We start from the raw sequence: 57,671 nt of genomic DNA, 5'->3' as shown, positions 1-57,671 counted from the left end.
GGTAACGGGCCGCGTCCCCGCGCAACGACGCGGCCCGCAGCGTCAGCGTGCCGTACCGGGCGCCCTCCAACACGGTGTCGGGCACCACGTCCCGGAGATCCTCCGGATCCGTGACGGGAAGCGTGGTCGGCTCGGTCTCGTACGTGGGCGGCTCGTCCCCGACATACGAGGCGGCCGCGGCCCGCCAGGGCCGCGCCGGATCGGCCCGCAACGCGGCCTCCGGCGGAGGCGGCACCCCGGCACCACGCGGACCCGAGGACGGCGAGGGCGGCCCGGACACCCCGGCACGCCTGGGAGGACTGACCGGGGCGGCGGCCCCGGGCACCCCCGTCGAGCCGGTCCGTCCGGACGCGCTTCCCGGGCTTCTGGGTCCAGGCGCGCCCGACCGGCTCGTGGATCCGGGCGAGCTTCCCCGGCTGGTGGGCCCGGGTGCGTCCGCCGGGTTAGCGGGTCCGGGCGAACTCCCCCGGCTCGTGGGTCCAGGCGCGTCCGCCGGGTTTACGGGTCCAGGCGCACCCGATCGGCTCGGAGGTCCGGGCGAGCTTCCCCGGCCGGTGGGTCCGGGCGCGTCCGCCGGGTTAGCGGGTGAACTCCCCCGGCTCGTGGGTCCAGGCGCGTCCGCCGGGTTTGCGGGTCCAGGCGCACCCGACCGGCTCGCGGGTCCGGGTGAACTCTCCCGGCTGGTGGATCCGGGTGCGTCCGACCGGCTCGCGGGTCCGGGCGAACTCCCCCGGCTCGTGGATCCCGGCGCGTCCGCCGGGTTTACGGGTCCAGGCACACCCGACCGGCTCGCGGGTCCGGGCGGGCTTCCCGGCCTCGTGGGTCCCGGCGCGCTCCCCCGGCTCGTGGGTCCCGGCGCGCTTCCCGAGTCGGTACGTCCGGGTGCACCCGCCGGGCCGGTACGTCCCGGTGCACCCGTCGGGCCGGTACGTCCCGGTGCGTTCCCGGGGTCCGCGCGGCCGGGTGCGTCCCCGGAACCCGCGCCGCCCTGTGCGGCACCGGAACCCGCGCCGTCCCATGGAGCACCCGGTTCCGTACGTCCCGGCCCCGCGCCGGAACCCCCGCGGCCGTCGGAGGGCGGGGTTGCCCCAGACCCCGTACCGCCGCCCTGCGAGGGCGATGGAGCGCCAGGCCAGTCGTCGTCCTGCTCGGTCCCCGAGCCCGCGCCATCCCACGCGGCGCCCGACCCCGTGCGTCCCGGTTCGGCACCGGACCCCGCGCGGTCCTGGTTGGGCAGTGTGGCACCGGGCTCCTCGTCGGCGGGAGATCGCCACCCCTGCGGGCCACCTCCGGCGTCGGCGTCGGAGCCCGGGGCGGCACCGCCCGGCTCCCCCGTCCGCGGGCCCCAGGGGGCGCCCGCAGCCGGTCTCTGATTACTGGCGTCCTCGTCGCCGGCGAGCGTGCGGGAGGCCGAATCGAACCGGTCGTCCACGGAGTCGGAGGCCGCCGCGGGCCCCGCGTCCGCACGACGCGGGTCGTACAACTCGCCCCACCAGTCGTCCTCATGACGGCGTCGGTCGCCCTGCTGGCTCATCCCCACATTGTCCACAGGGAGGCTCCACGGGAACACCACGCGATGACCGGCCCGAGGCCCGCCCAAGATCCCCTCAAGCAAACCGGAGCACGCTCAGCCGTTTGGCCCCAGGAGCCCGGCCCGGCAAGTGGCCCGCCCCTGAGCCCGGGGCGGGGTGTCGGGGCGAACCGCTGCTCGCCCCGACGACGTAAGGCGTGACCGCGGCCGGAGGGCAAACCCGAGGAGCGGGGAGTGACACCCCGCGAGCCGAGGGCGGACGACTGGCCCGGGGCCGCGAGCCGAGGTCGGACGACCGGAGCCGGGGCCAGGGCCAGGACTGGGGCCGGGGCGACCGGGCGGACCCCGCCCAAGCAGCGCCCAAGCAGCCCCGCGCCCTCACCCCCTGTACGTCTCCAGCAGCCGCAGCCAGATCTCGCTGATCGTGGGGAACGACGGCACCGCGTGCCAGAGGCGGTCGATGGGGACCTCGCCCGCTACCGCCACCGTCGCCGAGTGGAGCAGTTCGCTGACCCCGGGGCCCACGAAGGTGACGCCGATCAGGTGGCCCCGGTCCAGGTCGACGACCATGCGGGCGCGGCCGCGGTAGCCGTCCGCGTAGAGGGCCGAGCCCTCGACCTGGCCCATGTCGTAGTCGACGACGCGGATGCTGCGGCCCTCGGACTCGGCCTGTTCCGCGGTCAGCCCGACCGCGGCGACCTCCGGGTCGGTGAAGACGACCTGCGGTACGGCCGCCTCGTCCGCGGTCGTCGCGTACTCGCCCCAGCGGCTCGTGTCCAGCCGCTCGACGCCCCGCGCGCGTGCCCCGATCGCCGCGCCCGCGATGCGCGCCTGGTACTTGCCCTGGTGGGTGAGGAGCGCCCGGTGGTTGACGTCGCCCGCCGCGTACAGCCAGCCGTCGGGGACGTCCGTCACGCGGCAGGTCTCGTCGACCGTCAGCCAGCCGCCCGGTTCGAGCCCCACCGTCTCCAGGCCCACGTCCGCGGTGTGCGGGGCGCGCCCGGTGGCGAAGAGCGCCTCGTCCGCCTCGAGCTGTTCCCCGCTCTCCAGGGTCACCGTGACCGGCCCCGCCGCCCCGCCAGGCCGGGCGAGCCCCTTCACCGACGTACCGGTGCGGATCTCGGCCCCGGCCTCCCTCAGCGTCTCGGCGACCAGCTCGCCCGCGAACGGCTCGATCCGGTTCAGCAGCCCGGAGCCGCGCACCAGCACGGTGACGCGCGAGCCGAGGCCGCACCAGGCCGTGGCCATCTCGGCGGCCACCACACCACCACCCACGATGATCAGCCGGTCCGGCACCGTGCCGGAGCTGGTGGCCTCCCGGCTGGTCCAGGGCCGGGCCTCGGCGATCCCGGGCATGTCGGGCAGCGCGGCCCGGGTGCCGGTGCAGACGGCCACCGCGTGGCGGGCGGTGAGGGTCCGCTCCCCACCGTCGGATCCGTCCGGCGGCGTCACCGCGACCCGCCGTGGCCCGATCAGCCGCCCATGGCCGCGCACCAGGTCGATCCCGGCCGAGTCCAGCCAGGTGAGCGCGCCGTCGTCCTTCCAGTTGCCGACCTCCTTGTCGCGGTGGGCGAAGACGTCGGCCGCCGCCAGCGACCCCCCGACCGCTTCCCGCAGCCCCGGCACCTGGCGTGCCTCGGCCCGCGCGAGCACCGGGCGCAGCAGCGCCTTACTGGGGACGCAGGCCCAGTACGAACACTCACCACCGACCAGCTCCCGCTCCACGATCACCGTGGAGAGCCCGGCGGCGCGGGTCCGGTCGGCCAGATTCTCACCGACCGGGCCCGCGCCCAGCACGATGACGTCGTACTCGTCCGTGGCCTGATTCATCGCAACCCGCTCTCTCGCTCGTATCACCGTCGCAGGGCCTCCGGGGGCCTCGCAGGGTCATCGTGGCGTCGAGTTACCGCGCACAGCCACCCCAATCGGCGTTTCGGCCGAGCGCTCCCGGCAAGGGGAGGCCCCCGCCCGCGTCCGCTGCGTACGGGGCGCTGCCGCGCGACAGTGATCGCATGACTGTTTTCACCGAACCCGAGGCCGACTACCTCAGATCGCAGCGGATCGGCCGGCTGGCCACCGTGGACGCGCAGGGCCGGCCGCAGGCGAACCCGGTGGCGTTCTTCCTCAACGAGGACGGCACGGTCGACATCGGCGGCTACGCCATGGGCAGGACGAGGAAGTGGCGCAACACCGGGACGAATCCGAAGGTGGCGCTGGTCGTCGACAGCCTGGTGAGCGAGCAGCCGTGGATGGTGTGCGGGGTGGAGATCCGCGGCGAGGCGGAGCGGCGCACGGGGCCGCATGACCTCGGCGCCCATCTGAGCGACGAGGTCATCCGGATCCATCCGCGCTGGGTGTACAGCTGGGGCCTGGAGGACGTGCCCGGGGACAAAACCCGGAGCGTGGGCTGACCGAGGCCGGTCCCGGTCGTACCGCCACCGCTACCGCCACCGCCACCCCTATCGCTACCGCTTAGGCCCCCGCTTGCGTTCCATCATGTGGCGGCCGAGCGCCTGCCGCTGCTTCCAGTCCCGCCGCAGCTCGGCCCGCAGCCGCGCGTCCGTGCGGGCCGCGAGCCGCTCGTTCTCGCGGAGCAGCTTGCGGTAGCTCTCCAGCCGCCGCTCCGGCAGCGAGCCGTCGTCGATCGCGGCGAGCACCGCGCACCCGGGCTCGGCCCGGTGGGCACAGTCGGGGAAGCGGCACCGCCCAGCGAGCTCCTCGATCTCGGCGAACGCCTGTGCGACACCACCCTCGGCGTCCCACAGCCCCGCCCCGCGCAGCCCCGGGGTGTCGATCAGCACCCCGCCCGAGGGCAGGGGCAGCAGATCGCGGGTGGTCGTGGTGTGCCGCCCCTTGCCGTCGCTGTCGCGGATCGCCCGTACGTCCTGGACGGCCTCGCCCACCAGCGCGTTCGCGAGCGTGGACTTGCCCGCGCCGGACTGGCCGAGCAGCACGGCGGTGCCGGAGGCGAGCAGGGCGCCGAGCTCCGCCAGCCCATCCCCCGTCGCGGAGCTCACCGCGAGCACCCGTACACCGGGCGCCGCCGTCCCGGTGTCGGACACCAGATGGGCGAGGGTGTCCGGGTCGGGCACCAGATCGGCCTTGGTGAGGACGAGCAGCGGCTGGGCGCCGCTCTCCCAGGCCAGCGCGGTGAACCGCTCCACCCGGCCCAGGTCGAGCTCGGCGGCGAGGGAGACGGCGATGACGGCGTGGTCGACGTTGGCCGCCAGCACCTGACCGTCCGAGCGCTTGGAGGAGGTGGACCGTACGAGGGCGGTACGGCGCGGCAGCAGCGTACGCGCGTAACGCGGATCGCCCTCGGCGTCCACGGCGGCCCAGTCGCCGGTGCACACGATCCGCAACGGATCGCGCGGCGTCACCAACTCGGTGTCGGCCCGTGCCAGGCCGCTCGGCGTGACCAGATCGCACTGGCCACGGTCCACCCGGATCACCCGGCCGGGCACCAGGCCCTGTTCGGCGTACGGGGCGAACGTCTCCGCCCAGCCGTCGTCCCAGCCATAGGCGGCGAGGGAGTACCGAGAGGCGGGATCAGAGGAGTCAGAAGAGCCGGTGGAAGTGTTGAACACGGAGGAAACCCTTCGAAGGGCGGCCTCCGAAGAGGTGTCAGCCGGAGACCGCGGGGGTGGAAATGAGGAACTCCTGAACGCGAGCGGCGCTCGCCACCGAGACCGTCATCAATGTCCTCACCTCCTGCTTTCCTCAACGCGCGGCAACACGGACCAACAGGGCCCGCACGGAACGGAGAAACCGTAGCCCATCCCCGCACCGGACGCCATCCATTTTTCTTTCGTTGAAAACGAAAGGGGCTGCAATCAACCACCCTGTGACCAGGGGAACATGACCCCGCACAGCGGCTCCCGAACATGCTTGCGCACCCGCCGGACGCTGAGGTACCTTCGCGGCAGTTGATCTTTGTATTCACGCGCGATAAACGGGTCAGGTCACCAGGTCACGGGGGAGTGTACCTAGTTGTCCACAGTCGCCGATTTGCCATGGCTTCACGATGTCCATGATTCGGTAGCGGTCATCGGTTTCTCTTGTCGTTTACCGGGGGCCCGGACGCCCGAGGAATTCTGGCGGCTGCTCAGCGAGGGCATGGACGCGGTCACTTCCGTACCGGAAGATCGATGGACTCCGCGGCAATCCGACGACGGGCCCGGGGCCCGAGCCGAAGGCGAAGCCGGAGCCGAAGGCGAAGCCGGAGCCGGGACGGAATTCGGCGCCTTCCTCGACGCGGTGGACCACTTCGACGCCGACTTCTTCGGCATATCGCCGCGCGAGGCCGCCGCCATGGACCCCCAGCAGCGGCTGATGCTCGAACTGGGCTGGGAGACCCTGGAGGACGCGGGCCTCACACCGGCCCGGCTCGCCCAGGGGCGGACGGGGGTGTTCGTCGGCGCCATCAACGACGACTACGCCACGCTGCTGCGGCGCCACGGCGGCGATTCCGCGGTCACCCATCACACCCTGACCGGCCTCCAGCGCGGCATGATCGCCAACCGGCTCTCCTATCTGCTGGGCACCCGCGGGCCCAGCATGGTCGTGGACTCGGGTCAGTCGTCCTCGCTGGTCGCGGTGCACACGGCCTGCCAGAGCCTGCGCAACGGCGAATGCGACACCGCGCTCGCGGGCGGGGTCCACCTCAATCTCGCGTACGACGGCGCGCTGAGCGCCGCACGCTTCGGCGGGCTCTCCCCCGACGGCACGTGCTTCACCTTCGATTCCCGGGCCAACGGCTTCGTCCGCGGCGAGGGCGGCGGTCTGGTGCTGCTCAAACCCCTCGCCCGCGCGCTCGCCGACGGCGACCGGATCCATGGGGTGCTGCGCGGCGGCGCGGTCAACAACGACGGCGGCGGGGACAGTCTCACCACCCCCAGCCGAACCGCCCAGACGGAGGTGTTGCGCCGGGCGTACGCCGCGGCCGGGGTCGCCCCCGACCAGGTGCAGTACGTCGAACTGCACGGCACCGGCACGCCCGTCGGCGACCCCATCGAGGCGGCGGCGCTGACCGAGGCGATCGGCGCGGCGCGGACGAATGACCGGCCGCTGCTGGTGGGGTCCGCCAAGACGAACGTGGGCCATCTGGAAGGGGCCGCGGGGATCACCGGCCTGATCAAGGTCCTGCTCGCCCTGAAGGCGGCGCACCTCCCGCCCAGCCTCAACTTCCGCTCGCCCAACCTCGCGATTCCGCTGGAGGAGTGGAATCTGCGGGTGCAGACCGAGCTGTCGGCGTGGCCGCGCCCGGATGCGCCGCTGATCGCCGGGGTGTCCTCCTTCGGGGTCGGCGGGACCAACGCCCATGTCGTCGTGGAGCAGGCTCCGGTGGTCTCACGCGCCGAGGGCACGGCCGAAGGCGCTGCGGGGGCGTGGGGTGGTGACGTACTGCCGTGGGTGATCTCGGGGCGCACGACGCTCGGGCTGCGGGCGCAGGCGGCCCGGTTGCGGTCGTTCGCGGCGGGCGGTTCGGCGGGTGGCTCGGCGGACGGTTCCGCGGACCATCCGGCGGACGGTTCCGCGGACCATTCGGCGGACGGTTCGGCCGACGGCGGCGTCTCCCCCGCCGACATCGGATGGTCGCTCGCCGAGCACCGGACGGCCCTGGAGCACCGTGCCGTGGTGGTGGCCGGGGACCGCGATGGGTTCCTGGCCGGGCTGGACGCGATCGCCTCCGGTGAGCCCTCCGCCCATGTGGTGGCTGGGGTGGCAGGCGAGTCGGCCGGTGGTCCGGTGTTCGTCTTTCCGGGGCAGGGTTCGCAGTGGGTGGGCATGGCCGCCGAACTGCTCGACGGCTCGCCCGTGTTCGCCGAATCCATCGACCGCTGCGCCCAGGCCCTGGCCCCGCACACCGACTGGGATCTCCTCGACGTCCTGCGGGACACCGAGGACGGCGCCGCGCTGGAGCGCGCGGAGGTGCTGCAGCCCGCGCTCTGGGCCGTGATGGTCTCGCTGGCGCGGGTGTGGCGTTCGCTCGGCGTCGTCCCGTCGGCCGTCGTGGGCCACTCCCAGGGTGAGATCGCGGCCGCGTGCGTGGCCGGAGCGCTCTCGCTGGAGGACGGTGCCCGGCTGATCGCCGTACGCAGCCGGATCGCTGGGGCGCTGATCGGCCGGGGCGGTCTCGCGTCCATCGGCGCGTCGGAGGAGCGGGCGGCCGAGCTGCTCGCGGACCGGGACGACGTTTGGATCGCCGCGGTCAACGGACCCGGCGCGACGGTGGTCGGGGGCAGCCCGGAGGGGCTGGCCGAGGTCACGGCCAGGGCGGAGGCCGCCGGGCTGCGGCACCGCACGGTGGCCACCGCGTACGCCTCGCACACTCCGCATGTCGAGGCGATCCGCGGGGAGTTCCTACGGCTCGCGGCGCCGGTCGCGCCGCGCGCCACGGACGTGCCGATGTACTCGACCGTCACCACCGCCCCCATCGCGGGCGAGACGCTGGACGCCGAGTACTGGTACCGCAACCTCCGCGAACAGGTCCGCTTCCACGACACCGTCCAGAACCTGATCGCGGACGGCAACTCCCTCTTCCTGGAGAGCAGTTCGCACCCCGTGCTCACCACCGCCGTCCAGGACACGGGCGGCGTCGCCATCGGCACCCTGCGCCGGGGCGAGGGCGGCACACAGCGGGTGCTGCTCTCGCTGGCCGAGCTGTGGGTGCACGGGGCTGCCCCCGACTGGGGGAAGGTGTTCGCCGGGACCGGTGCCCGCCGGGCCGAGCTGCCCGGCCGCGCCTTCCAGCGGCGGCGCCACTGGTTCGGCACGGTGGCGTCCCCGGCGGGCACGGATGCCGCGCCGGGGGCCGCGAGCCTTGATGTGGTTCATCAGGTGCGGGCCCAGGCCGCCGCCGTCCTCGGACATACGACGGTGGCCGAGCTCGACACCGGACGGACCTTCAAGGATCTCGGCTTCGACTCGATCTCGCTCAGCGATCTGTGCAACCGCGTCAACGCCGCGCTGGGCACCCGCCTCTCCCCCGCCGCGCTCTTCAGCCACCCGACCCCGGCCAGGCTCGCGGAACACCTCGCCGCCACCGCCGCCGGCCCTTCCTCCGCGGCCACCCCGGAGGTCGCCGGCGACGCCGACGAGCCGATCGCCATCATCGCGATGAGCTGCCGCCTCCCCGGTGGGGTGCACTCCCCGGAGGACCTGTGGCGGCTGGTAGCGGACGGACGGGACGCCATCTCGCCGTTCCCTGACGACCGCGGCTGGGATCTGGAGCGACTGCACGGCACCGAGAGCACTGGCAGCACCGGAAGCACCGGAAGCACCGGAAGCACCGGAAGCACCGGAAGCACCGGAAGCACCGGAAGCAGCTTCGCCCAGAGCGGTGGATTCATCGACGGGGCCGCGGACTTCGACGCCCGCTTCTTCGGCATCTCCCCGCGCGAGGCCCTGGCGATGGACCCCCAGCAGCGGCTGCTGCTGGAGACCTCCTGGGAGCTGCTGGAACGGGCGGGCATCGCGCCCGACGCGCTGCGCGCCACCCGTACCGGTGTGTTCGTCGGCACCATGGACCAGGAGTACGGACCACGGCTGCACGAGGCGCCGGAGGCGGTGGACGGCTATCTCCTCACCGGCAAGACCGCCAGTGTCGCCTCCGGCCGTATCGCCTATCTGCTCGGGCTCACCGGACCCGCCATCACCCTGGACACCGCCTGCTCGTCGTCGCTGGTGGCCCTGCATCTGGCGGTGCAGTCGCTGCGCCGGAGGGAGTCCACGCTGGCCCTGGCCGGTGGGGTGACCGTCCTCAACACCCCGGGAATCTTCACCGAGTTCAGCCGTCAGGGCGGGCTGGCCCGCGACGGCCGGTGCAAGGCGTTCGCGGCCGGGGCCGACGGCACCGGAATGGCGGAGGGCGTCGGCATGCTGCTGGTGGAGCGGCTGTCCGACGCCCGCCGCAACGGCCATCGCGTGCTCGGCGTGATCCGTGGCACGGCGGTCAACCAGGACGGCGCCTCCAACGGCCTCACCGCGCCCAACGGCCACTCCCAGGAGCAAGTGGTCCGGCAGGCGCTGGCGGACGCGGGGCTGTCGACGTCCGATGTGGATGTGATCGAGGCGCATGGCACGGGCACGGCGCTCGGCGACCCGATCGAGGCGCAGGCGCTGCTCGCCACGTACGGCCGGGACCGGCCCGCCGACCGGCCCGCGCTGCTGGGGTCGGTGAAGTCCAACTTCGGCCATACCCAGGCGGCGGCCGGAGTCGCGGGCGTCATCAAGGCGATCATGGCGATGCGCCACGGTGTCGTCCCCGCCACGCTGCATGTGGACGAGCCGACCCCGCACGTGGATTGGGGGTCCGGTGGTCTGGAGCTGGTGACGGAGGAGCGTCCGTGGCCGGAGGCCGGACGGGCGCGGCGGGCCGGAGTCTCGTCGTTCGGCATCAGCGGGACCAATGCCCATGTGGTCCTGGAGCAGGCCCCACCGGCTCCCGCCCCCTCCCGCGCCCCTCGCCCCGCCAATCCGCTCGTCGAGGCGGAAGGTGTGCTGCCGTGGGTGGTGTCGGGCCGTTCGCCCGCGGCGCTGCGAGCGCAGGCGGCCCGGCTGGGTGCGTTCGCCGCCTCCTCCGACGCCACGCCGCCGGACATCGCGTGGGCGCTGGCGACGCAGCGGGCCGCCATGGAACACCGTGCGGTGGTGGTGGCCGGGGACCGGGACGACTTCCTGGCCGGGCTGGACGCGATCGCCTCCGGTGAGCCCTCCGCCCATGTGGTGACTGGGGTGGCCGCCGGGTCGGCCGCCGGTCCGGTGTTCGTCTTTCCGGGGCAGGGCTCGCAGTGGGTCGGCATGGCCGCCGAACTGCTCGACGCCTCACCCGTGTTCGCCGAATCCATCGACCGCTGCGCCCAGGCCCTGGCCCCGCATATCGACTGGGATCTGCTCGATGTGCTGCGGGCGATCGGGGATGAGGCGGCGCTGGAGCGGGTGGATGTGGTCCAGCCCGCCCTCTGGGCCGTGATGGTGTCCCTGGCCCAGGTGTGGCGTTCGCTCGGCGTCGAGCCCTCCGCCGTCATCGGCCACTCCCAGGGCGAGATCGCCGCCGCGTGCGTGGCCGGTGTGCTCTCGTTGGAGGACGGCGCGCGGCTCGTGGCGCTGCGCAGCCGCCTCATCGCCCAGGAGCTGGCCGGACTCGGCGGCATGGTCTCCCTCGCCACCTCCGCCGAGCAGACACACGACCTGCTGACCGGCCACGATGACGTCTGGACAGCGGCCGTCAACGGGCCCACGTCCACCGTCATCGCCGGGAGCCCCGCCGGGCTCGCCGAGGCCACGGCGAAGGCCGAGGCCGCTGGGGTCCGGACCCGTGCGATCGCCGTCGACTACGCGTCCCACACGCCGCACGTCGAACGCATCCGGGAACAGCTCCTTGAGCTCGCCGCACCCATCACCCCCCGCGCCGGTGACGTCCCCCTGTACTCCACCGTCACCGCCACCCTCATCGACGGCGGCACCCTCGACGCCGAGTACTGGTACCGCAACCTCCGCGAACCCGTCCGCTTCCACGACACGCTGTGGACTTCGTTGGCCGACGGCCACACCCTCTACCTGGAGTCCAGCCCCCACCCCGTCCTCACCACCGCCGTCGAGGAGACCGGCCACGCCGCCGACCAGCGCATCCTCGCCACCGGCACCCTGCGCCGTGACCAGGGTGGCGCCCGGCGGCTCCTCGGCGCCCTCACCACCCTGTGGGCCCATGGCGTGGACCCCGACTGGGCGGCGGTGTTCGCACCCGGCGGCGACACACCGGTCGATCTGCCCACCTACGCCTTCCAGCGCGAGCGGTACTGGCTCGCGCCCCTCGGGCCCGGCTCCGCCGTACGGGTCGATCTGCCGTCCGCCACCGTGGCGGCCGACGGGCCCGAAGCGCTCGGCGGCTTCGCACGCCGGGTGGCCGACGCCGCCGATGGCGCGCCCCGGCTGCGGGTGGTGCTGGACGAGGTGCGCCGCCACGCGGCCGCCGTGCTGGGGCTGTCGTCGGTGGACGAGGTGGAGACGCGGAAGGTCTTCCGGGACCTCGGCTTCGACTCGCTGACCGCCGTGGAACTACGGAACCGGCTGGCCGTGGCGACGGGTGTGGCGCTCGCGCCCTCCGTCGTCTTCGACCATCCGACGCCCCTGACGCTGGCCCGGCATCTGCTGGACCGGATCACGGGCGGGGACACCGCAGGAGCGGGCCCGTACGCGCCGGGCGAGGTCGTGCCGGTCGTGCCGGTTGCGCCGGGGACGGCCGCCCTGGACGAACCGATCGCGATCGTGGCCACGAGCTGCCGTTTCCCCGCGGGCGTACGGTCACCCGAGGATCTGTGGCGGCTGCTGCTGTCCGACCAGGACACGCTCTCCGCGTTCCCGGCGGACCGCGGCTGGGATCTCGACGCGCTCCACCACCCCGACCCGGAACGCCCCGGCAGCAGCTATGTCCACAAGGGCGGATTCCTCCCGGACGCCGCCGACTTCGATGCCGACTTCTTCGGCATCTCGCCGCGCGAGGCGATGGCGATGGACCCCCAGCAGCGGCTGCTGCTGGAGACCTCCTGGGAGGCGCTGGAACACGCGGGCATCGACCCGCTGTCGCTGCGCGGCAGCCGCACCGGGGTGTTCATCGGCCTCGTACCGCACGGCTACGGCGGTGCGGGCGCCGACACCGAGGGGTCCGAGGGCTATCTCTTCACCGGAGCGGCGGGAAGCGTGGCATCCGGCCGGATCGCCTACAGCTTCGGGCTGACCGGACCGGCCGTCACGGTGGACACGGCGTGTTCGTCCTCGCTGGTGGCACTGCATCTCGCCGTACAGGCGCTGCGCAACGGCGACTGCGGGACGGCCCTCGTGGGCGGCGTCTCCGTGATCTCCACACCGGGTGTGTTCACCGAGTTCAGCCATCAGCGCGGGCTCGCCCCCGACGGCCGCTGCAAGCCCTTCGCGGCGGCGGCGGACGGCACCGCGTGGGCGGAGGGCGTGGGCGTACTGCTGGTCGAACGGCTGTCGGAGGCCCGCCGCAACGGCCACCAGGTGCTGGCCGTCATCCGTGGTACGGCGGTCAACCAGGACGGCGCCTCCAACGGCCTCACCGCGCCCAACGGGCCGTCCCAACAGGCGGTCATCCGCCAGGCGTTGGCGAACGCCCGTCTCACACCCTCCGATGTCGATGTGATCGAGGCACACGGGACGGGTACGGCGCTGGGCGACCCCATCGAGGCACAGGCGCTGCTCGCCACGTACGGCCAGGGCCGATCCGCCGAACACCCCGCGCTGCTGGGCTCGATGAAGGCCCATGTCGGCCACACCGGCGCGGCGGCCGGGGTCGCGAGCGTCATCAAAATGGTGCTGGCCCTGCGCCACGGCGTCGTTCCCCGCACCCTGCATGTGGACGAGCCGACGCCGCATGTGGACTGGGACTCCGGCGCGGTGCGGCTGGTGACGGAGGCTACGGGCTGGCCCGAGGCGGAACGGGCGCGCCGCGCGGCGGTGTCGTCATTCGGGGTCAGCGGCACCAACGCCCATGTGATCGTGGAAGCGGCCCCGACGGCGGACACCACGTCCCAGTACAAGCCCAACAAGCCCAACAAGCCCACGGAGGGTGTGCTGCCGTGGGTGATCTCGGCGCGTTCGGAGCCCGCGCTACGGGCACAGGCAGCACAGTTGCGCGCGTTCGTGGCCACGAGCGATCGGCATCTCGCCGACATCGGCTCGTCGCTGGCACGGCACCGGGCCGCGCTGGAGCACCGTGCGGTGGTCGTGGCCGCCGACCGGGACGACTTCCTGGCCGGGCTGGACGCCGTTGCCACCGGCGAGCCCGCCGCCCATGTGGTCAGCGGCGTGGCCCCGGGCGAGCCGCCCTCCGGTGCCGTCTTCGTCTTTCCGGGGCAGGGGTCGCAGTGGGTCGGCATGGCCGCCGAACTGCTCGACTCGTCAAAGGTGTTCGCCGAGTCGATCGACCGCTGCGCCCAGGCGCTGGCTCCGCATATCGACTGGGATCCGCTCGATGTGCTGCGGGCGATCGGGGATGAGGCGGCGCTGGAGCGGGTGGACGTGGTCCAGCCCGCCCTCTGGGCCGTGATGGTGTCCCTGGCCCAGGTGTGGCGTTCGCTCGGCATCGAGCCCTCCGCCGCCATCGGCCACTCCCAGGGCGAGATCGCCGCCGCGTGCGTAGCCGGGGTGCTCTCCCTGGAAGACGGCGCACGGCTGGTCGCGTTGCGCAGCCGCCTCATCGCCCAGGAGCTGGCCGGACACGGCGGCATGGTCTCCCTCACTGCCCCCGCCGACCAGGCGCGCGAGCTGCTGACCGGCCGCGACGACGTCTGGATCGCGACCGTCAACGGCCCGTCCTCCACCGTCATCGCCGGGAGCCCGGCCGCGCTCACCGACGTCATGGCACAAGCGGAAGCCACCGGGATCCGGGCCCGTGCGATCGCCGTCGACTACGCCTCCCACACCCCGCACGTCGAACGCATCCGGGAACGACTCCTCCAACTCGCCGCGCCCATCACCCCCCAGGCCGGGCATGTGCCCATGTACTCCACCGTCACCGCCGCACCCATCGACGGCGAGACCCTCGACGCCGAGTACTGGTACCGCAACCTCCGCGAACCCGTCCGCTTCCACGACACGCTGCGGACTTTGCTATCCGACGGCCACACCCTCTACCTGGAGACCAGCCCCCATCCCGTCCTCACCACCGCCATCCAAGAAACCCACCCCAACGCCCGCGCCACCGGCACCCTCCGCCGCGACCACGGCGGCACCCAGCAACTCCTCACCTCCCTCGCCACCCTCTGGACCCACGGCCTCACCCCCACCTGGCCCGCAATCCTCACCCCCAACACCCCCACCCCCACCAACCTCCCCACCTACCCCTTCCAACGCCACCACTACTGGCTGGACACCGCGGCCCCGGGCCGACACCGCGCCAACGCAATGACGGGCGCGGATCCGCACACCGGTTTCTGGGAAGCCGTGGAGCGCGAGGATCTGGAAGGGCTGGCTCGGACCCTGCGGTTGGAGGAATCCCAGGCGGAGTTGACGAGCCTGTTGCCCGCGCTGTCAGCGTGGCATCGACGGCAGAGCACGGCGTCCACGATGGACGCGTGGCGGTATCGCGAGGGCTGGAAACCGCTGCCCGACACCACCGCGCCCGCGCTGTCCGGCACCTGGCTCGTCGTCCTGGCACCCGACCAGAAGGGCGATGCGCTGTACGAGGCGATCGCCACGGCCCTGAACCGGCACGGCGCCACGGTGGAAACGGTGGTCGTGGCGCCCGACGATCCGCGCCACTGGGCCGACACCCTCGCCGCCCTCACCGCACACACCGCCCTCGCCGCACCCACCGCGGCGCACACCACCGCGCCCGTCGTCGGCGTGCTCTCGCTGCTCGCCCGCGACGAGGCCGCCGGGCCGCACCGCACCCTGCGGCTGATCCAGGGCCTGGAGGCGGCGGGGCTGTTCGCGCCGCTGTGGTGTGTCACTCAGGGCGCGGTGTCGGTCGGCGCCCACGATCCGCTGACCGGCCCGGCGCAGGCGCTGGTGTGGGGTCTGGGCCGGGTGGCGGCACAGGAACTCGCCACCCGCTGGGGCGGATTGGTGGATCTGCCCCAGGAGCTGGACGAACGGACCACGGCCCGGCTGTGTGCCGTACTGGCCGCCGGGGGCCACGAGGACCAGGTCGCGGTCCGCGCCACCGGGGTCCTCGGGCGTCGTATCGTCAGGGCGCCGCGCCTCGGCGATGTGCTCGATGACGGCTGGTCCCCCGGCCCTGGCACGGTTCTGATCACCGGTGGCACCGGCGCCCTCGGCAGCCAGGTGGCCCGTCGGCTCGCGGCCCGTGGCGCCGAGCATCTGCTGCTCGTCAGCCGTCGCGGGGACACCGCGCCGGGAGCGGACGAGCTGGTGGCCGAGCTGACCGCCTCGGGGGCCAAGGCGACCGTGGCGGCCTGCGATGTCGGGGACGCCGACGCGCTCCGCGCGCTTCTGGCGTCGATTCCGGCCGCGTACCCCCTGACCTCGGTGTTCCACACGGCGGCCGTCCTGGACGACGCCGCCATCACCTCCCTCACCCCCGAGCAGGTGGACCGCGTGCTGCGGGTGAAGGCGGATGCGGCGTGGCGGCTGCACGAGCTGACCCGGGACCTGGAGCTGTCCGCGTTCGTGCTGTTCTCCTCCCTGGCGGGCACCGTGGGCATGGTGGGTCAGGGCAACTACGCGCCCGCCAACGCCTATATGGACGCCCTTGCCCGCCACCGCCGCGCACGGGGGCTGGTGGCCACCTCCGTGGCCTGGGGTTCCTGGGCGCAGGGCGGTATGGCCGAACGGGACGCGGTGACCGAGCTGCGGCTGCGCCATGGCGTACCGCTGCTGCCGCCGGAGTCGGCGCTCCTCGCGCTGGAGGCCGCGCTGGCGGACGGCGAAACGGCCCTGGTGATCGCCGATATCGACTGGGACCGCTTCGCCCACGCCTACACCGCCGCCCGCCCCAGCCATCTGCTCGAAGAGATCCCCGAGGCCCGGCGGGCGCTCGGCGCGGTCGACGGCGCGGTCGACGGTGCGGCGGCCCCGGCGCCGGGTGGAGGTACCGGCGGTACGGTGGCGGCCCTGCGCGACCGGCTCGCCGACGCGAAGCCCGAGGAGCGCGAACGGCGGCTGCTCGACGCCGTACGCGGCCAGGTGGCCGCGGTCCTCGGCCATGGCTCGGCCGACGCCGTGGGCACCAGGCGGCCGTTCCTGGAGCTCGGCCTGGACTCGGTCACGGCGGTGGAGCTGCGCAACCGGCTCGGGAGCGCCACGGGGCTCCGGTTGCCCGCCACCGTGATCTTCGACTTCCCGACCGTGGCCGAACTCGTCGGCTATCTGAGCACTCTGCTCTTCACCGGCATCGACGGCGACTCGGATGGCGGCGCCAAGGGTGACGGCGCCACCGGTGACGGTATCGCCGGTGACGGTGCCGCCGAACTCGACGGTCTGGACCGGCTGTTGGTGTCACTGCCGAGCGACGCCCCAGCCCGTTCCGAGATCGCCGACCGGCTGCGCCGGCTGCTCCGGTCCGCCGTGGGCGCCATGGACGCCGTAGCGGCCGTGGACACCGCCGCCGAGGATCCGGTGACGTCCGACGATCTCGAAGCGGCCACCAACGACGAGCTCTTCGACTACATCGAGAAGGAGTTCGGGATCTCCTGATCCCGTTCCGTCCACCCCGCTGACCAGCCGGTCCTTCCACCAACACCCACCTCCCACCGCCGACTCTTCGCATGGAGCCCCGACATGGACGATGTGCACAAGCTCCGCCACTATCTGACCCGGGTCACCGCGGAGCTCAAGGAGACGCGGGCGCAACTGCGGGTGGCGGAGTCGGCGGCCGCCGAGCCGGTGGCGATCGTCGGGATGAGCTGCCGCTACCCCGGCGGAGCGGCCTCGCCCGAGGCGCTGTGGGAGCTCGTCGAAGGCGGCGGGGACGCCATTTCCGGGTTCCCGGTCGACCGTGGCTGGGATCTGGCGGGGCTGGTCGACCCGGACGGCGAGCGGCCGGGCACCTCGTACACCGCCGAGGGTGGGTTCCTGCACACCGCGGGCGAGTTCGATGCCGACTTCTTCGGCATCTCCCCGCGTGAGGCGCTTGCGATGGACCCCCAGCAGCGGCTGCTGCTGGAGACGTCCTGGGAGCTGTTCGAGCGAGCGGGCATCGATCCGGTGTCGCTGCGCTCCAGCCGGACCGGGGTGTTCATCGGCGCCAGCTTCCATGACTACGGCAGCAGGCTGCCCGCGATCCCGGAGGAGGTCGAGGGCCATGCCATGACCGGTGTCGCGGGCAGTGTCGTCTCCGGGCGCATCGCCTACACCTTCGGGCTGACCGGCCCGGCCCTCACCGTGGACACCGCGTGTTCGTCCTCGCTGGTGGCGATGCATCTGGGGGTACGGGCGCTGCGCAACGGCGAGTGCGGGATGGCGGTCGTCGGCGGTGTCGCCGTGATGTCCACGCCGGATCTGTTCACCGAATTCAGCAGGCAGCGCGGGCTGGCCCGGGACGGCCGGTGCAAGGCCTTCTCCGCCGCCGCGGACGGCATGGGCGCGGCCGAGGGCGTGGGACTGCTGCTGGTGGAACGGCTGTCCGACGCCCGCCGCAACGGCCATCAGGTGCTCGGCGTGATCCGTGGCACCGCGGTCAACCAGGACGGCGCCTCCAACGGCCTCACCGCGCCCAACGGCCCCGCCCAACGGCGGGTGATCCAGGACGCGCTGGCCGATGCGGGCGTGGCCTCGTCCGAGGTGGACGTGATCGAGGCGCACGGGACCGGTACGGCGCTGGGCGATCCCATCGAGGCGCAGGCGCTGCTCGCCACGTACGGCCAGGACCGGCCCGCCGAACGCCCCGCGCTGCTGGGGTCGGTGAAATCGAACCTCGGCCACACCCAGGCCGCGGCGGGCGTGGCCGGTGTGATCAAGATGGTCATGGCGATGCGCCATGACGTCGTACCGCGCACCCTGCATGTGGACGAGCCGACGCCGCATGTGGACTGGGACTCCGGCGCGGTGGAGCTGGTGACGGAGAACACGCCATGGCCCGAGGCAGAGCGGGCGCGCCGCGCGGCGGTGTCGTCATTCGGGGTCAGCGGCACCAACGCTCACGTGATCCTCGAAGCGGCCCCTACGGCCGACACCACACCCGAATCCACACCCGAGCCCGCACCCGAACCCGCACCCGAACCCGCACCCGAATTCACGCCCGAATTCACGCCCACGGAGGGTCTGCTGCCGTGGGTGCTCTCGGCACGCTCCGAGACCGCGCTACGAGCGCAGGCAGCGCAGTTGCTGACGTTCGCGGCCACGAGTGACCGGCACCTCGCCGACATCGGCTGGTCGCTCGCACAGCACCGGGCCGCGCTCGACCACCGCGCGGTGGTCGTGGCCGCCGACCGGGACACCTTCCTCGCCGGACTGGACGCCGTCGCCACCGGCGAGCCCGCCGCCCATGTGGTCAGCGGCGTGGCCCCAGAAGAACCGCCGTCCGGCGCGGTCTTCGTCTTTCCGGGGCAGGGGTCGCAGTGGGTCGGCATGACCGCCGAACTGCTCGACGCCTCAACCGTGTTCGCCGAATCCATCGACCGGTGCGCCCGGGCCCTCGCCCCGCACCTCGAGTGGAATCTCCTCGACGTCCTGCGCGAGACCTCGGACGAAAGCGCGCTGGAGCGGGTGGATGTGGTCCAGCCCGCCCTCTGGGCCGTGATGGTGTCCCTGGCCCAGGTGTGGCGTTCGTTCGGCGTCGAGCCCTCCGCCGTCATCGGCCACTCTCAAGGCGAGATCGCCGCCGCGTGCGTAGCCGGTGTGCTGACCTTGGAAGACGGCGCACGGCTGGTCGCGTTGCGCAGCCGCCTCATCGCCCAGGAGCTGGCCGGACACGGCGGCATGGTCTCCCTCGCCACCTCCGCCGACCAGGCGCGCGAGCTGCTGACCGGCCGCGACGACGTCTGGATCGCCACCGTCAACGGCCCGGCCTCCACCGTCATCGCCGGAGCTCCGAGCGGGCTCGCCGAGGTGACCGCCGCAGCCGAGAACGCCGGACTGCGCACCCGCACCATCCCGGTCGACTACGCCTCCCACACACCCCACGTCGACCGCATCCGGGAACAGCTCCTCCAACTCGCCGCGCCCATCACCCCCCGCACCGGCGACGTCCCCCTGTACTCCACCGTCACCGCGGCCCGCATCGACGGCGAGACCCTCGACGCCGAGTACTGGTACCGCAACCTCCGCGAGCAGGTCCGCTTCCACGACACGCTGCGGACTTTGCTGGCCGACGGCCAGACCCTCTATCTGGAGACCAGCCCCCACCCCGTCCTCACCACCGCCATCCAAGAAGCCAACGCCCACGCCACCGGCACCCTCCGCCGCGACCACGGCGGCACCCAGCAACTCCTCACCTCCCTGGCCACCCTCTGGACCCACGGCCTCACCCCCACCTGGCCCGCAATCCTCACCCCCAACACCCCCACCCCCACCAACCTCCCCACCTACCCCTTCCAACGCCACCACTACTGGCTTTCGGCGGCCGAGCGAGTCGGGGATCTCGCGGGCGCGGGGCTGTCCGTGGTGGGGCATCCGCTGGTGGCGGCCGGGGTGAGCATGGCCGAGGGCGGCGGGTTCGTGTTCACGGGCCGGATCTCCGCCCGTACGCAGCCATGGCTGGCCGACCACATGGTGCTGGACCGGGTCCTGGTGCCGGGCGCGGCCCTGCTGGAGCTCGTGCTGGTGGCCGGGCAGCACGTGGGCGCCGAACGGCTGGACGAGCTCGTTCTGCACACCCCGCTGACCCTGCCGTCCGACGACACCGCCCTCGACATCCAGGTGGGCATCGACGTGGCGGACGAGCGGGGCATGTGCGGCGTACGGCTGCACTCCCGGCCGCACCGCCCCGAGCAGGACGACGGTCCGGCGGACTGGGTGTGCCACGCCACGGGGACGCTGACGGCGTCCGCGTCGTCGCCCGGCGCCGCGGACACGGACGCGGACGCGGAGCCGGAGGCCGAGGCCCAGTGGCCGCCCACCGGCGCGGAGCCGGTGGACATCGACGCGTTCTACGAGCGGCTGGCGGACCACGGCTATGGCTACGGCCCGGTGTTCCAGGGCGTGCGTGCCGTATGGCGCCGGGGCGAGGAGATGTTCGCCGAGGTGCGGCTGCCGGAGTCGGCCGCCGGTGACGCGGACCGGTTCGGTGTCCATCCGGCACTGGTGGACGCGGCGTCGCAGACGCGTCTCGTGAGGCTCCTGGAGGGTGAGACGGAGCGGATGATGCCGCTGTCGTTCTCCGGGGCGCGGCTGCACGCCACGGGCGCGACCGTCGCCCGGGTGCGGACAGCGCCCACGGGGCCGGGCGGGATCTCGGTGCGGATGACGGATCTCACCGGGCTGCCGATCCTCACCGTCGACGAGGTGGTCTCGCGGCCCCTGACGGCCGACGCGCTGACGGTCGCCACCGGGACGGCCCCGGACGCGCTCTTCGAGGTCACGTGGACTCCGCTGCCGCTCCGGCCGTCCGAGGCCACGGAGCCCATGGCGGTGCTCGGCGCTGCCCTGCCCGACGTGCCCGACGCCGCCGTCCATGCGGATGTGGCGGCGCTCCTCGCCGCCGTACGCAGCGGCACACCGCTGCCCCCGCTGGTGGTGCTCCCCGCTCTCCCGGCACAAGCCCCGGACGGGGGCGCCGACGTGCCCACCACCAGCCGCGAGCACCTGACGGCCGTACTGGCGACGGTACGGGAGTGGCTGAGCACTCCCGAACTCGACAGCGTCCGGCTGGCGTTGGTGACCCGGGGCGCGGTGGTGGCGTTCCCGGGTGAGCGGGCCGAGCTAGCGCCGGCCGGGGTGCGGGGGCTGTGGCGTTCGGTGTGCTCGGAGCACCCGGGCCGGTTCGCGCAGGTGGATCTGGACGGTGCGCCCGAGTCCGCCGCGGCGCTGGCCGCCGCCCTCGCCACCGGTGAGCCCGAGCTCGTGGTGCGCGCCGGAGAGGTGTCCGTGCCACGGCTGGGCCGGGTCTCGGCGTCGGACGCCGGAGTGCTGGCGGCCCCCGAAGTGGCCTGGAGCCTGGACCTGGACACCGGGGGCACCGTGGAGGGGCTCCGGCTCGTGCCCGCTCCGGGGGTCGAGGAGCCCCTGGCCCCTGGCCAGGTGCGGATCGCGGTACGCGCCACGGGCGTCAACTTCCGTGATGTCCTTGCCACGTTGGGCGTCGTCCCCGGCTCTGAACCCGGCGGTGAGGGGCTCTTCGCGGCCGAGGGCGCCGGTGTGGTGCTGGAGGTCGGCCCCGGTGTCGACGGCCTCGCGGTGGGCGACCGGGTGATGGGGCTGGTGTCGGGCGCGTATGCGGGCCCCGTGGCGGTGGCCGACGCCCGGATGGTCGTGAAGATGCCTCGCGGCTGGACGTTTCCGCAGGCGGCGTCGGTGCCCGCCGCGTTCCTGACCGCCTACTACGCCCTCGTCGAGCTGGCCCGGGTACGGGCGGGCGAGTCGGTTCTGGTGCACGCCGCCGCAGGTGGCGTGGGGATGGCGGCGGTACGGCTGGCGCGCCATCTCGGGGCCGAGGTGTACGCCACCGCGAGCGAGCCGAAGTGGCCCGTGGTGCGGGGCATGGGCGTTCCGGCCGAGCGGGTGGCCTCGTCACGCACCCTGGGGTTCGCCGACCGCTTCCTGACCGCGAGCGACGGCCGGGGCGTCGATGTCGTACTGAACTGCCTGGCCGGGGAGTTCATCGACGCCTCGCTGACGCTGCTGCCGCGCGGCGGCCGGTTCATCGAGATGGGCAAGACGGACGTCCGGAACGCCGATGAGGTGGCCGCGCGATGGCCGGGCGTCGGCTACCGGGCGTTCGACCTCGCCGAGGCCGGGGCGGAGCGGCTGGGCGCGATGCTGGCCCATCTCGCCGAGCTGTTCGAGGCGGATGTACTGGCGCCACTGCCGGTGACGGCGTGGGACACCCGCCGGGCGCGGGAGGCGTTCCGCCACGTCAGCCAGGCGCGCCACACCGGAAAGGTGGTGCTCACCCCTCCCCAGGACGCGATCGAAGGCACCGTGCTGATCACCGGTGGCACGGGGGTCATCGGCTCGGCGGTGGCCCGGCATCTGGTCACCCGCCATGGCGTCACCGACCTCGTCCTCGTCGGCCGCCGGGGCCTGGACGCCCCCGGAGCACGCGAACTCAGGTCCGAACTGGCCGGGTTGGGCGCCACGGCCCGCGTGGTGGCGTGTGATGTCTCCGACCGGACGGCGCTGAGCACGCTGCTGGACGGCCTGCCGGGGCTGCGCGGTGTGGTGCACGCGGCCGGAGTGCTGGACGACGGTGTGGTCTCCGCGCTGACCCCCGAGCGGCTGGACACCGTGCTGCGCCCCAAGGCGGACGCGGCCTGGTATCTGCACGAGCTGACCCGGGACCGGGACCTGGCGCTGTTCGCGCTCTTCTCCTCCGCCGCCGGAGTGCTGGGCTCGGCGGGCCAGGGCAACTACGCGGCCGCCAACGCCTTTCTGGACGCCCTCGCCCGGCACCGCCGCGACCAGGGCCTGCCCGCACACGCCCTCGCCTGGGGCCTGTGGGGCGAACGCGGCACGATGACCGGTGGCCTGGGCGCCACCGACCTCGACCGGATGCGCCGTCAGGGCGTACGGCCGCTCACCACCGACCAGGGGCTGGCGCTCTTCGACGCGGCCATACGGGCGCCCCGCGCGCTCAGCGTTCCGGTCCGGCTGGACGTGGCCGCCCTGCGCCGCCACGGTGAGCCCGCGCCACTGCTGCGCGGGCTGGTCCGTACGACGACGGTCCGGCGCGGCGCGGCCAACACGGCCACCGGCGGCGGGCTGCGGGATCGCCTGGCCACGCTGCCCCCGGCGGACCGCGAGCGCACACTGAGCGACCTCGTACGGGCCCAGGCCGCCGTGGTGCTCGGGCATACGGGCGGTGACGCGGTGGCCGGGGACCGCTCCTTCAGGGACCTGGGCTTCGACTCACTGACCGCCGTGGAGCTGCGCAACCGGCTCGGCACGGCCACCGGGCTGCGGCTTCCGGTGACCACCGTGTTCGACCATCCGACCCCGGCCGCGCTGGTGGCCGAGTTGCTGCGGCTGCTGGCGCCGGACGGCGAAGCCACCGCCGCCCGGCCCGCCGTCCCCGCGTCGGCCTATGCGGCCACGACGGCCGATGACGACGACCCGATCGCGATCGTCGGGATGAGCTGCCGCTTCCCCGGCGGGGTGCGCTCGCCCGAGGAGCTGTGGCGGCTGCTCGCGGAGGGGCGGGACGCCATCGGTCCCTTCCCCGACGACCGCGGCTGGCACGCCGAGCTGGGCCGCCCCGGCACGCCCGGGGACGTGGGCCACGCACCGGCCGGTGGCTTTCTGTACGACGCGGCCGACTTCGACGCCGAGTTCTTCGGCGTCTCGCCCCGTGAGGCGCTGGCCACGGACCCCCAGCAGCGGCTGCTGCTGGAGACCACATGGGAGGCGTTCGAACACGCGGGCATCGACCCCACCGCACTGCGCGCCACCCCGACCGGGATCTTCGCGGGGCTGATCTACAACGACTACGCCACGCGCTTCCCCGAGCAGCTGGCCGACGGCTTCGAGGGCTATCTCGGCAACGGCAGCGCGGGCAGCGTGGCCACCGGCCGGGTGGCCTACACCCTCGGGCTCGAGGGCCCGGCCATCACCGTGGACACCGCGTGCTCCTCGTCCCTGGTGGCGCTGCACCTGGCCGCGCAGGCGGTACGGCAGGGCGAATGCGGCCTCGCGGTGGCCGGTGGGGTGACGGTGATGTCGACCCCGCGGCCGATCGTCGAATTCAGCAGGGTCGGCGGGCTCGCCCCCGACGGCCGCTCCAAGGCGTTCGCCGCCGAGGCCGACGGGATGGGCTTCGCCGAGGGCGTCGGCATGCTGGTGGTCGAGCGGCTGTCCGACGCCCGCCGCCGCGGCCACCGGGTGCTGGCGCTGCTCCGGGGCTCCGCGCTCAACCAGGACGGCGCGTCCAACGGCCTCACCGCGCCCAGTGGCCCGGCCCAACAGCGCGTCATCCGGCAGGCGTTGGCGAACGCGGGCCTCACAGCGGCCGATGTGGACGTGGTCGAGGCGCATGGCACGGGGACGTCGCTGGGCGACCCGATCGAGGCGCGGGCCCTGCTCGCCACGTACGGCCGGGACCGGCCCGCCGACCGGCCGGTGGTGCTGGGCTCGGTGAAGTCCAACCTCGGCCACACCCAGGCCGCGGCCGGGGTCGCGGGGGTCATCAAGATGGTGCTGGCCCTGCGCCACGCCGTCGTACCCCGCACCCTGCACGCCGAACGCCCCACCGAGCGGGTGGAGTGGACGGCCGGTGCGCTGCGGCTGGCCACGGAGAACCAGCACTGGCCCTCGGCCGACGCGCCCCGGCGCGGCGCGGTGTCGTCGTTCGGGATCAGCGGCACCAACGCCCACGTGATCCTGGAGGAGGCGCCGGACGCCACCACTCCCACTGAGCCGACGCCGGTGGCGGTGCCGTGGGTGCTCTCGGCGAAGAGCGCCGACAGCCTGCTCGACCAGGCCCGCCGCCTGCGGGAGCGGCTGGCCGCCGAACCGGATCTGGCGCCCGTCGATGTGGCGCGCTCGCTGCTGTCCCGGGCCGTCTTCGGCCGGCGCGCCGTGGTGATCGGCCGTACCCGGGAGGACTTCCTGGACCGGCTGGCGGCGCTCGGCCGTGGCGAACCGGCCACCGGTGTGGTGCGGGGCGTGTCCGACGAGGAATCCCTCTCCGCCAGCCGGTCGGGGCCGGTGTTCGTGTTCCCCGGACAGGGCTCGCAGTGGGCCGGGATGGCTGCCGAACTCCTTGACGCGTCAACGGAGTTCGGCGAGTCGTTCGACGCCTGCGCCCGAGCGCTGGCCCCGTATGTGGAGTGGTCGCCGCTCGATGTGGTGCGCGGACGGCCCGGCGCGCCGTCGCTGGACCGCGTCGATGTGGTGCAGCCGGTGCTGTGGGCGGTCATGGTGTCCCTGGCGCGGGTGTGGCGGTCCCATGGGGTCGAGCCCGCCGCGGTGGTGGGGCATTCCCAGGGCGAGTTGGCGGCGGCGTGTGTCGCGGGGGTGCTCCCGCTGGACGACGCCGCCCGTGTCGTCGCGCTGCGCAGCCGGCTGATCGGAAGCGAACTGGCGGGCCGGGGCGGCATGGTCTCACTGCCCGTGCCGGTGGACGAGGCCGGGAAGCTGGTGGCGCCCTGGGGCGAGCGGATCTGCCTGGCCACCGTGAACGGGCCCGGCTCGACCGTGGTCGCCGGGGACGCGGCGGCGCTGGACGAGCTGATGGCGGCGTGTGAACGGGACGGGGTGCGGGCGCGCCGCATCCCGGTGGACTACGCCTCGCACACCCCACAGGTCGAACGGATCCGGGAGCGGCTGCTGGAGCTGGCCGCGCCCATCACGCCCCGCCCCGGCGAGGTGCCGATGTACTCGACGGTGACCGGCGCCCTCCTCGACGGCGCGAGTGCCGACGCGGAGTACTGGTACCGGAACCTCCGCGAGACCGTACGGTTCGAGCACGCGACCCGCGCCCTCGCCGACGCCGGGCACACGGTGTTCATCGAGGTGAGCCCGCACCCGGTGCTGATCCCCGGGATCGAGCGGACGGTCGAGGAGCGGATCGAGGGGATCGAGCGGATCGAGCGGACGCCGCAGAACACTTCGGCGGACCGCGCGGCCGTGGTGGTGGGCACGCTGCGACGGGACGAGGGCGGCCGGGAGCGGCTGCTCACGGCGCTCGCGGAGCTGTTCGTGGCCGGTGGCGCGGTGACGTGGGCGACCGCGTTCGCAGGCGGGCGCCCCGTCGATCTGCCGACGTACGCGTTCCGCGCGCGGCGGTACTGGCTGGACGCGCCCGAGCACACCGGGGACGTGGGCGGCGCCGGGCTCACGGCGGTGGGCCATCCGTTGCTCGCGGGGGCAGTGACCCCGGCCGGGAGCGACACGGTGCTGTTCACCGCGCGGCTGTCGCAGACCACTCACCGCTGGCTCGCCGACCACGCGGTGCTGGGCGGGGTGGTGCTGCCCGGCAGTGTGTTCCTCGACTGGGCGCTGTACGCGGGGCGAACGGTCGGCTGCCCGTCACTGCCCGAACTCACCCTCCAGGAGCCGCTGTTCCTGCCCGCCACCGAGGCGGCCCACCTCCAGATCCAGGTGGGCGAGGCCGATGAGGAGGGTCGGCGGGAACTCACCGTGCACTCCCGCCCCGAGGCGGCGGCCGGGGACACGGCGGCGGGCTGGACCTGCCATGTGCGGGCCGTCGCGGCACCGGACCCTGTGGACCTGGAGGACGGCCAAGAGGGCGGCGGCACGGCTGCGTTCGCCGAGATGGCGGCCGCCTGGCCGCCGCCCGGTGCCCGTGCCGTCGACCTGACGGGCTTCTACGACCGGCTGGCGTCCGACGGGTTCGACTACGGCCCGGCCTTCCGCGGTCTGCGGTCGGCCTGGCGGCGCGACGGGGACGTCTTCGCGGAGGTGGCCCTGAGCGAGGGGGAGGGTGGCGGACCCGTGGGCGGCTTCGTGCTGCACCCCGCCCTGCTCGACACCGCCCTGCACGCGGTCGGCATCGGCGGGTTCTTCGACCGGGCGGGGTCGGCGGGCGCGCCGATCCGGATGCCGTTCTCCTGGACCGGTGTCCGGCTGCACTCCGCCCCGGACACCGCCCCGCCCGCCACCGTACGGGTGCGGCTGTCCGCCGTCGGTCCGGATGCCATCGGTGTCCATCTCACGGACGACGACGGTCAACCACTCGTGGGCATCGATGAGTTGACGCTGCGCCCGGTGTCCACGGACCGGTTGCAGGCGGCCGCGGAGGAGCGTGCGGCCCGCCCCGTACGACGCGAACGGCCGGGCCCCCGGCCGCAGGACACCGCCGCCGCCCAGCGCCTCCTGTCCGCCGCGCCCGAGGACCGGGAGCGGCTGCTGGCGGACCTCGTCCGGGAGCAGCTGCGCGCGGTGCTCCACCATGAGGCGGGCGCCGAGATCGGCCCCGACACCGAGTTCCTGGCGCTCGGCATGGACTCGGTGCGCGGGATCGACCTGCGCGACCGGCTCGCCACGCTGCTCGGACTCCGGCTGTCGGCCACGGCGACGTTCGAGCACTCGACCGTGGACCGGCTCGCCGGGCACCTGGCCACGCTGGTGGACAGCCGGGCCGCCACCCGGCCGAGCGCGCCTGTGGCCGACGACACCACGCCCCCGGAGCAGACCGCACCCGAAACAGCGCCCGAGACCGCGCCGGACGGCTCCGCGCCGCCGCCGTCCGCCATCGAGCTGGAGCTGGCGAAGGCCACCGCGGCCCCGGAGTCGGACCCCTACGACAGCCTCACCACCCTCTACCACCAGGCGTACGCCAGCGGCCGCGCCCAGTCGGTGGGCATGGCGCTCATCCAGGCCGCGGGCCGGCTCCGGCCGTCCTTCACCACCGAGGACGCCGCCGACCACGTCCTCCCGCCGGTGAAGATGGCGAGTGGCGACGGCACCCGGACCACGCTGGTGTGTCTGCCCGCCATCACCGCCACCGCCGGGCCGATCCAGTACGGGATGATGGCGCAGATGTTCGAGGGCAGGCGGGATGTGCTCTCGCTGGTCAACCCGGGTTATCTCGAAGGCGAGTTGGTGGCCGACAGCTTCGACGCCCTGATCGAGCTGCACCTCCATCAGCTGCGCGCGGCCCTCGGCACCGAGCGCTACGTCCTGGTGGGCCACTCCATGGGCGGGCTGCTCGCCTACGCCCTGGCAGAGCGGGCCGAGCGGGCGGGGCTGCCGCCCGGCGCGATCGTGCTGCTCGACACCTTCGAGGCCACCCACCAGTTCTCCGAGAAGACCCACATCGCGCTGAACGAAGGCCTGGACTCCCGGGAGCAACTGCTCGGCGACTTCGCGCTGACCGGCGCGAAGCTCTCGGCGAGCGGGCGCTACAACGCGCTGCTGATGGAGGAGTGCGCCCTGCGGCCCGCCCAGAGCCCGACGTTCTTCCTGAGCGCGGCCGAGCCCATGCCCCACCAGGACGAGGGGTTCGAGGGCGACGCGTGGCGCGCGGTCTGGCCCTTCCCGCACACCGCCCGAGCCACTCCGGGAGACCACTTCACGATCATGGAGCACCACCTCCCCGAGACCACGGAGGCCATCGAGAACTGGCTCACCGAACGCGGTCTGTGACCGCGTCCGCCCGCGGCGTGGGGGCTTCGCCCCTGGACCCCGGGGTCCAGGGGCGAAGCCCCTGCTCCGCCGCGTGGTCCGCCGGACACCCCGTAAACCTGCCGCCCAAACCCGCCGTCGAAAGGACCTACGCCACCATGACTCTGCCCGCCTTCGAAAGACTCGTCCCGTCCGGTACGGACATCGTCGCCGACCCGTACCAGCTCTACGCCATGCTGCGGGAGCAGGGCCCCGTGCACCGGGTGCCCAGCCACGGCGCGGACGACGTCTGGCTGATCGTGGGCCATGAGGAGGCCCGCGCCGCCCTGACCGACCCCCGGATGAGCAATGACATCCGCCACTCCTCCTCGTGGCAGGACGACGGGGGCAACGCCATCGGCCTGAACATGCTGCAGACCGATCCGCCGGACCACACCCGGCTGCGGAAGCTGGTGGCGCGGGAGTTCACCGCCCGCCGGATCGAGGCGCTGCGGCCGCGCATCCGGCAGATCGCCGATGAGCTGCTGGACGCCATGCTGCCGCTCGGCCGGGCCGATCTCGTGGAGTCGTTCGCCATGCCGCTGCCGATGGCGGTGATCTGCGAACTGCTCGGCGTACCGGCGGCCGACCGGGCCGACTTCCGCGGCTGGTCCAGCGAGATCGTCTTCCCCAGTGGCCCGGAGGCCGCGGGCGCCGCCGTGGCCGCCATGACCGGCTATCTGGCCCGGCTCATCGAGACCAAGCGGGAGGCGGAGAGCGACGATCTGCTGTCCGCCCTGGTCCGCACGATGGACGAGGACGGCGACCGGCTCTCGTCCGAGGAAATGCTCGGCATGGCCTTCCTGCTACTGGTCGCCGGGCATGAGACGACCGTCAACCTGCTCTCCAACGGCACCTGTGCGCTGCTGCGCGCCCCCGAGCAACTGGCCGCCCTCCGCGCCGACTACGCGCTGCTGGACGCCGCCGTCGAGGAGATGCTGCGCTACGACGGCCCGTCGCAGTCCACGGCACACCGCTTCACCACCGAACCCGTGGAGATCGCGGGCACCAAGATCCCCGCGGGCGAGCCGGTCCTGGTGCTGCTCGGCTCGGCCAACCGCGACCCGCGGCGCTTCGCCGACCCCGACCGCTTCGACATCCACCGGGACGCCCGGGGCCACCTGGGCTTCAGCCACGGCGTCCACCACTGTCTGGGCGCGCCGCTGGCCCGGCTGGAGGCCACGATCGCGCTACGGGCCCTGCTGGAGCGGTGCCCGGACCTGGCCCTGGACACCGACCCGGACACCCTGGCCTGGCGCCCCAGCATGATGCGCGGCCTCCTGCGGCTGCCGGTGCGGTTCACCCCTGCGGGGTAGGCGGGGTCGGGCGGGACAGGGCGCGGCGCGGTCAGCGCACCGGGTGGTCGTCGTCCGCCGCGGTGTCATCCGCGCCGTCCGCCGCGGACCGCACCTCCGGACGCCTCGGCCCCTGCCGGGGCGTCCGGGGCTCCCCGGTCGGCTTCCCCGAGGGCTGTGTCCCCGGTGTCTCCGGTGTCTCCGGTATCCCCGGCGCCCCTGTGGGCCGCGTCTTCTCCGGGGACTGATCGGCGGGCTTCCCGGCCTCCCCGGCCTTCCCGGCGGCCCTCTCCCCCGCCTTCTCACCCGGCTCACGCTTCGTGTGCAGCCGGGAGCGTATGTCGCCGTGCGGCAGGAACTGGGCCCAGCGCTCGGGGAACTCCGACGGCGGGGTGATCTCCGCCGCGCCGTCGTCCGCCGTGCGCTGCCCCTGCGCCCGCAGCCGGGCGCCCTCCTCCCGGGCGCGGGCGGCGCGCTCGGCACGCCCGGCAGCCGTGGCCACCGAGGGCCAGACCCGGTCGATCGCGGCGTTGACCGCCGCCCCGACCAGCACCGCGAAGGCGGACACCCCGATCCACAGCAGCACCGCGACGGGGGCGGCCAGCGAGCCGTAGATCGTCGGGCCCTCGACCGTATGCACCAGGTAGATCCGTAGCAGGAAGCTGCCCAGCACCCATATCGCGAGGGCCACCAGCGCCCCGGGAATGTCCTCCGGCCACGGCGAGCGCACCGGTACGGACACGTGGTAGAGCGTGGTGAGGAAGGCGATGGAGAGCACGATCACCACCGGCCAGTACAGGACCGGTACGAGGTCCCCGCTGGACGGCAGCAGGTCCACCACCGCCTCCGGCCCGATCACCATCAGCGGCAGCGCCACCGCCCCGACCACGAGCGCCACCAGATAGAGCAGGAAGGACAGCAGTCGGGTCCTGACGATCCCGCGCCTCCCCTCCAGCCCGTACATGATCGTGATGGTGTCCACGAACACGTTCACCGCACGGGAGCCGGACCACAGGGCGATGGCGAAGCCCAGCGAGATCACATCGGGACGCCCGCCCTTGATCACATCGTCCAGCAGCGGCCGGGCGATCTCCTTGACACCCCGGTCGGACAGCACGGTCGCGGAGGCGTCGAGGATGTTCTGCCGGATGGTGGCCACCGTGTCGGTGCTGGTCCAGGCGTCGAAGTAGCCGAGCAGCCCGATCAGGCCGAGCAGCAGGGGCGGCAGCGACAGCAGGGTGAAGAAGGCCGCTTCGGCGGCGAGCCCGGTGACCCGGTACTCCATACAGGAATTGATGGTGTCCTTCAGCAGCAGCCAGGCCATCCTGCGCTTGGACACATTGCGGTACAGGGCGCGGGCCTTGCGGAGCCGGCCGGACGGCTTCGATGTTTCTTCTGCTGGCTGCACCTTCTCACCGTATCGGGGGTTTTCACCGCCGCTCATCCGGTGACCAGGCCGAATCCGCGCAAAAGGGCGCCGCGAGGGCGTTGGCGGAGGGGATGCCGCGCCGACTCGGCACCACCCTCCGCCCGCCGGGCCCACTGTCCGTGCCGGGTACAGCCATGCGCAAAGGTTGCGCCGCGTTGCAGCCGTCCGGACGGTCGGTGGGAGCGTGGGGGCCGCGGGTCAGCAGCCTCCGCAGTTGTAGTAGGTCACGTCCCAGTGGTTGCTCTCGCGGGCGTAGACGTTGCCCGAACCGGACTTGTACTGCTGGGCGCCGTCACCGGGGCGCGGGCCGATGTTGGTGAAGGTGCCCGTGATGTAGTTGCTGAGGCAGCTGGTGGGGCTGAAGTCCAGCTTGTAGCCGTTCCAGTGGCTGTACGTACCGGAGGCGTGCCCGGTCTCCGTGCCGCCGGTGATGGTGAGCGCGCAGCCGGTGGCCCCCTTCAGGGTGACGGCACCCTGCACGGTGGTCAGGTTGATCTGCTCGAACGAGGTACAGCTGGGGTTGTTCCGGTCCGAGCAGCCCCCGCTGGAGGTCCAGGAGATCCCGGCGCCGCGCAGCCGGTTCGCCGCGTCGGAGTGGCTGAGCTTGGTCACCGCGGCGGCGGAGGGCGCGTCGGCGGCCGCGGGGGCGCTGGGGGCGGCCGCCGCGCTCTGGGCGGTGGACACGCCGGTGGCGGCGAGGACCGCGCCGCCGAGCAGGGCGCCGAGTCTGATCCGGGTGCTGGTCACAGCCATGGTCGTCTTCGTCTCCTTCGTCTGCGGATCCGTGGACCGTCGAGGACGGCGGCAACACGATCCCAGCCCTCCGTGCCGGGCGGGAGACTCACCGGGAAAATCGGGACAGCGGGACGATGGGCCGCCCGGATGTTCCAGTCCGGGTTCAGCGCCTGCTCCCGGGTGCCGCCCAGCTTGCGCAGCGTGCCGTCGTACAGCTGGAAGACGCCCCAGTTCCGGGTGGCGTTGGAGTTGGGCAGCCGTATAGAGGGGATCGAGGTACGAGGCGACGTGGGTGCGGGGGTGGGGTTGGGTTGGTCGGCTCGGTCGGGTGCTGGTTTCGTCTCGCGCCTTCGGCGCATTTGAGCAGCGGCGGCGGGGGTGGGGTCGCCGGGTGCCGGGCCGGTGGGCGCCGGCGCCGGTGGCGGCATCCGCGCCTGGAAGCTGGGCCGATGCCGGACTGACGGCCCCTCCGGGTACCCGTCGAAAAAACGCTTGATCTGGAGCAACTAATTTGTCAAACGTTTTCGGGAGGAGTACCCCAACCCCTCTCGCTGTCCGGCGCTGCCCCCAGCCCCCGGGCGCGGGTGCCGCCACCGGCGCCGGCGCCCACCGACCCGGCACCCGGCGACGCGGCGCGCGCCCCACCCGGCTGCCCCGCTGCTCAAATGCGCCGAAGGCGCGAGACGAAACCCGCACCCGACCGAGCCGAGAAGCCCATCCCGCCTGAACCCAGACCCGATAAAACACGTCCGGTTCCGGCTCCGGCTGCGCGGCCACGCCGGGCCCCGACTCCGCCCCCGTCTCGGCATCCGGCCCATCCACCGTCCCAACCCGTGAGACATCCTCCGTGGCGGGCCGGGCAGCCCCGGCCCGGCCCACCGATACCGCGGCCGGCGCCCGCGAAACGGCCCGCTTGCGCTCCGCATCGGCAAGAACCCACCGCCGATGCAGCTCCAGCAGTTCCTCACCGCCGGCCCCGCACACCTTGCCGAACCGCGCGAGCACCTCGTAGTCGCCGGGCACGCTCGCGCCCGAGCAGTAGCGGTGCAGCGCCGACGCGCTCACCCCCCTTCCCGGACACCCCGACCCCGCCCTCCCCGCTTGAGCGATACCCGTCAAGGCGAGTCAACGGCGCCCATGGTTATCTGTCCACCATGACCACCACCGTGACCACCTGGCACCTGGAGCAGACCGCTCCTTCCGATCTCAGCCCGGCACAGGAGCCGCCCGCCACGGCCGGGGTGCGGATCGTCCGGGCCGAGGTGCCGAGCCCCGAGTTCAGCCACTTCCTCTTCACGGCGGTGGGCTCGGATGTGTCGTGGACCGACCGGCTGGTGTGGTCGCGGGAGGCGTGGGAGGAGCATCTGCACCGGCCCGGCGTGGAGACCTGGGTGGCGTACGAGCGCGGGACCCCGGCCGGGTACATCGAGCTGGAGGGCCAGGACGAGGGCGTGGTGGAGATCGTGTACTTCGGGCTGCTGCCCGCCTTCCGGGGCCGCCGCATCGGCGGGCATCTGCTGACCTGGGGGACCTCCCGCGCCTGGGACATGGCCGACCGCTGGCCGGACCGGATGCCGACCAAGCGGGTGTGGCTGCACACCTGCAGCAAGGACGGGCCGTACGCGCTGGACAACTACCGCCGCCGGGGCTTCCGGGTGTTCGACGTCAAGACGTCGGACGAGGAGTGACCAACACCACAGCGTCTTGCATCTCGAGACAGATTCGTCCGCATAGTGGATTAAGGTGGACTCGTCAGAGACCACCATGCGACGCTTCCATCATGTCTCGAGCTGGAATCGCCTTGGTGAGTCGACGCCACGTCGACCTCGGCCGCATGTCCAGCGCGATCTGTCCGGCGGGCTGACCCGCACCTCGACAGGGCCGTCATCAAGGCCCCGGGCAGCACCACCACAGCTTCCACCACCACAGCTTCCGCATGCCCCCGACGACGTGGGCGAGCGCGCACGCCTCGACACTCCCCGCCGCATTCGCACCGGTCACCGCCCAGCCCCCTGCCCGCCTGCGCGTGCGCAGGTCAGGCGGTGCGCGCCAACGTACTACCCGCCGCACCAGAGCCGCATCGAAGGACATACACCGCCATGGCTGCCACCCCGGAACGCGCAAGCGCTACGCCCCGCCGCAAGGCCGGACGCCACCGCGGCGAAGGCCAGTGGGCCGCGGGGCACTTCACCCCTCTCAACGGCAACGAGCAGACCAAGAAGGACGATGACGGTCTCAATGTGCGGACACGCATTGAGACGATCTACGCCCACCGCGGCTTCGACTCCATCGACGGCGCCGATCTGCGCGGCCGGATGCGCTGGTGGGGTCTGTACACCCAGCGCAAGCCCGGGATCGACGGCGGCAAGACCGCGATCCTGGAGCCGGAGGAGCTGGACGACGAGCACTTCATGATGCGCGTCCGGGTGGACGGCGGCCGGCTCAGCACCGAGCAGCTGCGGGTCGTCGGCGAGATCTCGGAGGAGTTCGCGCGCGGCACCGCGGACATCACCGACCGGCAGAACATCCAGTACCACTGGATCCGGATCGAGGACGTGCCCGAGATCTGGCGGCGGCTGGAGGCCGTCGGGCTGTCCACCACCGAGGCGTGCGGCGACACCCCGCGTGTGATCATCGGCTCGCCGGTGGCGGGGATCGCCGAGGACGAGATCATCGACGGCACCTCCGCCATCGAGGAGATCCACCAGCGCTACATCGGCAGCAAGGAGTTCTCCAACCTGCCGCGCAAGTTCAAGACCGCCGTCTCCGGCTCCCCGCTGCTCGACGTGGTGCACGAGATCAACGACATCGCGTTCGTCGGCGTGCGCCACCCCGAGCACGGCCCCGGCTTCGACCTGTGGGTCGGCGGCGGTCTTTCCACCAACCCCAAGATCGGCATCCGGCTCGGCGCCTGGGTCCCGCTGGAGGAGGTCCCGGAGGTCTGGGCCGGGGTCACCTCGATCTTCCGCGACTACGGCTACCGCCGGCTGCGCACCCGCGCCCGGCTGAAGTTCCTGGTCGCCGACTGGGGCCCGGAAAAGTTCCGCCAGGTGCTGGAGGACGAGTACCTGAAGCGACCGTTGTCCGACGGCCCGGCGCCCGAGCAGCCCGTCCAGCAGTGGCGTGACCACATCGGCGTCCACCGCCAGCAGGACGGCCGCTACTACGTGGGCTTCGCGCCGCGCGTCGGACGGGTGGACGGCGCCACCCTCACCAAGATCGCCGACCTGGCCGAGGCACATGGCTCCGGGCGGCTGACCACCACCGTCGAGCAGAAGATGATCGTGCTCGATGTGACCGAGGACCAGGTGGAGTCGCTGGTCGCCGGGCTGGAGGCGCTGGACCTCCAGGTCAAGCCGTCCACGTTCCGGCGCGGCACGATGGCCTGCACCGGTATCGAGTTCTGCAAGCTGGCGATCGTCGAGACCAAGGCGCGCGGCTCCTGGCTCATCGATGAGCTGGAGCGCCGGCTGCCCGAGTTCAACGAGCCGATCACCATCAACCTCAACGGCTGCCCGAACGCCTGCGCCCGTATCCAGGTGGCGGACATCGGCCTCAAGGGCCAGCTGGTCATGGACGACAACGGCCAGCAGGTCGAGGGCTACCAGGTGCACCTGGGCGGCGCCCTGGGCCTCGAGCCGGGCTTCGGCCGCAAGGTGCGCGGGCTGAAGGTCACCGCCGCCGAGCTCCCGGACTATGTGGAGCGGCTGCTGCGCCGCTTCCAGGAGGAGCGCGAGGACGGCGAGCGCTTCGCCACCTGGGCGGGGCGTGCCAGTGAGGACGCTCTGAAATGAGTGAGCGTGCCGCGCCGTTCTACTGCCCTTACTGCGGGGACGAGGATCTGCGTCCCTCGGAGGAGGGCCATGGCGCGTGGGAATGCGCGTCCTGCAACCGCGCGTTCCGCCTGTCGTTCCTCGGGCTGCTGGCCAAGGGCCTGCGGCACGACCCGATCGATGAAGGGGGCACGGCGATATGACGACCCGGCTTGAGGACACCGATCTCGAAGGGCTCGCCGAGAAGGCGGGCCACGAGCTCGAGGACGCCCCGGCGCTGGACATCCTGCGCTGGGCGGCGGACACCTTCGGATCGCGTTTCTGCGTCACCTCCTCGATGGAGGACGCGGTGGTGGCACACCTCGCCTCCCGCGCCTTCCCCGGTGTCGACGTGGTCTTCCTCGACACCGGCTACCACTTCCCCGAGACCATCGGCACCCGTGACGCGGTGGCGGCCGTGATGGACGTCAACGTCATCACCCTGACCCCGCGCCAGACGGTGGCCGAGCAGGACGCCGAGTACGGCCCCCGGCTGCACGACCGCAACCCCGACCTGTGCTGCGCCCTGCGGAAGGTCCAGCCGCTCGAGGAGGGGCTGCGGGAGTACGACGCCTGGGCCACGGGATTGCGCCGGGACGAATCGCCAACTCGCGCCAATACCCCGGTCGTTGGCTGGGACGCCCGGCGCCGTAAGGTGAAGATCTCGCCGATCGCCCGCTGGACGCAAGCGGATGTCGAGGCCTATGTCGCCGAGCACGGTGTGCTGACCAACCCCCTGCTGATGGACGGCTATCCGTCGATAGGCTGCGCGCCCTGCACCCGTCGGGTTCTGGAGGGCGAGGACAACCGGTCCGGCCGCTGGGCGGGGAGCAACAAGACCGAATGCGGGCTGCACGGCTGATGGCTGTCGACCAGGAGAACGAGATGAGCGCCCCCACGACCACCGGTGCCACGGTGTGGCTGACCGGTCTGCCGAGCGCGGGAAAGACCACGATCGCCTATGCGCTGGCCGAGCGGCTGCGCGGCGAGGGCCGCCGGGTGGAGGTGCTCGACGGGGACGAGATCCGCGAGTTCCTCTCCTCGGGTCTTGGGTTCTCCCGCGAGGACCGGCACACCAACGTCCAGCGGATCGGCTTCGTGGCCGAGCTGCTGGCCTCCCACGGGGTCACGGTGCTGGTGCCGGTCATCGCGCCGTACGGGGACAGCCGCGAGGCGGTGCGCAAGCGCCACCAGCGCGAGGGCACCCCGTATCTGGAGATCCATGTGGCCACGCCCGTGGAGGTGTGCTCCGAGCGGGACGTCAAGGGGCTGTACGCGAAGCAGGCGGCGGGCGAGCTTTCGGGGCTGACCGGTGTGGACGACCCCTACGAGGCCCCTGCCGACCCGGATCTGCGCATCGAAACCCACAGGAACAGCGTGCAGGAGTCGGCGGCCGAGGTGCGGTTGCTGTTGAGTGAAAGGGGACTGCTGTGAGCCACCCACGCGCGGCCACCGCGTCACGGGCCGTGACGCTCCCCGCACCGGGGCGCCGCACCCAGGGCGATTCCGCCGATATGACGGGAAGCTACTACCGCAGCCGAGCGAACGAAAGGGGCGCGGCATGACGACCGTGACGGCGATCAACGCGGGCGAGGGCGCGGGCCTGTACGCGCTCGCGCACCTGGACGCGTTGGAGTCCGAGGCGGTGCACATCTTCCGCGAGGTGGCGGGCGAGTTCGAGCGGCCGGTGATCCTTTTCTCCGGCGGCAAGGACTCCATCGTCATGCTGCATCTCGCGCTCAAGGCGTTCGCCCCGGCGACGGTCCCGTTCTCGCTGCTCCACGTGGACACCGGGCACAACTTCCCCGAGGTCATCGCCTATCGGGACGCCGCCGTCGCCCGGCACGGGCTGCGGCTGCACGTGGCCTCGGTCCAGGAGTTCATCGACGACGGCCGGCTGCGCGAGCGCCCGGACGGCACCCGCAATCCGCTCCAGACCGTGCCGCTGCTCGACGCCATCGAGAAGAACCGCTTCGACGCGGTCTTCGGCGGTGGCCGCCGGGACGAGGAGAAGGCCCGCGCCAAGGAGCGGGTGTTCTCCCTCCGGGACGAGTTCGGCGGCTGGGACCCGCGGCGGCAGCGCCCCGAGCTGTGGCAGCTCTACAACGGCCGCCACTCCCCCGGTGAGCACGTCCGGGTCTTCCCGCTGTCCAACTGGACCGAGCTGGACGTGTGGCAGTACATCGCCCGGGAGAAGATCGACCTGCCGCAGATCTACTACGCGCATGAGCGCGAGGTCTTCCGGCGCGGTGGCATGTGGCTGGCGCCCGGTGAGTGGGGCGGCGCGAAGGACGGCGAGACCGTGGAGCGGCGCATGGTGCGCTACCGCACCGTGGGCGACATGTCCTGCACCGGCGCCGTCGAGTCGGACTCGGTGAGCATCGAGCAGGTCATCGATGAGATAGCCGCCTCCCGGCTGACCGAGCGGGGGGCGACCCGCGCCGACGACAAGCTGTCGGAGGCCGCGATGGAGGACCGCAAGCGCGAGGGGTACTTCTAACCATGACGAGCAATCTGACCTCCGAGGAGCAGGCCGCGGCGGCCGCCGTGGAGCGGTCCGCGGCCACCTCGCAGCTGCGGTTCGCCACCGCGGGCTCGGTGGACGACGGTAAGTCCACGCTGGTCGGGCGGCTGCTGCACGACTCCAAGTCGGTGCTGGCCGATCAGCTGGAGGCCGTGGAGCACGCCTCGCGCAGCCGTGGCCAGGAGGCGCCGGACCTGGCGCTGCTGACGGACGGGCTGCGGGCGGAGCGGGAGCAGGGCATCACCATCGATGTCGCCTACCGCTACTTCGCCACGCCGAAGCGGCGGTTCATCCTCGCCGACACCCCCGGCCATGTGCAGTACACCCGCAACATGGTTACCGGCGCCTCCACCGCCGAGCTCGCGGTCGTCCTGGTGGACGCGCGCAACGGCGTGGTGGAGCAGACCCGGCGGCATGCCGCGGTCGCCGCCCTGCTGCGGGTCCCGCATGTGGTCCTCGCCGTCAACAAGATGGACCTGGTGGACTACGCGGAGCCGGTCTTCGCGGCCATCGCCGAGGAGTTCACGACCTACGCGGCCTCGCTGGGCGTCCCCGAGATCACCGCCATCCCGATCTCGGCGCTGGCCGGGGACAACGTGGTGACCGCGTCGGCGAACATGGACTGGTACGGCGGCCCGACCGTGCTGGAGCACCTGGAGACCGTGCCGGTGGGCACCGACCCGTCCCAGGATCCGGCGCGCTTCCCGGTGCAGTACGTGATCCGTCCGCAGACCGCCGAGCACCCCGACTACCGCGGCTACGCGGGCCAGATCGCCTCCGGTGTGCTGCGCGTCGGCGAGGCCGTCACCGTGCTGCCGTCCGGCCGGACCAGCACCATCACCGGGATCGACGCGCTGGGCGCGATGGTGGACGTGGCGTGGGCCCCGCAGTCGGTGACCCTCACCCTCGCCGACGACCTGGACATCTCGCGCGGGGATCTGCTCGCGCCGAGCGACCACGCGCCCGAGACCACCAGGGACGTCGAGGCCACCGTCTGCCATCTGCACGACCGTCCGCTGCGCGTGGGCGACCGGGTGCTGCTCAAGCACACCACCCGCACGGTGAAGGCGATCATCAAGGACATCCCGTCGCGGCTGACGCTGGCCGATCTCTCGCACCACCCGGCGCCGGGTGAGCTGGCCGCCAATGACATCGGCCGGGTCGTGCTGCGTACGTCCGAGCCGCTGGCGCTGGACGCGTACGACGCTTCGCGCCGCACCGGCTCCTTCCTGCTGCTCGACCCGGCCGACGGCACCACGCTCACCGCCGGAATGGCGGGCGACTCCTTCGCGGCACCGGCCAAGGGCGCCGAGGCCGCGGCGGACGACGAGGGATGGGACTTCTGACGATGGCCGGTGAGGTGTTCTCGACATTCGCCAAGGAGGGCGGCCGCGTGGGCAGCGGGGCGCTCGGCAGCGGGCAGGGCGGGGTCGGACGATGTGCGGGCTGATGCCGCAGTCCGCACCTGTCCACCAGTACCGCCGCCGAAAGCCGTCTGAACTGCCGGGCGTCCTCTGACGCCGCCCCGGCCCGTCGAGAGGAACACCCCCGTGTCGTCTGCCGTCCGCCTCATAGCTCCGCGACCAGCCGAGCGCCCCCGCCGCCGCACCCGGATCCTGGCGGCGGCGGCCGTCCTCCCGCTGCTGATGGGCGCGCTGGGCGCCTGCGGTTACGGCTCGGAGAAGAAGAACGACGACACGGGATCCTCAGCGGTCCCCGCGGCAGGCGGTGAGAAGGTCGACGGTCTGGACAAGGTGAAGGTCGGCTACTTCGCCAACCTCACCCATGCCACCGCCCTGGTGGGGCTGCGCAAGGGCGGCCCGATCCAGCAGGAGCTCAAGGGCACGAAGGTCTCGCCGTACGTCTTCAACGCCGGGCCGTCGGAGATCGAGGCGCTCAACGCGGGCTCCATCGACATGGGCTGGATCGGCCCGTCGCCGTCCATCAACGGCTATGTGAAGTCCCACGGCTCCAACCTCAAGATCATCTCCGGTTCGGTCTCGGGCGGTGTCAAGCTCGTGGTCAACCCGAAGAAGATCAAGAGCCTGAACGACGTCAAGGGCAAGAAGATCGCCACCCCGCAGCTGGGCAACACCCAGGACGTGGCGTTCCTCAACTGGGTCAAGAGCAAGGGCTGGAAGGTCGACGCCCAGAGCGGCAAGGGCGATGTGTCGGTGGTCCGCAGCGACAACAAGGTGACGCCCGACGCGTACAAGTCCGGTGCCATCGACGGGGCGTGGGTGCCCGAGCCGACCGCGTCCAAGCTGGTCGCCGACGGTGGCAAGGTGCTGCTGGACGAGTCCTCGCTGTGGCCGGACAAGAAGTTCGTGATCACCAACCTGATCGTGAAGCAGTCGTTTCTCGAGGAGCATCCGAAGGTCGTCGAGGCCGTGCTGCGCGGCTCGGTGAAGACCAACGCCTTCATCAAGGCCAACCCCGAGCAGGCGAAGAACGCGGCCAACGCGGCGCTCAAGGAGGAGACCGGCAAGCCGCTGCCCGCCGAGGTGATCGACCCGGCGTGGAAGTCCATCCAGGCCACCGACGACCCCCTGGCCTCGACGCTGAACACCGAGGCCGACCACGCGGTCCAGGCGGGGCTTCTGGAGAAGCCCGATCTCAAGGGGATCTACGACCTGGCCCCGCTGAACAAGGTCCTGAAGGCCGAGGGCAAGCCGCCGGTCTCCGCCGCGGGTCTCGGCAGCCAGTAGCCGCCCGTCCGTCCCCGTACGCACCGTACGCATGTACACGCATGTACACGCATGTACGCATCCATCAGGAGGTGACCGGATGTCCCCGGCACTGACCACCGAGAAGGACGACCGGGCGAGCGCCGCGGCGGCGGGCTCACCCGGCCCCGCCGGCTCCACCGGTTCGGTATCGATCGCCCATGTCCACAAGTCCTTCGGCCGTCCCGGGGCGGCCCAGGCCGTGCTCGAGGACATCAACCTCCAGGTGCGGCCCGGCGAGTTCGTCTGCATCCTGGGGGCCTCCGGCTGCGGTAAGTCCACGTTGCTCAATCTGGTCGCCGACCTGGACGAGGTGTCCTCGGGGGCCATCGAGGTCCCCGGCGGCCGGCCGGCCCTGATGTTCCAGGAGCACGCCCTGTTCCCGTGGCTGACCGCGGGGAAGAACATCGAGCTGGCGCTGCGGCTGCGCGGTGTGCCGCGCGCCGACCGCAGGCCGCGGGCCGAGCGGCTGCTGGAGCTGGTGCGGCTCAGCGGCGCCTACGGCAAGCGGGTGCACGAGCTCTCCGGCGGGATGCGGCAGCGCGTGGCGCTGGCCCGCGCGCTGGCACAGGACTCCAGCGTGCTGCTGATGGACGAGCCGTTCGCCGCGCTCGACGCCATCACCCGCGATGTGCTGCACGAGGAGCTGACCCGGATCTGGAGCGAGACCGGCGTCTCGGTGCTGTTCGTGACCCACAACGTCCGGGAGGCCGTCCGGCTGGCCGAACGCGTGGTGCTGCTGTCCTCCCGGCCGGGGCGGATCGTCCGCGAGTGGACGGTGGACATTCCGCAGCCGCGCCGCATCGAGGACGCGGCCGTCGCCGACCTGTCCGTTGAGATCACCGAAGAACTGCGTGGGGAGATCCGCCGCCATGGCCAGCAGTAAGACCACCCGCGGCACCGCGGTCGAGGAAGCCGACGGCGGGAACGGCGGGAAGCAGCCCATCGAGAAGTCCATAGAAAAGTCCGTGGAGAAGTCCACTGGCAAGGCGGGCCCGGGGCAGGACCTGGCGGGCCTGGAGGCCGGTCTGGACGCCCTGGACACGGTGCAGACCAAGCGGGTCTCGCCTGCCGAGGTGCTGGTCCAGAAGGTGCTGCCGCCCATCGTGGCCGTCGCCTTCGTCCTGGCGCTGTGGAAGGTGCTCGTCGTCGCGAAGGTCACCCCCGACTACAAGCTCCCCGACCCGGGGCTGGTCTGGGACTCGCTGCACCAGCTGTGGCTCCAGGGCGAGCTGCTCGACATCATCTGGACCAGCGTCTCGCGTGGTCTGTTCGGCTTCCTCATCGCGCTGGCGATCGCGACCCCGCTGGGTCTGGTCGTCGCCCGGGTGAAGTTCATCCGCGCCGGTCTCGGCCCGATCCTGTCCGGGCTGCAGTCGCTGCCGTCGGTCGCCTGGGTGCCGCCCGCGGTGATCTGGCTGGGCCTGAACGACCAGATGATGTACACCGTCATCCTGCTGGGCGCGGTCCCCTCCATCGCCAACGGACTGGTGGCCGGCATCGACCAGGTGCCCCCGCTGTTCCTCCGCGCCGGACGCACCCTCGGCGCCCGCGGTCTGGTCAGCGCCCGGCACATCCTGCTGCCCGCCGCGCTGCCCGGTTACGTCGCCGGGCTCAAGCAGGGCTGGGCCTTCTCCTGGCGCTCGCTGATGGCCGCCGAGATCATCGCCAAGTCCCCGGACCTGGGCCTGGGTCTTGGCCAGTACCTGGAGAACCAGCGCAACAACTCCGATATGGCGGGGGTGCTCCTCGGCATCCTCCTGATCCTCGTCGTCGGCATCGCCATCGAGCTGCTGATCTTCGCCCCGATCGAGCGCCGGGTGCTGCGCAGCCGCGGCCTGCTGGCGAGCGCCCGCTGAACGAAGACCGCTGAACGAAGACCATCGAACGGGAAAGCCACCGAACGGAAGGCCACGGAAAGCCATCACCATGTCTGCCCCGACCCTGCTGATCATCGCCCACGGCAGCCGCGACCCCCGCCACGCGGCGACCGTCGGCGCGCTGCGCGCACGGGTGCGGTCGCTGCGGCCAGGGCTGCGGGTGGAGGCGGCGTTCCTGGAGTTCAACGCGCCGCGCGTACCGCAGGTGCTGGCCCGGCTCGCCGCGGAGGACGCCACCGAGGTGATCGCCCTCCCGCTGCTGCTGACCCGCGCCTTCCACGCGAAGACCGACATCCCGGCGGTACTGCGCGAGGTCACGGCCCGCCACCCCCGCCTCTCCGTCCGCCAGGCCGACGTCCTGGGCCCGTCCCCGCTGCTGATGGACGCCCTGGAACGCCGTCTGCACGAGGCGGGGCTGCGCCCCGCCGACCGCGCCTCGACCGGGGTCGTCCTGGCCTCGGCGGGGTCCACCGACCCGGAGGCGATCGCGGTGATCGCTGAAATCGCGCGGGAGTGGCGGCACACCGGATGGTGCGCCGTGCGACCCGCGTTCGCCTCCGCCTCTCTTCCCCGCACCGAGGACGTCGTCCGCGCCCTGCGCGCGGACGGCGTCCCCCGGGTGGCGGTGGCCCCCTACGTCATCGCCCCCGGCCGCCTCCCCGACCGCATCGCCCACGGCGCCGAAGCCGCGGGCGCCGACCTCCTGGCCCCCGTCCTGGGCCCCGCCCCGGAACTGGCCCGCCTCCTGCTGACCCGCTACGACGAGGCCCGCCGGACGGGCCCGGTCCTGCTCAGCGCCTGACCGCTGCCGCCACCTCCGGACGGTCCACCTCGTCGGGCGGCCAATGGCCCAGCGCTGCCGGCCTCCTGGCCGGTCGGCGGGCTGCGCCCCGAGGCGAGGGCCGCGCGGGGTCCCGGAGAAGCCGACGAGGTCGAGATCCCTGGGATGGTTGTAGAAGGCCGGTGCCAGGGGAAAGCCTCGTGACAGCCTGGTCACCCGCCGGCTCGACACACACGCGGGAGGAGCACCGTGAGCGACAAGGAAGGCGCCGGGGGCGCGGGGAACGGCGGCGCCGTCGTGGCCGGCCACGATGAACCCGTCATTCGGGGAACCGTGGCGAGGTCGAGGGCGCGAGGACCTCGCGTACCGAACCCCCGGCGCTCATGACCTTCCGGTCGTTTCCGAGGCGGAGGTGGGGGCAATGACGCCGGATCAGGGCGGGGTACGCGTCGTGAGAAAGGCAGGTGCCCTGCTGGAGGCGCTTGCCGCCGGCCACGGGCCACAGACGGTGGTGCAACTGGCCGAGGCCACGGGCGAGCCCCGTACGACGATCTACCGACTGCTCTCGACACTGCAGAGAATGGGGTGGGTCGAGGAGACCACGAGGCGAGGCCACTACGCCCTCGGACTCAGGCTGGTCGAGCTCGGAAGGGCAGCCATCGAGCAGGGATTCGAACGGCGCATCGCCCTGCCGGTGCTGCGCGCTCTGCGCAACGAAACCGGACTCACGGTGTACCTGACCGTCCTGCGGGGACTGCGCGCGGTCTGCGTCGAGCGGATGGACGGTCGTGAGGTGCTGACTTTCGGCCTGCAGTTCGGCGGCTCGCTGCCGCTGCACGCCGGTGCCGGCCCCAATGTGCTGCTCGCTTTCAGCGGCCCCGCCGTCTATGAGCGGTGGCGAGAGCGGGTGATCGCGCGCGGCGAGGCCGAGGCCCTGACTCCCCGTACACCCCGCAGTCTGTCGACGATCGACGCTCTGGTCAGGAACGTGCGGCACAACGGATACGCGGTGAGTTCCGAGACCAACACCATCGGGATCGCCGCTGTCGGGGCGCCGGTGCTGGCCAGGGACGGGCATTGCCTTGCGGCCGTGTCGCTCAGCGGTACGCCTGAGGAGATCCTCGACCCGCGCCGGCAGTCCGGCCTGATCGAGAGCGTCCGGCGGGCAGCGCAGCGGGTCGCCGACCTCAGTGACTCGCGCCTGGCTCCCACCCCACCCGGGTCTGACCTGTAAGGCTCTGGATTCCCACGATGCGGACATATCAATGCCGCCTCGCGGGAACTTCGGGGCGTGGCCCGCCGCGCGGCCCGGCCCGGGTGTCTCATCGCTGTCGAGCCGCCGATCCAGGCTCACCGATGTCGATGAGGAGAGGATGCGTGAGTACCACGAGCATCGAAGACCGGCAGGGCGGAGTTGGTGACGGCGCAGCCGTCCCCTACCGTGGCCCGCAGCCCTACGGTGTCCCGGACGACCTGGTCATCCCGCGCGTCCTCGAATTGGACGACGCCGACGATCGCCTGTGGGTCCCCCAGGCCCCCGACGTCAGCTTCCGGCCGCTGCTGCTGTCGGTGAGTCAGGGCTACTTCGTCAACCTGCTGCGAGTGCGCCGCAGCGGCGTCCTGTCCCGCCACCAGCACGCGGGTCCCGTGCACGCCACCACCCTGCGCGGCCGCTGGCATTACCTGGAGCACGACTGGTGGGCCGAGGAAGGCGGCTACTCGTTCGAGCCGCCGGGCGACATCCACACGCTGGTCGTTCCGGACGGCGTGGCGGAGATGATCACGATGTTCCACGTCACGGGCGCCTACATCTACGTCGACCCGGACGGCAAGCCAACGGGCGTCGAGGACGTGTTCAGCAAGCTCGGTGCCGCGCGCGAGCACTACGAACAGGTCGGCCTCGGCGCGGACTTCGTCGAGCAGTTCATCCGCTGACGCGTCCGCTGCTTCGCGTTCTCGGGCAAACGCGCCCGCGCACGTCCGATGGACATCCGATGGAGGAGCGACGGCATCGTGCAAGCACTGGTCAAGCGATCCGGCACACCAGGTGATGTCGCGGTCATGGAGAGGGAAGTCCCTGACCCCCCGTCTGGGCATCTGCTCATCCGCACCGAGGCTTGCGGCCTCTGCGGGAGCGATGTCCACGCCTGGCGCGGTGACCGCGGCTACGAATGGGTCGCCCCTCCAGTGACATTCGGGCACGAAGCCGTCGGCCGTGTCATCGCCGTCGGCCCGGGGGCCGACCCCGCCTGGGTCGGAAAGCGGGTCGTCCCCATCGCCATAGACGGATGCGGTGAGTGCGTGACATGCCGACGCGGTCTGCGTCAGATCTGTCCCCGGCGCACCGTGCTCGGCCTGTCCTTCGACGGCGCGGCCGCGGAGTCCTTCCTCATATCGGAGGCACGGGTGGTCGAAGTCGACGTCGACCTCACCTCAAAGCTCCTGGCACTCACCGAACCCGTCTCCGTCGCCTACCGCGCCGTTCGCCATCTGGAGCAATCACCGGGCGGGCCTCTCGACGTCGTGGTCAGTGGGCCAGGGCCCATCGGCCTCGCCGCGGCCCTCCTGCTCTCCCAACGTGGCCACCACGTCGTACTGACCGGTGCCGAACGGGACCGCGACCTACGACTGGCGACCGCGGCGTCGCTGGGGCTCAAAGCCCTCGTGGCCACGGAGGCCGAGGAACTGACCCCCGATGGGTGGATCGAGGCATCTGGATCCGCCCATGGACTGGGCGCGGCCCTGCGACAGACGCTGCCGGGCGGCACCGTCGTCGTTCCCGGACTGTTCGGCGCGCCCGCCGACCCGGATGTCAATCTGCTCACCCGCCGAGAGATCTGCCTGAAAGGCAGCTACGGTTCGCAGGCCGAGGACTACCGGCACGCGATGAGTGTCCTCGCCGCCGATCCACAGCTGTGGTCGTCTCTGCTCGACGTGCGCCCGCTCGCAGACGGTGTCGCGGGGCTACAAGCTGCCGCTTCAGGTGAGACGTTCAAGGTCGTCCTCGTTCCTGGGGCGAACTGAGCGCACAGCAGACCCATGGCACACCCGCACAAGACCTTGGTGAGGCAATCATGGAGCAACAAGCCATCGGCCAACGACTGCGGCAGTGGTTCTCCCTCGAAGGGCAAACCGCTCTCGTCACGGGTGCGGCACGCGGGCTGGGCCACGCCATAGCCGTCGCGCTGGCGAAGGCGGGCGCTTCCGTCGCGGCGGTCGACATCGGTGACATGACACCGCTTGTGAAGGAGGTCGAAGACCTCGGCGTAACGTGTCGGGCCCGAACAGCCGATCTCACCGGGCTGTCTCCCGATGCCGCCGAGGGACTCATCGCCTGGGCAAATAAGGGTGACTCTCCGGCCACGATCCTGGTCAACAACGCCGGCGTCATCCGACGCGGCCCCGCGCTCGATGAGGCTGCTGACCAGTCCTGGCGCGATGTGCTTGACCTGAACCTTTCCACCCCCTACCTGCTGGCACGGGCTTTCGCCGGGAAGGCGATCACGGAGGGGAGGGCGGCGAGCATCATCAACATGGGCTCGGTCAACTCGTTCCAAGGTGGTCTTCACGTCTCGTCGTACGCCGCCGCCAAGCACGGCCTGCTCGGTCTTACCCGGGCGCTCGCCAACGAGTGGGCCCCTGACGGCATCAGGGTCAACGCCATCGCACCCGGCTACATGGAGACCGTCCTGACCACCGCACACCGGGAAGACGCGGATCGCGCCGCCCGCATGCTGAGCCGAATCCCCTTGGGCCGCTGGGGCGTACCGGAGGATCTGGCCGGCGCCGCGGTATTTCTGGCCTCCAACGCCTCGGCCTACGTCACGGGCTCGGTGATCGGTGTCGACGGGGGCTGGCTGGCCCGCTAGCCGCCATGCGCGGCGTTCCCGGAGCGGCTGAGCCACACCAGCCTCGCCGTCACGCCGTCCTCACCGCCGCCTCGCGTGATCCATCGAAGCGCCCGCTCCGGCGAGTTGAGGACCATCTGGCCGGTGCCGTCGGCGGTGGTCACGTGGACGGGCCCCTCGGCGAAGGCCATTCCCCACGCCGCGACGCACCCGTCTTTCTACCCGGGCCGCACCTCGCACTCCTGGACGACGGCGAAGATTCTGGGCGCGACGGCGAGGACGAGGTCGCAGAGTTCCTTGGACCTGCGTCGTGGCGCACGGCAGACTACCGGACAGCCCGGAGGAGAAGAAACGGAACAGTCGGAGCGCCCGAACGTCACCGTCAGGGTGATCCCTTTTGATGTGGACGGCTTCGGCGGAGCCGGAAACTCCATGCTCTACGTCGGCGGGCCCGTTCCCAAGCTTGATACCGCGCAGATCGAGCCATGCACGGCTCGTTCTGGATGGACGCGGAGTCGGAGCTCACGAGATACCGCGCGCTACTGGACAAGGCCGAGGCTTCTTCCCTCGCGGTAGGGGCGTCTCGGGATTTCATTCACCGCATCGCGCAAGAAATACGAGAGAGATAACCATGTCGATGGACCACCTCGGGCGGTAGCCACGAGCGGCGGCGGCTCCACCGCCATGGCTGAAGGTCTCGGGGGCGTCCATACCAGGTGGCACACCGGGTCAAGAAGCACCGGGAGTCACAGCCAGCCGGTCTAGCCCTCCGGGTAGAAGACGAAGAGCGTGCAGCCCGTGGTGGTCTGGGGGATGTGGGAGGAGCCGGCGGGGGCGTGGATGAAGGTGCCCGCGGGGTAGTCGCGGGCGCCGTCGTTGAAGGTGCCGGAGACCACGAAGACTTCCTCGGGGCCCGGTTCGTGGACGTCCAGGCCCTCCCATGAGGTGCCGGGGTCCATCTCCAGGACGTGCGCCTTCGCGCCGTTGTCACCGGTCCACAGGGAGCGCAGGCGGATGCCCGGGAAGAGCTCCTTCACCGGGGCGTTCTCGACCGCTGCGGCCACATATCCATCCGTGAGGTTCATGCCGTTCAGCGTGGCATGGGGGGCGTGAGCGCCCAAGGGCACAGCCGGTTGGTCTCGCCACCCGGCTGCGCCCCTGGGACCGATCACTTCACCCGTCGGATCACCCGTTGGAGCCTTACTCGACGACCTTCAGCAGCTTGTTCGGCGTGCCGTCGCCCGGGTTGGAGATCTTGTCGGCGGTGGCGCCGTCCGTGAGGGCCTTCGACACGTCGGCCGGCTTGGCGTCCTGGTGGCCGCCGAGGTAGACGGCGGCGGCGCCCACGACGTGCGGGGTGGCCATCGAGGTGCCGGAGATGGTGTTGGTGGCGTCGTCGCCGGTGTTCCAGTCGGAGGTGATGTCCGAGCCGGGGGCGTAGATGTCCACCACGTCGCCGTAGTTGGAGAAGTCGGACTGCTCGTCCTTGTCGGTGCTGGAGGCGACCGTGATCGCGTCCTTCACCCGGGCGGGGGAGCTCTGGCTGGCGTCGGCGGACTCGTTGCCCGCCGCCACGCCGAAGGTGACACCGGAGTCGATGGCCTTCTGCACAGCCGCGTCGAGGGCCTCGTCGGGGGTGCCGCCCAGGCTCATGTTGGCGACGGACGGACCCTCGTGGTTCTCGGTGACCCAGTCGATGCCCGCGACGACCTGCTCGGTGGTGCCGGAACCCTGGTCGTCGAGCACACGCACCGCGACGATCTTGGCCTTCTTGGCGACACCGTGCTCGGCACCGGCGATGGTGCCGGCCACGTGGGTGCCGTGGCCGTTGCCGTCGTCGGCGCTGTCGTCGTTGTCGACCGCGTCGAAGCCGGACGTGGCGCGGCCCTCGAAGTCCTTGTGGCTGGTGCGGACACCGGTGTCGATGACGTACGCGGTGGCGCCCTCACCCGCGTTGTCGGGGTAGGTGTACTTCTTGTCGCCCTCGGTGTCTTCCTGGTCGATCCGGTCCAGGCCCCACGACGGCGGGTCCTCCTGGGTGCCCTTGATGGTGTAGCGGTGGTTCTGGACCACCTTGGCGACCGACGGGTCGGCGGCCAGCCGCTTGGCCTCGGTGCCGGAGAGCCCGTTGGCCGAGAAGCCGTTGATGGCGGAGTCGTAGCTGCGGCGCAGCTCGCCACCGTAACGCTCGGCGAGGTCCTTGCCCTCCGAGGCGGCCTTGATGCTCTTGCCGCCCTTGAGCATGACGATGTAGCTGCCGTCGACGGCGTTCTTCGTCTGGGTGCCGTAGACGGTGCCCTCGGCGGGCTGGGCGGTGGTGGCGCCGGCCGGAACGGCCACGAAGACACCGGCGGTGACGGCGGTCGCGGCGGCTATGGCCAGACCGAGTCGACGCGCGTTGCGTTGCTTGTGAACTGCCATGACGAGGGTTCCTCCTCGTGCGGTTGTGGGGGGAATCCGCACCCCGGATCGCGTCCGATCCCTCAAGTGCGGTAGATCCGGAGTGTGTTGGGGCCACTCCGGTCCTGACAAAACCCTGACTGATGAGTACGGGTCAATTCAAGATCCGCACCGATGTGTGACATAGGCAACGTTCTTCGCATCAACCCCGCGCCGACCATGGCATCAACGCCCTTTGCGTGTAAGGGGCCCGCATCAGGGAGGGTAGGGCTGTCCCCCCTTCTCCGGTTGGAGGGAACCACCGAACGGTTCACCGGTCAGCAGGATGGGTCGGCCCGACGCCACGGCCTAGCGTCGTCAACGAGTGGCGGGGGCAGTCCGCCACCAGGGCATAGGGGGATGTCGTGGCGGACACAGGCCGCTTGGAGAGGCCGCGCGGGATAGCGGCACGCGCGGGCAGTTGGAGTGCCCGTCACCGGTGGGCGGCGGTCGGGTGCTGGGTGCTGCTGGTCATCCTCACCCTGGCCGTCGGCTCGATGACGGGCCGGGTCGATGTGTCGGAGAGTGAGCAGGTTCCGGGCGAGTCCGGGCGTGTCTCGAAGATTCTCGACGAGGCGGGCATTGACGATGCGGCCGGGGAAACCGTGCTGATCCAGGCGAAGGGCGGTCAGGCGGAGGGCGGTCAGGCGAAGGGCGGTCAGGCGAAGGGCGGTCAGGCGAAGGGCAGCGGGCTCACCGCGAACGATCCGGCCTTCCGCAAGGCGGTCGACGCGGTGATGGCCGGCGTACGCGACACCGGCCAGGTGACCGCCCTCCGCTCCCCGTACGAGACGAAGTCCATCTCCGCCGACCGGCGCTCCGCGCTGGTGCAGTTCGAGATGCGCGGCGACGCGGAGAAGGCGGCCGATCACATCCAGCCGGTCCTGGACGCGGTGGACAAGGCTGGGGACGGCCACCAGGATCTGCGGATCGAGGAGTTCGGCGACGCCAGCGGCCAGAAGGCGTTCGACGACGCGTTCGGCGACGACTTCACCCAGGCCGAGTACTCCGCGCTGCCGGTGGCCCTCGGCATCCTGCTGATCGTCTTCGGTGCGCTGGTGGCCGCGCTGCTGCCGGTGGTGCTCGCGATGACCGCGTTCCTGGCCACCACCGGTCTGGTGGCGATGGTCAGCCACTGGGTGCACATGAGCGACACCGCCAACTCCGTGACGCTGCTGGTGGGCCTGGCCGTCGGCGTCGACTACTGCCTGTTCTACCTGCGCCGGGAGCGCGAGGAGCGCGCCGCGGGACGGGACGCGCAGACGGCGCTGCGGGTGGCGGCGGCCACCTCCGGCCGCGCCATCCTGGTCTCCGGCGTCACGGTGATCGTGGCGATGGCGGGCATGCTCTTCACCGGTATCGCGGAGTTCAAGGCGATGGGGCTCGCCACTCTGATGGTGGTGGCGGTGGCGATGGTCGGCTCGGTCACGGTGCTGCCCGCGCTGCTCTCGCTGCTCGGTGAGCGGGTGGAGAAGGGCCGGTTGCCGTTCGTGGGCCGCGCCAAGCGGCGCGGCGGCACCGAGAGCCGCGTCTGGCGCGCCGTCCTCCGCCCGGTGCTGCGCCGCCCCAAGCTGTCGCTGGCCCTCGCCGGTGGCGCGCTGATCGCGCTGGCCGTCCCCGCCGTGGGGATGAACACCGCGAACCTCACCCTGGACCAGGAGTTCGGCGACCGGCTGCCGGTCGTGAACGCGTACAACCACATCGACGAGGCGTTCCCGGGTGGCTCCGATCCGGCCAGGGTCGTGGTGAAGGCGGACGACATCGACGCGGCGCCGGTGCGCGACGCCCTCGCCCGCTTCCGTACCGAGGCCGTGGCGAAGGGCGCCTCCAAGGGCCCGGTCGAGGTGACCGTCCACCGCGAGCAGAACCTGGCCGTGGTGGAGGTCCCGCTGATCGGCGGTTCGGACGAGGGCAAGGCCGAGAAGAGCCTGGACGTGCTGCGGAACGAGGTGCGCCCGGCGACCCTCGGCGCGGTGGACGGGGTGGACGCCCCCATCGGCGGCTCGACCGCCTCCTCCAAGGACTTCAACGACAAGCTCGGCTCGGCCGTCGCCCCGGTCTTCGCCTTCGTGGTGGTCTTCGCCTTCCTGCTGATGCTGATGTCCTTCCGGTCGCTCACCATCGCCGTGACCTCCATCGTGCTCAACCTGCTGTCGGTGGGCGCCGCGTACGGCATCCTCACCGCGGTCTTCCAGCACGGCTGGGGCGCGGGGCTGGTCGGCGCGGAGGGCGTGGGCGCGATCGTGTCCTGGCTGCCGCTGTTCCTCTTCGTGATCCTGTTCGGGCTGAGCATGGACTACCACGTCTTCGTGGTCTCCCGGATCCGCGAGGCGCGCCTGGCGGGCCGCACCACCAAGGACGCGGTGGTGCACGGCGTGGTGACGACGGCGGGCGTGGTCACCAGCGCCGCCGTCATCATGGTCGCGGTCTTCTCCATCTTCGGAACGCTGTCGATGCAGTCCATGAAGCAGATGGGCGTGGGCCTCGCGGCCGCGGTCCTCATCGACGCCACCGTCATCCGCGGGGTGCTCCTCCCGGCCGTGATGTCGCTGCTGGGCGAGCGCAACTGGTACCTGCCGAAGTGGCTGGGGTGGCTCCCGGACCTCGCCCATGACGAGCCCGCCCCGGCCCAGCGGCCCAGCACCCTGGTGGGCGCGGGCGCGTCCCCGAAGCCGGAAGCGGACGAACGGCCCCGGCACGCGAGGGTCTGACGACCACGTCCAGCGCATCCTGAACAACCCTCAACCGGTCACACGGCCTTCGCGCCGTGTGACCGGTTCGGTGTGTGGGGTGGAAAAGGCGTTGCGGGGTGTCCCGGCCAGTCCCTACGGTGCGGGGATACGGCGGAGATCCGCATACGCGTCCTTTCGCGTACGCGCGCACGGGAGGAGTACACCGATGGGCGGAAGTCCCGGCATCGGCGTGTTCACCCGCATCACTCGTGGCTGTGCCCGGGTGGCGTGTGCGCGCGCCCTTCCTATGCCTGCCCGCCGCCCGCGGCGCGGCCCCGGTGCCCTGGCCGGCCCGGACGCGCCCGGTGTCTCTCCGAGTCTGTGAACGGTTCGCCGTCGAGGTGGTTCCTCCACCTGAGCGGCTGACCCGCCAGACTTCCCATCGGTCTCTCACCGTGAGCTGATCTCACCCATCCACGCGCCCTCGGCCAGGGCCCCCGCCAGTCCAGGAATCACTCGTTCCGGGACGGGCGGCAGGGCCCGTTCCGCGCTGCTGCCGCCCGCCCGGCTCCGAAAGGACCGTGGCCGTGGCCCGCAATCGACACCATCCCCATGCCCAGCGCGGTGGCGAACCGCGCCGCAACACCGAACCGCCCCGCACCGAACCGCCCCGCACGGAACCGCGCCGTACCGAACCGCGCCGTACCGAACGCGACCGCGCGAGGCGTGCGTACGGGCAGAACTTCCTCATCGACCCGGGCGCCGTCGCCCGCGTCGTACGCGCCGCCCGCCCCGGGCCCGGCGATCTCCTGGTGGAGGTCGGCGCGGGCAAGGGGGCGCTCACCGAGGCGTTGGCCCCGCGCTGCCGTGAGCTGATCAGCTATGAGATCGACCGGCATCTGATCCCGGGGCTTCGGGAGCGGCTCGCCCGCTCTCCCCGGGTCCGGATCGTGCACCAGGACTTCCTCGAGGCGGCACCGCCACGCGAGCCGTTCGCCCTGGTCGGCAATGTGCCCTACGCCCGTACCGCCGAGATCGTGGCCTGGGCGCTGCGGGCGGGGCCCAGGCTGACCTCGGCGACGCTGCTCACCCAGGCGGAGTACGCCCGTAAGCGCACCGGGGACTACGGCCGCTGGTCCCTGCTGACCGTACGGTCCTGGCCGGAGGTCGAGTGGCGGCTGTGCGGGCGGGTGGCACGGGCCGCCTTCCGGCCGGTGCCCGCGGTGGACGGCGGGATCCTGCGGCTGACCCGCCGGCCGCGTCCGCTGCTCACCGACCCGGCGGCCCGGTCCGCCTACGCGGACCTGGTCGAGCTGGGCTTCACCGGGGTCGGCGGCTCGCTCCACGCGTCACTGCGCCGGGTCTGCCCCGCCCGCGCGCTCGACCGGGCGTTCCGGGCGGCCGGGCTGGGGCGGGACGTGGTGGTCGCGTATGTGACGCCGGAGCAGTGGCTGGTCCTCGCTCAGGAGTTGACCGAGGTGGTGGCCGGAATGCGCTCTTCGGCCGCTTCGAAGGAGTTCATGGTGCGGGTGAAGTCCCGGGTGGACAGCAGGAACTTGTAGATGATGGCCAGCTCGAAGACGAGCAGCAGCACACCCGATACGACGGTCGTCGCCACCACCGCGTCGACGGCCGGGCCGATGATGAACACGCCCATCTGGAACTCGATACCGCTGATGAGATGAGCGCGGATGCGGTGGCGCTGCAGGAAGTTCCGGCACCGGACCCACCACGGGAAGCGGCGCCGGAACTCCTGGTGCAGATCGACGACGGCGGGGCGGCGCGGGGCCGGTACCGGGGCCGGTACCGGGGCCGAAACCGCGGCGGCCGTGGCTTCCAGGGGCACCGTGGCCTCCAGGGCCGCCACCGGCTCCAGAGGGGCGACCGGCTCCAGAGGGGCGACGGGCTCCAAGGGAGCCACCGTGTCGTGGTCCGTCTCCAGATCGGCCTTGGGGTTCTCCCGCAGCAGGTCCTCCATGAAGGCCAGTTCGGCCTGGTTCTCGGCCTTGCGGGCCGCCCGCATCCGGGCCTTGATCTGCTTGCGCATCCCATGCCGGATCTTGAAGATCTCCAGCGAGTCGATGTAGCGCAGCGCGTCCAGGAAGGTGACGGCCAGCGCCAGCCACAGATACAGGACGTCATCCGTGCGCGCGTACTGACCGGCCATCAGGGCGACCGAGCACACCAGCACCCGGATCCGGTCGAAGACGAAGTCCAGCCAGGCCCCGAAGACCGAGCCGGTGCCGGTCAGCCGGGCCAGCTTGCCGTCCATGCAGTCGAAGATGAAGCTCACGTGGTAGAGCACGGCCCCGAGTAGCAGCCATCTCCAGTCGCCCTGAGCGAAGCACGCGGCGGAGCCGAGGCCCACCAGGAACGCACCCCAGGTGAGCTGGTTGGGGGTGGCCCGGGTGTACCTGGCGATCCAGCGGACCAGCGGTGTGGCCACCGGGTCCACGAGCATGACGGTCCACCACGCGTCTCGCTTCTTCTCGGTGATCCGGCGGACCTCGGCGAGCGGCGGTATGTCTCGGGGCATGGTCAATCTTTCTGGCGTTAGACATGAGTTCACCTGAAGGTAAGAAGCCGTTAAGGGAAGAGACAAGATCCGACAAGGGCAACCTTTGTCGGGGGTTAACGGTCTGCTGGGGGGACCGGGTCCATGGCACGGTCAGGTGCGTCGGCGGCGCGGCCGCCGCAATGACCGACGTATGGCGATTCCTGCCACCGGCCACGGTTCCATCGTTGTAGTGGGTCCTACCGCTGATAGCGGGCGAGCACCAGGTTCCCGTCGTCGACCAGCCGCTCCCGCAGCTCCCCCATGCCGATGGCCCCGCTGTAGTACTCCTGCAGCGCCGGGGTGGCCACCTTGTCCTTCCACTCCGGGTAGCCGCGCACCGTCTGCGCGGGCGCCGGGCGCAGCTGTCCGGCCAGGGCGGTGCCGGTGGCCCAGCCGTGGCGGCGGGTGTGCAGGGCGGGGTCCCGCAGCGCGGTCCGGCCCGTTGGAAGCATCCAGTCGCCCCGGGCGAGCCGCACCATATGCAGCGGGCGCAGGAAGAAGTCGATGAAGCGCGCGGCCTCGCGCTGGTACGGGCTGTCGGCGGCGATGGACAGCGTCTGCGGGCTGACCCCCTGCCGCTGGTCGCCGCCGGGCCCGGCCGGGGACGGCAGTACGGTCCAGGCGAACCCCTTGGGCGCCTGCTGCGCGATCTGCTGACGGTAGGAGAAGCCGAGCGGCACCATCGCGTACTTCCCGCCGAAGAAGCCGGGGAGGGTGTCGGAGCCGCCCATGCCGAGGGTGGTCCGCGCGGCGGTGCGGTCGCCGCCCAGCTGGTCGTGGATGACGCGGGGCACCCGCTGGTCGGCGGCGTCGAACCGGACGGTGACCTTGCCGTCCGTGCCCCGGTGGAAGACCTTGCCGCCGGTGGAGAGCGAGAGGTTGAGGGTCGCGGAGACGGGCTCCTTGAGCGGCCAGGCCACACCGTACGCCCCGTCCCGGGTCAGCTCTTCGGCCGCGTCCTCGAACTCGGCCCAGCTCCAGGGCCGTTCGGCGGTGGGGATCCGCACCCGGGCCCGCTCCAGCAGCGCGCGGTTGGCGATGAGCACGCGTGGTTCCTGGAGGAACGGCACACCGTGGACGCCGCCGCCGAAGGTGGCGGTCTGCCAGGTACGGGGCGGAATCTCGTCCTTGAGCCGCCGGGGCAGCAGACCGGTGAGATCGGCGAGATAGCCACCGTAGGCGAAGTCGGCGAGGTCGTCGGTGGCGTCATGGATGATGTCGGGCGCCTCACCGCCCTCGAAGGAGGTGAGCAGCTGGTCATGGACGCCGTCCCAGCTGCCCTGGACATATTCGACCCGGATGTCGGGATGGGCCGCGTTCCACTCCCCCACCAGCTGTTTGTTGGCCGCCACGGATTCCTGCTGCCAGGCCAGGGACTGGAAGCGCAGGGTGATCCGGCCACCGGTCGCCCGCCGCCGCTCGGGCGCGCAGCCGGACAGCAGCGCTCCGGTGGCGGAGGCGGCCAGCAGCGTTCGGCGGCGCATCAGTGCTTCACCGCCCCGGCCAGAGTGCCGCTGGTGATCCGGCGCTGGATGAGCGCGAACAGTACGAGCGAGGGCAGCGTCGCCAGCAGTGAGGCGGCGGCGAGCGGGCCGAGATCGGCGACGCCCTCGGTTCCGATGAAGTGGGTGAGGATGATCGGCATCGTCTGTTTCCGCGGGGACTTGAGCAGGACGAGCGCGAAGAAGAACTCGTTCCAGGCGGTGATGAACGCGAAGAGGGCGGTGGCCACGATGCCGGGGGTCAGCAGTGGCATGGTGACGGAGATCAGCACCCGCAGTCTGCCCGCGCCGTCCACGGCCGCGGCCTCCTCCAGCTCGCGCGGTACGGCCCGTGCGTACCCGGCCAGCATCCACAGGGCGAACGGCAGGGACCACACCACGTACACCATGATCAACCCGGAGAGGGAGTCGATCAGGCGGACCTCCTTGAGCACCAGGAACAGCGGAATGATCACCAGGACGAAGGGGAACGCCTGGCTGACCACGATCCAGCCGGTGGCCGCCCGGGACAGCGAGGAGCGGTGGTGGCGGGCCATCACATAGGCCATCGGGGTGGCGATGACAACGGTGATGACCGCGGCGGCGAGGGAGGCGATCAGGCTGTTGCCCGCGGACCGCAGCAGCGGCTGCTCCTCGAACGCCTGGCGGAAGTTGTCGAGGGTGGGATGGTCGGGGATCCAGCCTGGGTGGAGGCTCGCCAGCTCGCGCGGCGGTTTGAACGCGGTGGAGACCAGCCACAGCAGGGGGAAGGCGAGGAAGACCAGATAGCCGAGGAGGGCGAGGTACTGGCCGGTGCGCGCCGCGCGACGCCTGACGGCGGGGCCGCGACGCACGGGGCCGGGGCGGGGGTTACGCACGGTGCTGGGGCTGGGGCTGGGGCTACGCATGGTGCGGGGGCTACGCATGGTGCGGGGGCGGGGACGTCCTCCGGTGGGGCGGGGGCTCATGCCTCGTCGTCTCCCTTCAGCCGGGCCACGAGATGGACGGCCAGCAGGATGGAGACCACCGCCACCAGCACACAGCCCATCGCCGCCGCGTAGCCGAACTGGCCGTAGCGGAAGGCCTCTTCATAGGCGAAGAGCATCGGCAGCCGGGTGCGGCCGCCGGGCCCGCCGCCCGTCAGGACGTAGACCAGCGCGAAGGAGTTGACGTTCCAGATGAAGCTGAGCGCGCTGATGGCGAGGGCGATGGGCCTGATGGCGGGCCAGGTGACGGCACGGAAGCGGCGCCAGGCACC

Annotated in this window: 34 protein-coding genes (2 of these 34 running past the window's edge); 22 read left to right on the top strand and 12 right to left on the bottom strand. The window is 72.1% G+C overall.

Annotation, left to right across the window (positions count from 1 at the left end; genetic code table 11):
- Both J2Z30_RS49735 and J2Z30_RS20525 read right to left on the bottom strand, forming a co-directional pair.
- Positions 1-235, bottom strand: partial view of a protein phosphatase 2C domain-containing protein gene (locus tag J2Z30_RS49735; RefSeq protein WP_308279986.1) — the 5' end (the start) only. It extends 860 nt beyond the left edge of the window; the window shows 235 of its 1,095 coding nt (coding positions 1-235); the start codon lies at positions 233-235; the stop codon falls past the left edge of the window.
- Positions 236-1,909: 1,674 nt separating this feature from the next.
- Positions 1,910-3,361 (bottom strand): dihydrolipoyl dehydrogenase family protein, encoded by a 1,452-nt coding sequence (locus J2Z30_RS20525; RefSeq protein ID WP_209468759.1) that lies wholly within the window; start codon positions 3,359-3,361, stop codon positions 1,910-1,912.
- A gap of 182 nt (positions 3,362-3,543) precedes the next feature.
- Here J2Z30_RS20525 and J2Z30_RS20520 point away from each other — a divergent pair, with 182 nt between their 5' ends.
- On the top strand, positions 3,544-3,942 hold the full coding sequence (locus J2Z30_RS20520) for a PPOX class F420-dependent oxidoreductase (RefSeq protein WP_044569146.1): 399 nt from the start codon (positions 3,544-3,546) through the stop codon (positions 3,940-3,942).
- Between the two features lie 54 nt (positions 3,943-3,996).
- Here the strand turns inward: J2Z30_RS20520 and rsgA are convergent, their stop codons facing one another.
- Positions 3,997-5,118 (bottom strand): ribosome small subunit-dependent GTPase A, encoded by a 1,122-nt coding sequence (gene rsgA, locus J2Z30_RS20515; protein WP_044569147.1) that lies wholly within the window; start codon positions 5,116-5,118, stop codon positions 3,997-3,999.
- Positions 5,119-5,521: 403 nt separating this feature from the next.
- Between rsgA and J2Z30_RS49730 the strand changes: the two genes are divergently transcribed.
- From J2Z30_RS49730 to J2Z30_RS20475, 3 genes are all read left to right on the top strand, one after another.
- Complete coding sequence (locus J2Z30_RS49730; protein ID WP_308279985.1) at positions 5,522-16,711, top strand: type I polyketide synthase; 11,190 nt, start codon at positions 5,522-5,524, stop codon at positions 16,709-16,711.
- A gap of 93 nt (positions 16,712-16,804) precedes the next feature.
- Positions 16,805-28,216 (top strand): SDR family NAD(P)-dependent oxidoreductase, encoded by an 11,412-nt coding sequence (locus J2Z30_RS49725; protein ID WP_372453287.1) that lies wholly within the window; start codon positions 16,805-16,807, stop codon positions 28,214-28,216.
- 137 nt (positions 28,217-28,353) lie between these two features.
- A complete protein-coding gene (locus J2Z30_RS20475) occupies positions 28,354-29,550 on the top strand; it encodes a cytochrome P450 family protein (RefSeq protein WP_044569148.1) in 1,197 nt (398 codons plus the stop codon).
- Positions 29,551-29,581: 31 nt separating this feature from the next.
- Here J2Z30_RS20475 and J2Z30_RS20470 read toward each other — a convergent pair whose 3' ends face one another.
- Together J2Z30_RS20470 and J2Z30_RS20465 are read right to left on the bottom strand one after the other, a co-directional pair.
- Positions 29,582-30,973, bottom strand: a complete 1,392-nt coding sequence (locus tag J2Z30_RS20470; RefSeq protein WP_052701315.1) for a YihY/virulence factor BrkB family protein — start codon at positions 30,971-30,973, stop codon at positions 29,582-29,584.
- A gap of 183 nt (positions 30,974-31,156) precedes the next feature.
- Positions 31,157-31,711: a hypothetical protein gene (locus J2Z30_RS20465; RefSeq protein WP_044569149.1), complete on the bottom strand. Its 555-nt coding sequence runs from the start codon at positions 31,709-31,711 to the stop codon at positions 31,157-31,159.
- A 1,136-nt stretch (positions 31,712-32,847) separates the two neighbouring features.
- Between J2Z30_RS20465 and J2Z30_RS20460 the strand changes: the two genes are divergently transcribed.
- From J2Z30_RS20460 to J2Z30_RS20385, 16 genes are all read left to right on the top strand, one after another.
- Positions 32,848-33,381 (top strand): GNAT family N-acetyltransferase, encoded by a 534-nt coding sequence (locus J2Z30_RS20460; RefSeq protein WP_044569152.1) that lies wholly within the window; start codon positions 32,848-32,850, stop codon positions 33,379-33,381.
- 92 nt (positions 33,382-33,473) lie between these two features.
- Entirely contained in the window at positions 33,474-33,557 is an 84-nt protein-coding gene (locus tag J2Z30_RS51710) for a putative leader peptide (RefSeq protein ID WP_309471194.1), read from the top strand.
- A gap of 235 nt (positions 33,558-33,792) precedes the next feature.
- Positions 33,793-35,487 (top strand): nitrite/sulfite reductase, encoded by a 1,695-nt coding sequence (locus tag J2Z30_RS20455; protein ID WP_044569153.1) that lies wholly within the window; start codon positions 33,793-33,795, stop codon positions 35,485-35,487.
- The gene (locus tag J2Z30_RS20450; RefSeq protein ID WP_044569154.1) at positions 35,484-35,669 is read left to right on the top strand and encodes a hypothetical protein; all 186 of its coding nucleotides are present in this window, start codon (positions 35,484-35,486) and stop codon (positions 35,667-35,669) included. The genes J2Z30_RS20455 and J2Z30_RS20450 overlap by 4 nt, the downstream gene beginning before the upstream one ends.
- Positions 35,666-36,367 (top strand): phosphoadenylyl-sulfate reductase, encoded by a 702-nt coding sequence (locus J2Z30_RS20445; protein WP_044569155.1) that lies wholly within the window; start codon positions 35,666-35,668, stop codon positions 36,365-36,367. The genes J2Z30_RS20450 and J2Z30_RS20445 overlap by 4 nt, the downstream gene beginning before the upstream one ends.
- Positions 36,349-36,939, top strand: a complete 591-nt coding sequence (gene cysC / locus J2Z30_RS20440; protein ID WP_185057964.1) for an adenylyl-sulfate kinase — start codon at positions 36,349-36,351, stop codon at positions 36,937-36,939. The genes J2Z30_RS20445 and cysC overlap by 19 nt, the downstream gene beginning before the upstream one ends.
- Before the next feature lie 127 nt (positions 36,940-37,066).
- A complete protein-coding gene (cysD, locus tag J2Z30_RS20435; protein ID WP_044569156.1) occupies positions 37,067-38,005 on the top strand; it encodes a sulfate adenylyltransferase subunit CysD in 939 nt (312 codons plus the stop codon).
- A 2-nt stretch (positions 38,006-38,007) separates the two neighbouring features.
- A complete protein-coding gene (locus tag J2Z30_RS20430) occupies positions 38,008-39,375 on the top strand; it encodes a sulfate adenylyltransferase subunit 1 (protein ID WP_044569157.1) in 1,368 nt (455 codons plus the stop codon).
- A 204-nt stretch (positions 39,376-39,579) separates the two neighbouring features.
- On the top strand, positions 39,580-40,737 hold the full coding sequence (locus J2Z30_RS20420; protein WP_308279983.1) for an ABC transporter substrate-binding protein: 1,158 nt from the start codon (positions 39,580-39,582) through the stop codon (positions 40,735-40,737).
- 79 nt (positions 40,738-40,816) lie between these two features.
- On the top strand, positions 40,817-41,641 hold the full coding sequence (locus J2Z30_RS20415; RefSeq protein ID WP_044569163.1) for an ABC transporter ATP-binding protein: 825 nt from the start codon (positions 40,817-40,819) through the stop codon (positions 41,639-41,641).
- Positions 41,628-42,614 carry an ABC transporter permease gene (locus tag J2Z30_RS20410; RefSeq protein ID WP_245388210.1) on the top strand — a complete coding sequence of 329 codons (987 nt, stop codon included), beginning with the start codon at positions 41,628-41,630 and terminating at the stop codon, positions 42,612-42,614. Before J2Z30_RS20415 ends, J2Z30_RS20410 begins: the two co-directional genes overlap by 14 nt.
- A gap of 70 nt (positions 42,615-42,684) precedes the next feature.
- The gene (locus J2Z30_RS20405; protein WP_044569164.1) at positions 42,685-43,437 is read left to right on the top strand and encodes a sirohydrochlorin chelatase; all 753 of its coding nucleotides are present in this window, start codon (positions 42,685-42,687) and stop codon (positions 43,435-43,437) included.
- Positions 43,438-43,867: 430 nt separating this feature from the next.
- The gene (locus J2Z30_RS20400; RefSeq protein WP_209468757.1) at positions 43,868-44,650 is read left to right on the top strand and encodes an IclR family transcriptional regulator; all 783 of its coding nucleotides are present in this window, start codon (positions 43,868-43,870) and stop codon (positions 44,648-44,650) included.
- 143 nt (positions 44,651-44,793) lie between these two features.
- The gene (locus J2Z30_RS20395; protein ID WP_044569166.1) at positions 44,794-45,351 is read left to right on the top strand and encodes a 2,4'-dihydroxyacetophenone dioxygenase family protein; all 558 of its coding nucleotides are present in this window, start codon (positions 44,794-44,796) and stop codon (positions 45,349-45,351) included.
- Positions 45,352-45,399: 48 nt separating this feature from the next.
- A complete protein-coding gene (locus J2Z30_RS20390) occupies positions 45,400-46,440 on the top strand; it encodes a zinc-dependent alcohol dehydrogenase (RefSeq protein ID WP_308279982.1) in 1,041 nt (346 codons plus the stop codon).
- Between the two features lie 50 nt (positions 46,441-46,490).
- The gene (locus J2Z30_RS20385) at positions 46,491-47,285 is read left to right on the top strand and encodes an SDR family oxidoreductase (protein WP_044569168.1); all 795 of its coding nucleotides are present in this window, start codon (positions 46,491-46,493) and stop codon (positions 47,283-47,285) included.
- Here J2Z30_RS20385 and J2Z30_RS49720 read toward each other — a convergent pair.
- From J2Z30_RS49720 to J2Z30_RS20370, 3 genes are all read right to left on the bottom strand, one after another.
- Complete coding sequence (locus J2Z30_RS49720) at positions 47,282-47,428, bottom strand: hypothetical protein (RefSeq protein ID WP_245388209.1); 147 nt, start codon at positions 47,426-47,428, stop codon at positions 47,282-47,284. The genes J2Z30_RS20385 and J2Z30_RS49720 overlap by 4 nt on opposite strands.
- A gap of 597 nt (positions 47,429-48,025) precedes the next feature.
- On the bottom strand, positions 48,026-48,349 hold the full coding sequence (locus J2Z30_RS20375; RefSeq protein ID WP_044569169.1) for a cupin domain-containing protein: 324 nt from the start codon (positions 48,347-48,349) through the stop codon (positions 48,026-48,028).
- A 115-nt stretch (positions 48,350-48,464) separates the two neighbouring features.
- Positions 48,465-49,685 carry a S8 family peptidase gene (locus tag J2Z30_RS20370; protein ID WP_044569171.1) on the bottom strand — a complete coding sequence of 407 codons (1,221 nt, stop codon included), beginning with the start codon at positions 49,683-49,685 and terminating at the stop codon, positions 48,465-48,467.
- A gap of 383 nt (positions 49,686-50,068) precedes the next feature.
- Here J2Z30_RS20370 and J2Z30_RS20365 point away from each other — a divergent pair, with 383 nt between their 5' ends.
- Positions 50,069-52,414, top strand: a complete 2,346-nt coding sequence (locus J2Z30_RS20365) for an MMPL family transporter (protein WP_044569172.1) — start codon at positions 50,069-50,071, stop codon at positions 52,412-52,414.
- Positions 52,415-52,962: 548 nt separating this feature from the next.
- A complete protein-coding gene (erm, locus tag J2Z30_RS20360) occupies positions 52,963-53,937 on the top strand; it encodes an ErmE/ErmH/ErmO/ErmR family 23S rRNA (adenine(2058)-N(6))-methyltransferase (protein WP_308279981.1) in 975 nt (324 codons plus the stop codon).
- On the opposite strand, the gene J2Z30_RS20355 is transcribed toward erm, so the two are convergent.
- The 4 genes from J2Z30_RS20355 to J2Z30_RS20340 all read right to left on the bottom strand — a co-directional run.
- A complete protein-coding gene (locus J2Z30_RS20355; RefSeq protein WP_044569174.1) occupies positions 53,838-54,911 on the bottom strand; it encodes a CDP-alcohol phosphatidyltransferase family protein in 1,074 nt (357 codons plus the stop codon). The genes erm and J2Z30_RS20355 overlap by 100 nt on opposite strands.
- Positions 54,912-55,129: 218 nt before the next feature.
- Entirely contained in the window at positions 55,130-56,416 is a 1,287-nt protein-coding gene (locus J2Z30_RS20350) for an ABC transporter substrate-binding protein (RefSeq protein WP_044569175.1), read from the bottom strand.
- Positions 56,416-57,321, bottom strand: coding sequence for a carbohydrate ABC transporter permease (locus J2Z30_RS20345; protein WP_245388208.1), 906 nt, complete (start codon positions 57,319-57,321; stop codon positions 56,416-56,418). Before J2Z30_RS20345 ends, J2Z30_RS20350 begins: the two co-directional genes overlap by 1 nt.
- Before the next feature lie 56 nt (positions 57,322-57,377).
- On the bottom strand, positions 57,378-57,671 hold the end of the coding sequence (locus tag J2Z30_RS20340) for a carbohydrate ABC transporter permease (RefSeq protein WP_044581268.1). 576 nt of this gene lie beyond the right edge of the window; the window shows 294 of its 870 coding nt (coding positions 577-870); the start codon falls outside the window, past its right edge; the stop codon is at positions 57,378-57,380.

It is taken from the genome of Streptomyces iranensis, assembly GCF_017874715.1.
GTDB lineage: Bacteria > Actinomycetota > Actinomycetes > Streptomycetales > Streptomycetaceae > Streptomyces > Streptomyces iranensis.
This window is presented reverse-complemented; position numbering and strand designations above follow the sequence as displayed.

Coding starts and splice junctions, on each gene's coding strand:
- J2Z30_RS20450 (WP_044569154.1), top strand. CDS start 35,484: ATGAGTGAGCGTGCCGCGCCGTTCTACTGCCCTTACTGCGGGGACGAG.
- J2Z30_RS20375 (WP_044569169.1), bottom strand. CDS start 48,349: ATGAACCTCACGGATGGATATGTGGCCGCAGCGGTCGAGAACGCCCCG.
- J2Z30_RS20355 (WP_044569174.1), bottom strand. CDS start 54,911: ATGCCCCGAGACATACCGCCGCTCGCCGAGGTCCGCCGGATCACCGAG.
- J2Z30_RS20475 (WP_044569148.1), top strand. CDS start 28,354: ATGACTCTGCCCGCCTTCGAAAGACTCGTCCCGTCCGGTACGGACATC.
- J2Z30_RS20345 (WP_245388208.1), bottom strand. CDS start 57,321: ATGCGTAGCCCCAGCCCCAGCCCCAGCACCGTGCGTAACCCCCGCCCC.
- J2Z30_RS20460 (WP_044569152.1), top strand. CDS start 32,848: ATGACCACCACCGTGACCACCTGGCACCTGGAGCAGACCGCTCCTTCC.
- J2Z30_RS20455 (WP_044569153.1), top strand. CDS start 33,793: ATGGCTGCCACCCCGGAACGCGCAAGCGCTACGCCCCGCCGCAAGGCC.
- J2Z30_RS20410 (WP_245388210.1), top strand. CDS start 41,628: ATGGCCAGCAGTAAGACCACCCGCGGCACCGCGGTCGAGGAAGCCGAC.
- J2Z30_RS20350 (WP_044569175.1), bottom strand. CDS start 56,416: ATGCGCCGCCGAACGCTGCTGGCCGCCTCCGCCACCGGAGCGCTGCTG.
- J2Z30_RS20385 (WP_044569168.1), top strand. CDS start 46,491: ATGGAGCAACAAGCCATCGGCCAACGACTGCGGCAGTGGTTCTCCCTC.
- cysC (WP_185057964.1), top strand. CDS start 36,349: ATGCGGGCTGCACGGCTGATGGCTGTCGACCAGGAGAACGAGATGAGC.
- J2Z30_RS20430 (WP_044569157.1), top strand. CDS start 38,008: ATGACGAGCAATCTGACCTCCGAGGAGCAGGCCGCGGCGGCCGCCGTG.
- J2Z30_RS20390 (WP_308279982.1), top strand. CDS start 45,400: ATGGACATCCGATGGAGGAGCGACGGCATCGTGCAAGCACTGGTCAAG.
- J2Z30_RS20525 (WP_209468759.1), bottom strand. CDS start 3,361: ATGAATCAGGCCACGGACGAGTACGACGTCATCGTGCTGGGCGCGGGC.
- J2Z30_RS20445 (WP_044569155.1), top strand. CDS start 35,666: ATGACGACCCGGCTTGAGGACACCGATCTCGAAGGGCTCGCCGAGAAG.
- J2Z30_RS51710 (WP_309471194.1), top strand. CDS start 33,474: ATGTCTCGAGCTGGAATCGCCTTGGTGAGTCGACGCCACGTCGACCTC.
- J2Z30_RS20370 (WP_044569171.1), bottom strand. CDS start 49,685: ATGGCAGTTCACAAGCAACGCAACGCGCGTCGACTCGGTCTGGCCATA.
- J2Z30_RS20465 (WP_044569149.1), bottom strand. CDS start 31,711: ATGGCTGTGACCAGCACCCGGATCAGACTCGGCGCCCTGCTCGGCGGC.
- J2Z30_RS20470 (WP_052701315.1), bottom strand. CDS start 30,973: ATGAGCGGCGGTGAAAACCCCCGATACGGTGAGAAGGTGCAGCCAGCA.
- J2Z30_RS20405 (WP_044569164.1), top strand. CDS start 42,685: ATGTCTGCCCCGACCCTGCTGATCATCGCCCACGGCAGCCGCGACCCC.
- J2Z30_RS20415 (WP_044569163.1), top strand. CDS start 40,817: ATGTCCCCGGCACTGACCACCGAGAAGGACGACCGGGCGAGCGCCGCG.
- J2Z30_RS20520 (WP_044569146.1), top strand. CDS start 3,544: ATGACTGTTTTCACCGAACCCGAGGCCGACTACCTCAGATCGCAGCGG.
- cysD (WP_044569156.1), top strand. CDS start 37,067: ATGACGACCGTGACGGCGATCAACGCGGGCGAGGGCGCGGGCCTGTAC.